The sequence below is a fragment of the Rhodococcus sp. 05-2254-2 genome (assembly GCF_002259095.1).
Taxonomy (GTDB): domain Bacteria; phylum Actinomycetota; class Actinomycetes; order Mycobacteriales; family Mycobacteriaceae; genus Rhodococcoides.
Window position 1 is genome coordinate 281,741 of record NZ_NOZJ01000004.1, and the last position, 57,671, is coordinate 339,411.

Annotated in this window: 45 protein-coding genes (2 of these 45 running past the window's edge); 15 read left to right on the forward strand and 30 right to left on the reverse strand. The window is 66.2% G+C overall.

Annotated elements, in window-relative coordinates; genetic code table 11:
- On the reverse strand, positions 1 to 136 hold the 5' end (the start) of the coding sequence (locus CH283_RS07460) for a CrcB family protein (protein WP_068055485.1). Its footprint begins 230 nt before the window's first position; the window shows 136 of its 366 coding nt (coding positions 1-136); its start codon is at positions 134 to 136; the stop codon falls past the left edge of the window.
- Positions 133 to 537, reverse strand: coding sequence for a fluoride efflux transporter FluC (locus CH283_RS07465; RefSeq protein ID WP_094640795.1), 405 nt, complete (start codon positions 535 to 537; stop codon positions 133 to 135). The genes CH283_RS07460 and CH283_RS07465 overlap by 4 nt, the downstream gene beginning before the upstream one ends.
- A gap of 125 nt (positions 538 to 662) precedes the next feature.
- Between CH283_RS07465 and CH283_RS07470 the strand changes: the two genes are divergently transcribed.
- The 3 genes from CH283_RS07470 to CH283_RS07480 are packed head-to-tail and all read left to right on the forward strand — an operon-like array spanning position 663 to position 3,297.
- Entirely contained in the window at positions 663 to 998 is a 336-nt protein-coding gene (locus CH283_RS07470) for an STAS domain-containing protein (RefSeq protein ID WP_373454883.1), read from the forward strand.
- 21 nt (positions 999 to 1,019) lie between these two features.
- Positions 1,020 to 1,475 (forward strand): ATP-binding protein, encoded by a 456-nt coding sequence (locus tag CH283_RS07475; protein ID WP_068055479.1) that lies wholly within the window; start codon positions 1,020 to 1,022, stop codon positions 1,473 to 1,475.
- A 31-nt stretch (positions 1,476 to 1,506) separates the two neighbouring features.
- Positions 1,507 to 3,297 carry an ABC transporter ATP-binding protein gene (locus tag CH283_RS07480; protein ID WP_094640796.1) on the forward strand — a complete coding sequence of 597 codons (1,791 nt, stop codon included), beginning with the start codon at positions 1,507 to 1,509 and terminating at the stop codon, positions 3,295 to 3,297.
- 15 nt (positions 3,298 to 3,312) lie between these two features.
- Here CH283_RS07480 and CH283_RS07485 read toward each other — a convergent pair whose 3' ends face one another.
- On the reverse strand, positions 3,313 to 3,699 hold the full coding sequence (locus CH283_RS07485; RefSeq protein ID WP_094640797.1) for a hypothetical protein: 387 nt from the start codon (positions 3,697 to 3,699) through the stop codon (positions 3,313 to 3,315).
- 90 nt (positions 3,700 to 3,789) lie between these two features.
- Positions 3,790 to 4,299: an arsenate reductase/protein-tyrosine-phosphatase family protein gene (locus CH283_RS07490; protein ID WP_082898757.1), complete on the reverse strand. Its 510-nt coding sequence runs from the start codon at positions 4,297 to 4,299 to the stop codon at positions 3,790 to 3,792.
- A 142-nt stretch (positions 4,300 to 4,441) separates the two neighbouring features.
- Here CH283_RS07490 and CH283_RS07495 point away from each other — a divergent pair, with 142 nt between their 5' ends.
- Entirely contained in the window at positions 4,442 to 5,800 is a 1,359-nt protein-coding gene (locus CH283_RS07495) for an Hsp70 family protein (protein ID WP_094640798.1), read from the forward strand.
- Positions 5,801 to 5,821: 21 nt separating this feature from the next.
- On the opposite strand, the gene CH283_RS07500 is transcribed toward CH283_RS07495, so the two are convergent.
- Complete coding sequence (locus tag CH283_RS07500) at positions 5,822 to 6,760, reverse strand: endonuclease/exonuclease/phosphatase family protein (protein ID WP_094640799.1); 939 nt, start codon at positions 6,758 to 6,760, stop codon at positions 5,822 to 5,824.
- A gap of 358 nt (positions 6,761 to 7,118) precedes the next feature.
- On the opposite strand from CH283_RS07500, the gene CH283_RS07505 reads away from it, so the two are divergent.
- Complete coding sequence (locus CH283_RS07505) at positions 7,119 to 8,123, forward strand: DUF1839 family protein (RefSeq protein ID WP_094640800.1); 1,005 nt, start codon at positions 7,119 to 7,121, stop codon at positions 8,121 to 8,123.
- On the forward strand, positions 8,120 to 10,540 hold the full coding sequence (locus CH283_RS07510; protein WP_094640801.1) for a glycoside hydrolase family 2 protein: 2,421 nt from the start codon (positions 8,120 to 8,122) through the stop codon (positions 10,538 to 10,540). Before CH283_RS07505 ends, CH283_RS07510 begins: the two co-directional genes overlap by 4 nt.
- Before the next feature lie 28 nt (positions 10,541 to 10,568).
- On the opposite strand, the gene CH283_RS07515 is transcribed toward CH283_RS07510, so the two are convergent.
- The 12 genes from CH283_RS07515 to CH283_RS07570 form a co-directional block, all read right to left on the reverse strand.
- On the reverse strand, positions 10,569 to 11,531 hold the full coding sequence (locus CH283_RS07515; RefSeq protein WP_094640802.1) for a glycosyltransferase family 2 protein: 963 nt from the start codon (positions 11,529 to 11,531) through the stop codon (positions 10,569 to 10,571).
- The gene (locus tag CH283_RS07520; RefSeq protein WP_094640803.1) at positions 11,528 to 12,385 is read right to left on the reverse strand and encodes a glycosyltransferase family 2 protein; all 858 of its coding nucleotides are present in this window, start codon (positions 12,383 to 12,385) and stop codon (positions 11,528 to 11,530) included. Before CH283_RS07520 ends, CH283_RS07515 begins: the two co-directional genes overlap by 4 nt.
- Positions 12,386 to 12,598: 213 nt before the next feature.
- Entirely contained in the window at positions 12,599 to 14,848 is a 2,250-nt protein-coding gene (locus CH283_RS07525) for a hypothetical protein (protein WP_094640804.1), read from the reverse strand.
- Positions 14,829 to 16,115 carry a glycosyltransferase family 2 protein gene (locus CH283_RS07530; RefSeq protein WP_255183129.1) on the reverse strand — a complete coding sequence of 429 codons (1,287 nt, stop codon included), beginning with the start codon at positions 16,113 to 16,115 and terminating at the stop codon, positions 14,829 to 14,831. The genes CH283_RS07525 and CH283_RS07530 overlap by 20 nt, the downstream gene beginning before the upstream one ends.
- Positions 16,116 to 16,162: 47 nt before the next feature.
- Positions 16,163 to 17,143 (reverse strand): glycoside hydrolase family 16 protein, encoded by a 981-nt coding sequence (locus tag CH283_RS07535; protein WP_255183130.1) that lies wholly within the window; start codon positions 17,141 to 17,143, stop codon positions 16,163 to 16,165.
- A complete protein-coding gene (locus tag CH283_RS07540) occupies positions 17,140 to 17,850 on the reverse strand; it encodes a DUF998 domain-containing protein (protein WP_094640806.1) in 711 nt (236 codons plus the stop codon). The genes CH283_RS07535 and CH283_RS07540 overlap by 4 nt, the downstream gene beginning before the upstream one ends.
- Positions 17,847 to 19,127 carry a hypothetical protein gene (locus tag CH283_RS07545; RefSeq protein ID WP_094640807.1) on the reverse strand — a complete coding sequence of 427 codons (1,281 nt, stop codon included), beginning with the start codon at positions 19,125 to 19,127 and terminating at the stop codon, positions 17,847 to 17,849. Before CH283_RS07545 ends, CH283_RS07540 begins: the two co-directional genes overlap by 4 nt.
- Positions 19,124 to 20,806, reverse strand: a complete 1,683-nt coding sequence (locus CH283_RS07550) for a lipopolysaccharide biosynthesis protein (protein WP_176460196.1) — start codon at positions 20,804 to 20,806, stop codon at positions 19,124 to 19,126. The genes CH283_RS07545 and CH283_RS07550 overlap by 4 nt, the downstream gene beginning before the upstream one ends.
- Positions 20,803 to 22,575 (reverse strand): alpha/beta fold hydrolase, encoded by a 1,773-nt coding sequence (locus tag CH283_RS07555; protein ID WP_231893801.1) that lies wholly within the window; start codon positions 22,573 to 22,575, stop codon positions 20,803 to 20,805. Before CH283_RS07555 ends, CH283_RS07550 begins: the two co-directional genes overlap by 4 nt.
- A 42-nt stretch (positions 22,576 to 22,617) precedes the next feature.
- Positions 22,618 to 23,565 carry an amino acid--[acyl-carrier-protein] ligase gene (locus CH283_RS07560; protein WP_068055441.1) on the reverse strand — a complete coding sequence of 316 codons (948 nt, stop codon included), beginning with the start codon at positions 23,563 to 23,565 and terminating at the stop codon, positions 22,618 to 22,620.
- Positions 23,565 to 24,719: an acyl-CoA dehydrogenase family protein gene (locus CH283_RS07565; RefSeq protein WP_094640808.1), complete on the reverse strand. Its 1,155-nt coding sequence runs from the start codon at positions 24,717 to 24,719 to the stop codon at positions 23,565 to 23,567. The genes CH283_RS07560 and CH283_RS07565 overlap by 1 nt, the downstream gene beginning before the upstream one ends.
- A gap of 4 nt (positions 24,720 to 24,723) precedes the next feature.
- Positions 24,724 to 24,981 (reverse strand): acyl carrier protein, encoded by a 258-nt coding sequence (locus CH283_RS07570; RefSeq protein WP_032396368.1) that lies wholly within the window; start codon positions 24,979 to 24,981, stop codon positions 24,724 to 24,726.
- A gap of 268 nt (positions 24,982 to 25,249) precedes the next feature.
- On the opposite strand from CH283_RS07570, the gene CH283_RS07575 reads away from it, so the two are divergent.
- Together CH283_RS07575 and CH283_RS07580 are read left to right on the forward strand one after the other, a co-directional pair.
- On the forward strand, positions 25,250 to 26,680 hold the full coding sequence (locus tag CH283_RS07575) for a hypothetical protein (protein WP_141215216.1): 1,431 nt from the start codon (positions 25,250 to 25,252) through the stop codon (positions 26,678 to 26,680).
- 175 nt (positions 26,681 to 26,855) lie between these two features.
- Positions 26,856 to 28,799 carry an Hsp70 family protein gene (locus tag CH283_RS07580; protein WP_094640810.1) on the forward strand — a complete coding sequence of 648 codons (1,944 nt, stop codon included), beginning with the start codon at positions 26,856 to 26,858 and terminating at the stop codon, positions 28,797 to 28,799.
- 6 nt (positions 28,800 to 28,805) lie between these two features.
- On the opposite strand, the gene CH283_RS07585 is transcribed toward CH283_RS07580, so the two are convergent.
- Positions 28,806 to 29,330 carry an Lrp/AsnC family transcriptional regulator gene (locus tag CH283_RS07585; RefSeq protein WP_068055430.1) on the reverse strand — a complete coding sequence of 175 codons (525 nt, stop codon included), beginning with the start codon at positions 29,328 to 29,330 and terminating at the stop codon, positions 28,806 to 28,808.
- A gap of 116 nt (positions 29,331 to 29,446) precedes the next feature.
- On the opposite strand from CH283_RS07585, the gene ald reads away from it, so the two are divergent.
- The gene (gene ald, locus CH283_RS07590) at positions 29,447 to 30,529 is read left to right on the forward strand and encodes an alanine dehydrogenase (protein ID WP_094640812.1); all 1,083 of its coding nucleotides are present in this window, start codon (positions 29,447 to 29,449) and stop codon (positions 30,527 to 30,529) included.
- Positions 30,530 to 30,599: 70 nt separating this feature from the next.
- On the opposite strand, the gene CH283_RS07595 is transcribed toward ald, so the two are convergent.
- A complete protein-coding gene (locus CH283_RS07595; protein WP_068055425.1) occupies positions 30,600 to 31,961 on the reverse strand; it encodes a YibE/F family protein in 1,362 nt (453 codons plus the stop codon).
- Between the two features lie 226 nt (positions 31,962 to 32,187).
- On the reverse strand, positions 32,188 to 33,438 hold the full coding sequence (locus CH283_RS07600) for a pyridoxal phosphate-dependent aminotransferase (protein WP_094640813.1): 1,251 nt from the start codon (positions 33,436 to 33,438) through the stop codon (positions 32,188 to 32,190).
- Between the two features lie 87 nt (positions 33,439 to 33,525).
- On the opposite strand from CH283_RS07600, the gene CH283_RS07605 reads away from it, so the two are divergent.
- Positions 33,526 to 34,263: an SOS response-associated peptidase gene (locus CH283_RS07605; protein WP_068055418.1), complete on the forward strand. Its 738-nt coding sequence runs from the start codon at positions 33,526 to 33,528 to the stop codon at positions 34,261 to 34,263.
- Positions 34,264 to 34,270: 7 nt separating this feature from the next.
- Here CH283_RS07605 and CH283_RS07610 read toward each other — a convergent pair whose 3' ends face one another.
- Positions 34,271 to 34,498: a DUF3263 domain-containing protein gene (locus tag CH283_RS07610; RefSeq protein WP_068055415.1), complete on the reverse strand. Its 228-nt coding sequence runs from the start codon at positions 34,496 to 34,498 to the stop codon at positions 34,271 to 34,273.
- A gap of 100 nt (positions 34,499 to 34,598) precedes the next feature.
- Between CH283_RS07610 and CH283_RS07615 the strand changes: the two genes are divergently transcribed.
- Positions 34,599 to 36,512, forward strand: a complete 1,914-nt coding sequence (locus tag CH283_RS07615; RefSeq protein WP_094640874.1) for a dipeptidyl-peptidase 5 — start codon at positions 34,599 to 34,601, stop codon at positions 36,510 to 36,512.
- On the opposite strand, the gene CH283_RS07620 is transcribed toward CH283_RS07615, so the two are convergent.
- The 3 genes from CH283_RS07620 to CH283_RS07630 all read right to left on the reverse strand — a co-directional run bounded on the left by CH283_RS07620 (position 36,505) and on the right by CH283_RS07630 (position 41,362).
- Positions 36,505 to 36,774 (reverse strand): hypothetical protein, encoded by a 270-nt coding sequence (locus tag CH283_RS07620; protein WP_094640814.1) that lies wholly within the window; start codon positions 36,772 to 36,774, stop codon positions 36,505 to 36,507. The two genes, CH283_RS07615 and CH283_RS07620, sit on opposite strands and share 8 nt — an antisense overlap.
- A gap of 89 nt (positions 36,775 to 36,863) precedes the next feature.
- A complete protein-coding gene (locus CH283_RS07625) occupies positions 36,864 to 37,856 on the reverse strand; it encodes a type IV toxin-antitoxin system AbiEi family antitoxin domain-containing protein (RefSeq protein WP_094640815.1) in 993 nt (330 codons plus the stop codon).
- Between the two features lie 188 nt (positions 37,857 to 38,044).
- Positions 38,045 to 41,362: a (Fe-S)-binding protein gene (locus CH283_RS07630; RefSeq protein WP_094640816.1), complete on the reverse strand. Its 3,318-nt coding sequence runs from the start codon at positions 41,360 to 41,362 to the stop codon at positions 38,045 to 38,047.
- 587 nt (positions 41,363 to 41,949) lie between these two features.
- On the opposite strand from CH283_RS07630, the gene CH283_RS07635 reads away from it, so the two are divergent.
- Both CH283_RS07635 and CH283_RS07640 read left to right on the forward strand, forming a co-directional pair.
- On the forward strand, positions 41,950 to 42,606 hold the full coding sequence (locus CH283_RS07635) for a hypothetical protein (protein WP_094640817.1): 657 nt from the start codon (positions 41,950 to 41,952) through the stop codon (positions 42,604 to 42,606).
- A 171-nt stretch (positions 42,607 to 42,777) separates the two neighbouring features.
- Entirely contained in the window at positions 42,778 to 43,896 is a 1,119-nt protein-coding gene (locus tag CH283_RS07640; RefSeq protein WP_094640818.1) for a GNAT family N-acetyltransferase, read from the forward strand.
- On the opposite strand, the gene CH283_RS07645 is transcribed toward CH283_RS07640, so the two are convergent.
- From CH283_RS07645 to CH283_RS07670, 6 genes are all read right to left on the reverse strand, one after another.
- Complete coding sequence (locus CH283_RS07645) at positions 43,893 to 45,014, reverse strand: S1 family peptidase (protein WP_141215217.1); 1,122 nt, start codon at positions 45,012 to 45,014, stop codon at positions 43,893 to 43,895. The two genes, CH283_RS07640 and CH283_RS07645, sit on opposite strands and share 4 nt — an antisense overlap.
- Before the next feature lie 87 nt (positions 45,015 to 45,101).
- Complete coding sequence (locus CH283_RS07650; RefSeq protein ID WP_068055327.1) at positions 45,102 to 46,400, reverse strand: S1 family peptidase; 1,299 nt, start codon at positions 46,398 to 46,400, stop codon at positions 45,102 to 45,104.
- Between the two features lie 75 nt (positions 46,401 to 46,475).
- Positions 46,476 to 48,116: an Hsp70 family protein gene (locus CH283_RS07655; RefSeq protein ID WP_094640820.1), complete on the reverse strand. Its 1,641-nt coding sequence runs from the start codon at positions 48,114 to 48,116 to the stop codon at positions 46,476 to 46,478.
- The gene (locus tag CH283_RS07660; protein ID WP_094640821.1) at positions 48,113 to 49,252 is read right to left on the reverse strand and encodes a hypothetical protein; all 1,140 of its coding nucleotides are present in this window, start codon (positions 49,250 to 49,252) and stop codon (positions 48,113 to 48,115) included. Before CH283_RS07660 ends, CH283_RS07655 begins: the two co-directional genes overlap by 4 nt.
- A gap of 42 nt (positions 49,253 to 49,294) precedes the next feature.
- Positions 49,295 to 51,805 (reverse strand): helix-turn-helix transcriptional regulator, encoded by a 2,511-nt coding sequence (locus CH283_RS07665; protein ID WP_094640822.1) that lies wholly within the window; start codon positions 51,803 to 51,805, stop codon positions 49,295 to 49,297.
- Positions 51,806 to 51,812: 7 nt separating this feature from the next.
- Positions 51,813 to 53,627, reverse strand: a complete 1,815-nt coding sequence (locus CH283_RS07670; protein WP_255183131.1) for an Hsp70 family protein — start codon at positions 53,625 to 53,627, stop codon at positions 51,813 to 51,815.
- Positions 53,628 to 53,837: 210 nt separating this feature from the next.
- Between CH283_RS07670 and CH283_RS28980 the strand changes: the two genes are divergently transcribed.
- Together CH283_RS28980 and CH283_RS07680 are read left to right on the forward strand one after the other, a co-directional pair.
- Entirely contained in the window at positions 53,838 to 56,393 is a 2,556-nt protein-coding gene (locus CH283_RS28980) for an IniB N-terminal domain-containing protein (RefSeq protein ID WP_094640823.1), read from the forward strand.
- 165 nt (positions 56,394 to 56,558) lie between these two features.
- On the forward strand, positions 56,559 to 57,671 hold the 5' portion of the coding sequence (locus CH283_RS07680) for a dynamin family protein (RefSeq protein ID WP_094640824.1). It continues 696 nt past the right edge of the window; the window shows 1,113 of its 1,809 coding nt (coding positions 1-1,113); its start codon is at positions 56,559 to 56,561; its stop codon lies off the right edge, out of view.

Below are 57,671 nucleotides of genomic sequence, written 5' to 3' on the forward strand. Positions count from 1 at the left end.
ACACCAACCCCAATGCCGCACACGCCAGCAGATTGAGCGCGGACAACCGTCGCCTGGACCTGATGGCGTACGAGAACACGAACTGCCCGAGCGCAGCCAGCCCACCCCCGACGGCCACCAGAATCATGGTCGTCATCGAATGCTGCTCGGCCTCGGCTTGGTGATCGCCGCGCCGAGTGCCATGGCGATCAACGCGATGATCGGCGTTCCCACCAGATACACCACCGAATTCCATGCACCGCGATGCGTCACCGCTTGGAACGCGTACAGGCTGAAGGTGGTGAACCCGCACGCCAGCCCGAACAGGGCGGCGCGGGCAACCGGGGCGGGCCGTCCCCACAGGTAGCCCAGGCCAGCGCCGACGACGAGGCACCCGAACACGTTGACGCCGAACGTGCTCATCAACAGCCACCTCGGCGATCCTCGCCACGTCCAGACCTCGTATCGCAACGCCGCACCGACCCCGCCACCGACGGTGACCGCAAGGTACTCACCGAACGATCGACGACGGTCCGCTCCCTGCAGTGCCTCGATCATCGAAGCGAGCCTAGTGGGAGTCGGGCCACTCGGCCGAGTGGAAGAAGGTCGGCCAGGGTGGGCCGGGGTAAAGTCGGCGTGTGACTGCGGACGACACGGGCCTCGGGCCCCAGCACTTCGATGTGATCGTGGAATGGCGTGACCGGGACGTGGTTCTGGCGGTGTCCGGTGAACTGGATCTGGTGACTGCTCCCGATCTGTCCGAGTCGGTAGCTATCGTGCTCGAGAAATCGCCGACGGCTGTGGTGATCGATCTCAGTGATGTGGGATTTCTCGCGTCCGCCGGCATGTCCCTGTTGGCGTCGACGCATCAGCAACTCGGTGGCAACGCCGGGTTTGCCGTGGTCGCGGATGGTCCGGCCACCGGTCGTCCCCTCACTCTCGTCGGTCTGGACGAGGTGTTCGGAATCTATGCAACGGTCGACGAAGCATTCGTTGCACTTCACGCGGGTAGATCCTGAACTTTTGGGTAGACGGGATTCATGATGGCGACTCTCTCCGGAGGTGACGACTCACGTACCGACAGTTCCATCTCGACGGCAGGTGCGCGAATGGAAGAACTGCTGTTCACCGGCGAACCTGCCGACGCCGATCGAGCGTCGGAGCTTCGTCGTGAGCTCGGTGACTGGTTGGGCAATGTGGGCGTCGACCCCGATCGTGCGTACGACGTGGTGCTCGCCACGTACGAGGCAATAGCGAACAGCGTCGAGCACGCATACCGAGACCACACCGACCGCGGAACACTCGACATTCGAGTCTCGTGTGCCGCGGAGGGGCGAATAGAAGTGAAAGTGACCGATCGCGGCGACTGGGCATCGCACAACTCCGATCCCAACCGCGGGCGGGGTGTGCCGCTCATGCGGGCGTTGGCCGACAGCGCCGCCGTCACCTCGGACCAGAACGGTACGACCGTGCACATGATCTGGGACGCGACCTAGCCCGACCCCGTACATCCGGCACACTGGTGCCATGGTCGACGTGCAGATCGCTACCGCAGAGAAGAAGAAGATAACGGTCCCGAATCTGCGTGTGCTGTGGCAGTTCGTCCGCCCGCACCGTCGCACCCTGTCGCTCGGCCTGACCCTCGGCCTCGTCGGCACTGGAGCTGCACTGGCGACGCCGATGGTAGCCAAAGGAGTGCTCGACGGCCTCGGCACCGACGCCTCCCTGATCCAGCCGGTGCTGATTCTGGTGGCTCTGCTCGTGGTGGGTTCGCTGGTGCTGTACCTGCAGTGGATCGTGCTGGGGGTCCTCGCCGAACGCGTGGTCCTCGACGCCCGTAAATCCATTGTGCGCAAGTACTTCGGTGCCACGGTGGGAAGTCTGGGCACTCGGCCCACCGGAGAGCTCGTCACCCGGGTCACCTCCGATACCGTTCTGCTGCGCGAGGCCACCTCGAATGCGTTGGTGGCCATAGTCAACAGTGTGGTCGGCCTCGTGGGCGCACTGATTCTCATGGCTGTGCTGGATTTGGTGCTGCTCGGCGCGATCGCCTCGGCCATCATTGCGATCGCAGTGTTGTTCGCTCGCCTGATGCCTCCTATCGCCGTCGCACAGCGGCAATCCCAGGAGGCAGTGGGCCGCCTCGGCGGAATTCTCGACGGCACTCTGCGGGCGATTCGTACCGTCAAGTCCAGCAGGGCCGAGGCCCGCGAATCGGAGCGGGTCATCTCCGAGGCGCGAATCTCCGCCCAGCACAGCGTCAGAGCGGTCAAGATTTCCGCGTTGGCCTGGACGTTCGCCGGGGGCGGAGTGCAGTTGGCGATCATCGGAATCCTCGGTCTCGGCGGCTACCGCGTCAGTACCGGGGCATTGGCCGTGTCCAGCCTGATCGCATTTCTGCTCTACGCATTCCAGGTGATGGGCCCGGTGTCCACCCTGGCGACGAATATCACCGCATTGCAGGCCGGAATGGCCGCGGCCGCCCGTATCCGCCAGATCGACGACTTGGTCACAGAAAAGGGTGAGACGGGTCCCGCGAGGTCGGCGAGGACCGAAACGCCCGCTCCGGCTCTCGAATTCCGCAGCGTCACAGCCCGATACGCACCGGGTAGGGAGCCGGCCGTGCGCGGTATGGACCTCGCGGTGCCTGCGCGTGGACACACCGCGATCGTCGGACCGTCGGGAGCAGGCAAGACCAGCGTCTTCTCGTTGATCCTGCGCTTCCTGACCCCCGAGTCCGGCGAGATCAGGCTCGGCGGAACCCCGTACGACGAGCTGACCATCGACGAAGTGCGAGCGCGGTTGTCCTACGTGGAGCAGGAGACGCCGGTGCTTCCCGGCTCGATCCGCGAGAACCTCCTGTTCAGCCATCCCGAGGCCAGCGAAGCCGACATCTGGGCTGCGCTCGAGTCGGTGCACCTGGACTCGGCGATCCGCGCGCTGGACGAAGGGTTGGACACCGACCTGATCGGATCGACCGTCTCCGGAGGGCAGCGTCAACGAATTGCATTGGCCAGAGCCATCGTTCGTCGTCCGGAAATCCTTCTGCTCGACGAGGCCACAGCGCAGGTCGACGGCCGCACCGAGGCGGCAATCCACGAGGTGATCCGATCGATCGCGACCGACTCCGCCGTCGTGACCATCGCGCACAGGTTGTCCACCGTGCTCGACGCCGACACGATCCTGGTGATGGAGGACGGTGTGGTCCGCGCCAGGGGCACGCACTCCGAGCTCATGAACACCGACTCGCTCTACCGAGAACTGGTGGCCGCGTTGCGAATCGGCGACAACGCAGCGCTGACGAAGCCGAGCCGATAACCCCCGGCCGGTACCCTAGCGCCCGGAGTCGGATTCGGATTCGGTGGTGCTGCTCTCGTCGTCGGAATCGTCCGAATTTTCCGCGGAGGTGGTGGTGGTTCGATCCGAGGACGGGGTTCGGCGCGGGCTTCGCGTCGTGGTCTCGGACCGATCCGGAGTGGTCGTCGTGGGACGAGCAGTGGTGGGTACCGCGACCTGCCAGGTGGGCGAGGGCGGCACGATGACGATCGTCGACGTCGGTGTCGTCTCGACCGAACTCAGACTGTCCGACTTCAGAGCGGGCGGACGAACGGTCTGGCTCGTGTCGTCGAACGCGCCACCGAGAGCACCGATGGTCAAGCCGACTGCGACTGCCACTCCGGCGCTCGCCACTGCTGCCGACGCGATGACCTTGTCGCGCATGCACAGACCCTAACGCCGTGGCCGGACCCGGATGGTCGGCAATGATGCGAGAACGTTACCTCAGCGAGCGGGGCGGTGAGAGATGGACGTTCACTGCGTCGACAACCGCAGAACATGGGGCAGCGCCTCCGCGATGGACTCCCCGGCCTGTTCGTACACCGAGTGATCACGCCGGTACGGATCGCCGATGTCGAGTGTGTCGACACGGTGCACCGCCCGTGCGTCGGCCAGGGTCGCGATGGACTGCGCGCCCGATGCGGCGACGAGGCCCGACGCCTCCAGCAGAGTGAAGGTGCGACGCATCTGCCGCGGTGCGAGAGCCAGGACGGCGTCGCGATGTGCCGCAGTCATCGTCAGCACGAGATCGGCGTCGGACGCGATCGCGGGCGTGAGGCGTCGGGCAACGAAACCGTCCGGATCGCCGCCGAGCTGAGTCAGCACCGTCGCCGCCGTCGGATCCATGGCGTGCCCGGTCAAGCCCTGCGTTCCGGCGCTGCTCGCGGTGAGCTCGAAGCCACCTTCTCGCGCGAATGCAGCCGCAAGGCGCTCGGCTGTGGGCGATCGACAGATGTTCCCGGTACAGACGAACAGAACGCGCATGCCCGCAACTCTAGTGCTGTGCTCGGGTGCCGCACTGAGCACCGAGGGACGCGCTACAGTGTGCCATTGGCGGGGGATCGAGACTGGTTCGTGACATCCAGTCTCGGCGTGTGTTCACGGGGAAATCGACCGAAGGCGGGTAATGACCGAAGTTCTCGGTGTGTCGGTGGGGGCCAGTGCTGTGCGCATGGCTCGTCCCGACGCGCGCCCTCAGGATTCGGGCCGCCTCGATTTCCATCACGACACCGTCGACGCCTACTGGGACCGCGCGGAGGAATTGGCCGCCGAGTCGATCGGAGTCGTGCTCTCGCAGCCGGGCGACGGCGGACCGGTGCAAGCGACAGGTGTCGCGTATCGGGACCAGCAACAGTTCGGCGAGATCCAGCAGGCCATGGCGAGCCAGCGGCTCTACAACTACCGACTGGTTCCCGAGGCACGAGCAGCGTTGCAGTACCTGGAGGCCTCGGGCGAGCTGGGCCACTTCGGCACCATCGCCCTCTACGATCTAGGCAGTTCCGGATTGACGATCAGCGTGATCGACCGCGGTACCGGGCAGGTTCTGCTCGCCGAACGCACCATCGACATCAGCGGCGACGACTTCGATCGGCTCATCTCGGACAATCAGCTCGCCAAGCAGGGCGTCGACATTGCCGACAACCAGGAACTGAGCGAGTTCACCGCGCGGTGCCGGGTGGCCAAGGAGCAGCTGTCGACCAGTGGCGCGGTGTGCCTGCCCGGTGACGGCGGCGTCATCCTGATCTCGCGTGAGTCGTTCGAGTCTCTGGTGACCGTCCCGATCGAGTACTCGGCGCGGCTGGTGCGTGACGTGATCGGTCGTTCACCCAAGCACGTCGACGCTCTCTTCCTCATCGGCGGCGGAGCGCGAATTCCTCTGGTGGAATCCATTCTCGGTGCGTGGATCGGCCTCCCCGTCGTAACCCCGGCGGACCCGGAGTCGGTGGCCGCACGCGGTGCAGCTCTGCTCGCGACCCCGGTGGCCGATGCGCCGCGTCGACCGAGCCCACAACCGGGCGTTCGGCAGTCTCCGTCCGATCCCGCGTCGTTGACCGGGGCTCCGGATTGGTTGAGCCCCGAGCCCACCGGAGACAAGCCCGCCGACTCCAAGCGCAAGGTGCGCGGCGCAGTGCTCGTCGCAGGGGGTCTCGTTGCCATCGCCGCACTCGGGTTGTCCCTCGGGTACGGCGGCAGCTCGACGGAGCCGACGAGTTCACCGGTCGAGACCAGCGCACCCGTCACCGCGGTGCCCACGACGCCGAGGACCACCGCACCGCCCACCACCGTGCCACCGACGACCACTGTGCCGCCGACCACCGAGGCCGCTCAGGCCCCGGCTCGCACCTATTCCGAGCCGGAATACGTGCCGCCCGCCGCGCCCGCGCCTGCGCCCGCGCCGCCGCCGCTGATTCCCGGCCTGCCGCAGATTCAGTTGCCGCAGATTCAGTTGCCACCTGCACCGGTCATCGAGTTGCCGCGCTTCTGACCGGCATCGCGGCCGCCCGGATCAGGGCAGCTGCAACTGCGCGAGAACCGCCAGGTGATCGCTGTCCGGGATCGGCAACGGCTCGACCGACCGGGCGCGGACGTTCTCGCTCGTCACCACGTGATCCAAGCGCGCCAGTGGACGTTCCGACGGGAACGTGCGGAACAGGCCCGCACCGGCGCCGGCTGCCGCGTCGGAGAACGGGGACGATGCCAGCGTGCGGAACTGCCGGTGGTCGTTGGTGGCGTTGAAGTCGCCCGCGACGAGCACGGTGCCCTGATAGGTCTCCATGATCGACCGCATCCTGGCCAGGTCGGCGGCCCACTCGGTGGTGTGGCGCGGTGTGGCAGGCGACATCGCGTGGAAGGAGACGACGGTCAGATCCTGTCCGTCGACGGTGGTTTTCGCCTGCACCGGTACGAATCCGAAGTTGTCGAGGCGGATGCCGTCGGTCAGCGGAGTGCGGCTCCACAACCCGGTGCCATCGGCCACCGGGAGCGCAGCGGTGAAGGCGAACGGCAGAAGGTCGTCGATGCCCGCGGCCTGCAGGTCGTCCACTTCCTCCGGGGTCAATTCCTGGACCGCGAGAATGTCGACGTCGTTGCTCCGCACCGCGTCGACGATGGACGCGGCGTCGGCATCGCCGTGCGCGACGTTGACCGTCAGGACCGACAGTTGCGGGCCGGTGTTGTCCGGTCCGTCGGCGAGGAACATCGGCACCTGAACGCCGACGACGGCAACGGTGATCAGTACTGCGACGGCCGATCCGATGCGGGAGCGCGCTGCGGCGAACAGGATCACGGCGACGATCGCGGCGACGCCGAGATACGGAGCCCCCACGACGAGCGCAACAAAAGTGATCTCGGTCACACCGACTTGGCGAACGAGGAACATTCCGGCGACGCCTGCGAGCAGAGCCCAGCCGATGACCAGCGCTGCGTTGGATGCGAAACGGCGCATCACGCTCGTGCCTCCTCTTGCCTGCCCGAGTTGGGCATGGATGTGTCAGGTGTTGTCTACACTCGGCATGTGCCCAGCTCAGAGCCATTGTGCAAGTGTCATCACGAACAAGCTGCGCACCGGCATTACCGGCGCGGAACCGACTGCTCGCTCTGCGATTGTCCGCGTTACCGGACTCGGGTATCGCTGCTGTCGAGATGGTGGCCCTGGAAATAGATTGCCCGGGCAAAAACAATCTTACCGTTCGATCGAATGCGAAGAACAAACCGATTCGTTAGGATTAGTGGCCTGGATACAGGCAATACGGACAAATGCGGCTCGGGGACCGTCCGACATTCGATCCGGTAGGAGAGGCTTCATGTCGAACGATGCAGTGCTGGACAGGCTCGGTACCAGCCTACGAGTCCTCGAACTCGAACCCATCGGTTACCGACCGCACCCGATACACAATCACGACCGCATCTGGACCGAGACCAACTGCTACGTCGACCTGTGGATCGAAGTTCTGCACTCGTTCGGTGCAGATCCCACTCCGGCTCTCGCCTTCGTGCTGAGCGCCGGATGCGACGGTCGACAGTGGGATTTCGTGAAGATCGCCCCCGAGGACCTACGCAGCCTGTACGGCATCGGCGTCGCCGAGATGAACGTGTGGCGTCCCGTACTCGAGCACGTCGTCGAAGGCCTGGAAGACGGCATCCACGTCACCGTGGAGGTCGACGGCTTCTGGCTGCCCGACACGGCGGGAACCAGCTATCGCAACCAGCACACCAAGACCACCATCGTGCCGAACCTCGTCGATCGCGACGGCAAGGTGATGGGGTACTTCCACAACCGCGGCTATTTCGAGCTCACCGGAGCCGACTTCGACGGGATATTCAATCTCGCCCCCGAGCCGCACGCGGAGGTGCTGCTGCCCTACGTCGAGCAGATTCGAGTGGATCCCGCGGTACTCGACGCCGGTTTCGGTGATCGAGACCTCGACGTCGCTCGTGCTCATCTGGCGCGTCGAGCTCCTGGCAACCCTGTCGACGCGCTGGCTCGCCGCATCGTCGCCGATATCCCGCTCGTACAGACTGCGGGACCCGACGCATTCCACCTCTGGTCGTTCGGCCTGCTCCGGCAGTTCGGTGCCACGGCAGAACTGGCGGCGAACTACGTGCACTACCTCGAAGGTCGTGGCATCACGGGAGCCGCTGCGGCAGCGCCGCACTTCCTCGATGCCGCCTCCGGCGCAAAGGCCGTCCAATTCCGGATGGCGCGCGCCGCACGTGGTCGGGATGTGGTGCTCGACGAGCCGCTGATCGAGATGAGCAAGAACTGGGCTGCCGCCATGGACATCGTTGCAGGTGCATTGGGCACGTGATCGATCTGCTCGACGGCGCTCGGTGGCGGCTGGCCCGAACCGACGCCGGCTCTGTTCTCGACCCTGCCGACCTACGGGAAGATCTCGACTGGGTCGACGCGGTGGTGCCGGGCACGGTTGCCACTGCGCTCGGACACTCACTCGCAGTGGACCCCGACGAGCACGACTGGTGGTTCGTCACTCACGTCTCCACCGGTGACCATCGCCGGGTGCGAGTGAGCTTCGGCGGCATCGCGACCCGCGCCCGGATCTGGATCGATGGCGTCCATCGCAGAACCGTGACGTCGATGTTCGTTCCCGAGACCCTCGATCTGACGGACTGCGGTGACACCGTCATCATCGCCGTCCACATCGAATCGCTTGCAGCCCAACTGAAGTCCCGACGCCCCCGCGGTCGGTGGCGATCGTCACTGATCGCCGCGCAGGGGCTGCGACACGAGCGAACGACGATGCTCGGTCGCGCACCCGTGTACGGACCCCTTCCGGTACCCGTCGGACCGTGGCGTCCGGTGACGATGACCCCCATCCCCGACGTGCGTCGCGTCGACCTGACGACGGAAGTATCGGGAACCGACGGCATCGTCACACTGCGCGCCGACCTGGGCGCTCCCGGGGTGGCTCGAATCCTGATCGACGACAGGGCCTTCGAGCTCGGCAGGGTCGAGCGCGTCGACACAGCGATGACGCTGCCCGACGTCGAACTCTGGTGGCCCCATACACACGGCCGACCGCGAACGTATCGCGTGGCGCTCGAGGTCGACGGCACCGTCCATCCCCTGGGCGTCGTCGGTTTTCGTACGGTAGAGCTGGACCGTACGGCAGGCGGCGCAGTACTGACGGTCAACGACGAGACTGTCTTCTGCCGCGGAGGAACGTGGACCCCGCTGGACCCGGTGCGGTTGTGGTCGCCCGAGCCCGAGCTGCGGGCGGCGCTCGTGCAGCTCCGATCGGCGGGTCTGAACATGGTGCGCATCGTCGGCACCCTGGTGTACGAGCAGACCGAATTCTGGTCCCTGTGTGCAGAATTGGGCATCATGGTGTGGCAAGACGTCATGTTCGGCACCGTCGACCCGCCCACCGACGATGCGTACACCGCAGCGGTCACCCGCGAGCTCGACGCGTTCGCCGACACGGTCTCGGCCAACCCTGCCCTGATGGTTGTCAGTGGTGGAAGCGAGACGCAGCAGCAGCCCACGATGTTGGGACTCGCAGCCGAGGACCAGCGAATGGTGATGCTGGACAGCACCGTTCCCAACTTTCTCGCCGACCGTCTACCCGGCGTCGCCTACGTGACATCGAGCCCGTCCAGCGTGAGCGGCGAACTGCACACTCACGTGGGCGACGGTATCGCACACTACTTCGGGGTGGGCGGCTATCTCCAACCACTGTCCGATATCCGCACTGCCGGAGTACGTTTCGCGGCGGAGTGCCTGGCCTTCGCAGTTCCCCCGGAACGGGCGCAGGTGGAGAAGTTCTTCGGGTCCGCGGCCGTTGCCGGTCACCACCCCGACTGGAAGGCCGCCGTCCCACGTGACCGCGGCTCGTCCTGGGATTTCGAGGACGTGCGCGATCACTACGTACGCACGATCTTCGGCGTCGATCCACACCTGATCCGGCGCGACGATGCAGAGCTGTATCTCGATTACGGTAGGGCGGCGATCGTCGAAGCGTTCATCGAAGCGTTCGGCCACTGGCGTCGAGCATCCTCGGGGTGCGCCGGAGCCCTCGTGCTGACGCTGCGAGACACCGTCGCCGGTGCGGGCTGGGGCATCGTCGACACCGCCGGTGTGCGCAAGGCCCCCTTCTACGCGTTGGCGCGGGCCAGCGCCCCGGTGGCACTGCTTTTGTCCGACAACGGACTCGACGGCTATTCGGTGGAACTGGTCAACGACGGGCCGGCGCGATCGGGCACCGTTCGAGTGGTGCTGCACGCCTCCCGCGGCAGCCACGAGTTCGAAAGCACGGTGAGCGCCCCGGCGAACGGATCCATCGCACTGACGGTGGATTCCATCGTCGGCACGTTCACCGACGTCAACCACGCCTACCGCTTCGGCAGCCGCACCTACTCCGCCGTCACGGTCCTGTTTCTGGACGACAGCGGCGTCGAGGCGGCGCGAACCACCGCGCTCGTCGGCGCGCAGAGTCGTCAGAACACGGTAGGCCTGACGGCCATTGTTGTCGAAAAAGATTCTGGAACATGGGAACTGATTGTCCGATCCGACTGGCCGGCGCAGTACGTCTGCGTCGACATCGACGGCTTCGAGGTATCCGACTCGTGGTTCCACCTGGCACCGAACGAACCTCGTACGCTGACGCTCGTCGGTCGCGGCGGGGGTGTACCGCGCGGACACGTGCGCGCGTTGAACTCCGTGGAGAGGGCCTCGGTGGCACCGAAGGTCGTGAGCGGTAACTCGTAGTGGACTACGAGGTTCTGTGCACGTGCCGCTAGCGGCTCGTACTGAGTCTTCCTCGGGCATAGCCGATTCCGGCTGCACCGACGCTGGCCACCACGGCCATCGCACCCCAGGCGCGCACGGGATTGCCGCGAGCCGCTGCGCTGGTCTCCCGGCCGACCGCGCGAGGAAGAATCTTGGCGGTGTATGCCCGCTCGGAGGACAGTGCGTCCTCGGCCCCGATCAACCGGGCGATCGCTGCCTTCGATACGCCCTCGGCGTAGCTGCGCGTGATGAGGTAGCGCGGACGAGTTCGATCTGCGCTGACGGTGTGATCGACGACGATCGAGGGATCGAACACGATCTGGGCGTCGGGATGCGTCTGACGCAGACGGATGCACAGCTCCGTCTCCTCGCAACCGAGCGGCACTCGACCGATCCGGCCGATGCCGGAGACGAACCCGCCGAGTGCGACGACGGGCTCACGGCGGAACGACATGTTCGCGCCCATGAGATTGCGGACCTGAGCGGTTTCCGTTGGCTGCCCGCGGTAGGTGCACCCGACGACCCAATCGAGTTCGCCGGGTTCACCCACTACCTCGGCCGGTAAGAAGGCCGGACGCTTGTCCGGCCATACCGGGTATGCAGAGCCCCCAACGGCGTACACGGCATCGTCCGAGTAATGGGACAGAATGGCTCCGAGCCACTCTGAGGTGCGCGGTGAGGCGTCGTCGTCCAAGAAGACGACGATCTCACCGGTCGCGAGGTCGAGCGAGGTGTTGCGCGCTCCGGAGAGGCCACGTGGGTGGTCGTTCTCCACCACGTTCACGGTCCGGTGTAGCGGCGAGAACTCCTCACGCGCACGTTCGGCCAGTTGCGCATTGTGATCGATGACGATGATCAGTTCGTCCGCCGGAACGACCTGATCGAGGACGGCACGCACGGCAGCCTGTAGTTCGGACCACCGAGCCAGGGTGTACGCGCAGATGACGACCGAGGAAGTCGGCAGACTCACGCCGTCTTCTCGCGGAGTTCGAGAACCTCGTTGTACGACTCCAGGTCCTCGAACTCGAGGTCCATGTCGGTGCGGGCATCGACCGACTCTCGCAACGGCCGAACGATGGACTTGCGCTTGATCCTGCGGGCACGGATGCGCTCGGTCATCAGCGTGCGCAGCACCCGGAAGCCGTCGGAGAAGGTGCGCAGATTGCTCTGACCGTAGATGCGAGCCAACTCGACGCTCGGCACCTCTTCGATGCGCACGGACGCCTCGGCGAAGCGGCAGTTGATGATGGTCTCGATCTCGAAACCGTCCCCCCAGAGCATCATGCCCTCGGCACCGGGCTGATCGACGACGGGGAGATCCAGCACCGGCACCAGGTCGCGCCAGAAGGCGTTGTAGCCGTAGCAGAGATCCGAGAAGCGAGTCCCGAAGAGGGTGTTGGCCACCAGGTGCAGGCCACCGTTGCCTGCGCGGCGCAGCGGGGTGATGTCGTGGCTTCCGCCACCCTCGCAGAACCGGCTGCCCTTGGCGAAGTCGGCACCGGCGATCAGGGCGTCGACGAAGCGCGGGATCTCGGCGGCATCGGCGGAACCGTCGGCGTCGAACATGACGATGATGTCGCCGGTAGCGGCCTCGAAGCCGCAGGCGAGAGCGTTGCCCTTGCCCTTGCGGGTCTGCTTGATGATGCGAATGTCACCGCGGATCTCCCGCGCCGCGTCGATGGTGCCGTCGACGGATCCACCGTCGACCAGCACGAGCTCGTAGTCGTGCGAGAGCAAGGGGAGGACGTGACGAAGGTTCGCGGCCTCGTTGAGCGTCGGGATGACGACACTGACGCGGGGATTCTGACGATTCAACATATCCATTCCACATGGGTCGAGTGCGATGGGCAGATGTCTCCGAACTCCGTGAATCGACCCCCGCCGCATCCACAGACAGTGTCATAACGCTCGTTCTCAAGCGTAAGAACCTGTTTCCTTTGACTGAAAGCAAGCTTAAAAGAAGCTACGAGTTTGTCAAGCCGCGAACAAACCAACTGGGAGATTGTTTGGAGATGCACGTCATAGTTTGTGACGAGATCAACGCGATCGGTACTGGTAGACGATCGTGTTGGTGTCCTGATACCGCACCGACCACGCCGAGTTGGTGGCGAGCCACTGCCGGAAACGTGCGACCGCATCGTCGGCGACGAACCCGTAGTACTGCATCGCCTCGAGCGACTGACGGGTCAGGACCATGTAGGTGGGTGTGTCGCTGACCGACGCGTTGTAGTCGATCTGGCCGAGCTTCTCCGGCGTCGGGAAGCCTTCCATGTACTCGGGGCCCAGCGCGTAGAGCGGGACGTCCCAGTACTCGTTGGCCTCCGTCAGGCGCCCGTAGTCCGACGTCGACCGGGCCGGGTAGCCCGAGGAGTACAGCATCGTGACCGCGGTGCCGGACGGTGACTGTGCGGCGACCGCGCGGGCGTCGTCGATCTGGTCGCGGTGTTCGAGCACGATCGGCCACAGGCCGAAGTAGCTCTGCAAGCCCAGCACGGCACTGCCGAGAGCCCCGGCCGTCGCGACCGCAACCGATGTCCGGGCGGTGAGCCTGCGGGCCCGGGACGGGCGATCCTGGGAGGGCTTGCGATCGAACAGGGCCAGGAACAGCGGCGTGATCAACAGCACGCAGCCGGGAATCGCGTACAGGTACACCCGGAAGATCGCTTCGCCGCCGTAGCTCTGCCCGGCGAGCAGCATGATCGATCCGAACGCCATCACCATCGGTGCCCAGAACGTCTTCTTGGTACGCCAGGCGTAGATCGCCGAGACGAACGCCAGCACGAACACCCCGCCGGACAGTGCGCGGCAGACCAGGGACGTGATCTGTTTGCCGAGCACGCCCTCCGCCTCGACGTTGCTCGCGGCGTTCTGTACGGGGTCGAACCCCTGGAAGAGTCCGTACGGTGCCACGATCGGCAGTCGCGGATACAGGTATCCGAGCAGGATGATCCCGAGAGGAATCATCAACCACCACGGCTTGGCTCGCCGCGTCACCAGCAGCACGCCGGTGACGGCCATCAGCCAGTACGGCGTCAGCTGGTGCGTGGGGACCAGCGCCGCGAACGGAACGATCGACAGGAACGCCGCGGACCGGGTGAGCGAGGAGGACATCAGCAGCGCCAGGAAGCCCACGGCGAGCAGAACGGCCCACGCCTGCGGTGAGTAGTAGTCCTGGCCCACCCAGTTGATGACCTCGGCGAGCATCGCCGCCGTGATCGCGGCGCGTTTGTCGAACTTCATGACCCGCGCCAGTCCGTAGACGGCCGCCGCGAGCACCACGTGGATCATCGGCGCGAACACGTGCGCCAGAGCCAGCGTGTCGTATCCGGTGACGTGCTGGAACCAGGCCGAGACGAGGAAGAAGCTGGGCCACTCGCTGTAGATGTCGACGCCGCTCGGAGCCAGTCGGTTCAGATCGAGCACGAACTCGGTGACGGCGACGTGCTTGTACGTCCAGTCGTAGATCGGAGCGGAGGTGACGAGGGTGACGGTGAATCGCTGCACCACGATGGCCAGGCCGATGGCGACCAGCATGGTGCGCAGCTGATGACGCCGCAACGCGATCAGGAACGCCGCCATGATCAGCACCATGCACAGCACCAAACCAGGGCCGGTTCCGGCGGTCAGCAGCCCGAACTGCGAGTACGTTGCGCGCTCGAGACCGGGCAACAACGGCAGCCACAGAAAGAACGCCAACGCCAGAATCAGGCCGGCAACATTGCGTCGCAACGTCTCTCGGTCGGTCAGAGCGAATTTCACGAAAGCGAGGGCGGACGTTCGCGACGACGGCGAGACGACCTCACGTGCCTGCGCCACCCAGACCGGCAGGTCGGGACGGCCGTGCTTGCGGTACCAGAGCGCCGACGAGCCGATCAGGGCCAGGCACAGCCACAACGTCCACATCCGGGGCGACCAGCGGTAGCCCCACATCGCCGCCGACACCATCAGTGTCACCACCGAGATACTCAGAATCGGCAGGGCGGCAGGAACCGCGGTGCGCGGGATGCGCACCCACGACAGGATCGCGGCACCGGGTCCGAAGAACAGCAGGACCGTCAGAAGCACGACGCGAACCAGCGTCGGCAGCGCGATCATCGAGGCCAGGCCGGACAGGGCGGCGAGGACGCTGATGTCGGAGTAGCGCAATCGGCTACCCGCGCGCCGCCGTGTGCCTGCAGCGGAGTCGGTGGTGCCGACGGGCCAATCGGTCCAGTCGGACGGAACGAACAGCTTGTGCCGCAGATCTGCGATGGACCGGTATCCGGAATCAGTCGAGGACAGGTTCACGGCTCACCCCCGCCAGCGGAGTGCGCTCGCGACCTTCGCGCCTGCTGCGCCGGATGGCCGCGGGGCCCTTGGCGATGGAGAGCAGTTCCATCCGGCCGATGCCGTCGGGCAGGTCGGCAGCGAGATCGTCGGGAGGGGAGGCGACCTTGCTCATCTTGGCCGACAACCGAATTGCACTGCCGAGTCGGCGGGCGGCAACCTTCGCCGCGAGGCTCGCGGATCTGCGGTCGGTGGCGACCGTGTACAGCCACGCGCCGAGCCCGAGTCCGTACCCGCGCGCCTGGACCGCCAACGCCTCGGGATCGGCGCGGTGACGGTGCCACACGATGGCCGCAGGCTCGTACACCAGCTTGTCGCCGGCCATCAGCACCCGGAAGAACATGTCGAGATCCTCACCGCCGTTGGTCGGGGATCCCACTCCCAATGCCTCGTCGAATCCTCCCAGATCGAACATCCGTCCGCGGTCGACCGCGAAATTGGCTCCGGTTCCGTACATCCCGACCTGGAACGGAAACAGCGGCACGTCGGCCGGTGGATTCTTCAGGTCGTAGACCCGGGGCGTCACCGAACTCGCCCATCCGACGCGGCGATCGAAGTACGCCTGCGCCTGAGTGCGGATCTCCCCACTCGGCACGATGCCGGACACGCACGTGACCCGCTCGGCCCGCCCGAAGCCGCGGGCGATGCTGCGCAACCACCTCGCGTCGACGGCGACGTCGTCGTCGGTGAAGGCGACGATGTCGTGCCGCGCTGCTCGTAACCCCGTGTTCCTGGCTCTCGACAGACCCGCCGTCGGCTCGGACACGACGCGAACACGGGAGTCGTCCAACCCGCGAACGTACTGCTGCGTGGCGTCGGTCGGAGACGCATTGTCGACGACGACCACCTCGAAATCCGGGTAGTCCAGAGCGGACACCGACGCGAGCGCGCCCTGCAGATGATCGACTCGGTCACGAGTGCAGATCACCACGGTGATCGGCGGCAACGCTCGATCGGTCTCGGGAACGGCATCGGGCATCGGAACCTGGGCGAGCGACATCGCCGCCCTCCGTGCATCGTCTGCCGCGACCGCGCCGTCGACGACATCGAGTTCGACGAAGCCCAGCGGGTCGGGTCCGCGTCGGATCAGCAACCGGGCACGGTGGTAACCGTCGGAACCGTCGAGTACGAGAGAGTCCGGAAGATCCTGCTCCAGGTCGATGTCACCGATCCACACGGCACCGTCCCATTCGGGAGACTGCAGTCTGGGGAGCGCGGGAGGTAACACGGGGAGGGTCCTTTCGGGTGACACGTACGGGCAGGTGGAGCGGGGTCTCAGTCGGCGCGATACCGCACCCAGTCGACCGCCATGGTCGCCGGGAACGGCGTGGAGTTGTCGGTGGGGCCGGGCCAGTCACCGGCGACGGCGACGTTGAACAGCAGGAAGAACGGCTTGTCGAAGACCCAGTAGTCGTTGCCGCCGGTGAGGTCTGCCGGAGTGATCGTGGCCAAGGTGGTGCCGTCGATGCCGGTGGTCACGCGGCCGGGAGAGCGCTCTACCCAGTAGGTATGGAAGTTCTCGGACAGTGGCTCGGGCGGAATCCCGCCTGCGTCCACCTTCTGGCTGGTCAACGAATCGGGTTGGGGCGCATGGATTCCGGTGTGGTATTGATCGGCCTGGTTCAACGTCTCCATGATGTCGATCTCGCCGGACAGCGGCCAGCCGACCGAGTCCAGGTCGGTACCGAGCATCCAGAACGCCGGATGCAGTCCGGCTCCGGCCGGCATCTTGATCCTGGCCTCGATGCGGCCGTAGGTGAACTCCAACTTGTCCTTGGTGGTCACTCGGGCCGAGGTGTACCCGTCACCGTTGCGCATCGCGTTGATGACCATGTGGCCGTCACCGTCGAGAGACGAGTTCTCGGTCGAATCGGTGTAGTCCTGCTTCTCGTTGTTGCCCCAACCGGTCTGTCCGACATCGTGACTCCAACGGTCGTCCGACATGGCATCGCCCGCCGTGCCCGAGAAGTCGTCGTAGACGGTGAATCCGGGCTTGGCGGCTTCGGTATTGGACGCCGACGTCGTGGAGGTGGCGTCGACGGTGCCCTGCGCAGTGGAGTCGGGGTCGGCTCCGTCCGAGCGCTGCGTCATCCCGTACACGGTTCCGGCGACGACCAGACCCAGCACGACGAGGAACGCCAGAACGGAAGGCCAGCGTCGACGTGGAGGCTCGACGATGAGCCCGGTTCCTGGTAGCCGCGAAACCTCGACGGTCCCCGTTCCGGACTCGTGGCTCGATGCGGCATGACGACTCACGCGGTCTCGTCGACGTTCTTCGGAACTCGCGTCGCGTTGAACTGCGAGACCGACAGCACGACTATTCCCACGAGAAGCGCATAGGTGGCGATGCGTTCCATGCTTCCGATACCGAGACCGAACTCGTGACCGCTCATGTAGGCGAAGTAACCGGCCAGACCGACGGCACCGAGCGCGGTCACGACGATGCGAATACCGCGCGGCAGACTCCGGTGCCCGCCTGCGACGACGAGGCCGAAGTTTCCGAAGATGAAGAACGCGGTGGCTCCGAACGAGTGAATGGGGTAGTTCACGCCCTGGTTGACCAAGCCGGCGGTCATGGCACCCGCGCCGGCCACGAGGAAGAACGACGCGGCCCTGCCGTCGATCCGGCGAACGATGTACCAGGATGCGCCCACCGCGGCGATTGCCACACCGAACAGCACCATCGAGGCGTTCAGCAGCACGTAGAGCTGGCTGCACGGCCAGTTGCCGGTAGGCCCGCAGAAGGGAACGCCGAGCTCGCTGATGTAGTTGTTCCGGTAGCTGTAGAGACCCCGCCACGTGGCCGAGACGATGTACTCGAGGAGAACGAACTGCACCACCGACAAGCCCGCCCACCGAGCGACGTGGGCAACGAAGACCGATCGCTTCGTTGCAGGCGCAACGGTGCTCGACGTCGGACTGTTCGCTTCGGGTTCGGTGGGGCGCTTCGCTTCGATGGTCATGCGGTCTTCTCCTGAGGGGCCAGCAATGCGAGGGGGTTCGCTGCTACGAGATCGAGTGCGGCTTGCACTGTGTGGCGATCGAAAACATTGTCGTGGAACGACGCCGAGACGAACACGACCGAACCGATGGTCTCCATCGTGATCATCACCGACTCCGGTAGTCCCGGATCGGCGATCACGAAGAAGGCGCGGTCGGCGGGCTCGGCAACCCAGGAGACCTGCTCCAACTGCCTGACCCTACCGAGATCGGAGTACATGAGCTGAACTCTGGGGCGAACCGGAACTTTGTCCCCGAACACCCCGGAGACGGCCTTGTGTTCACGCTTGTATTTGATGGTGCTGATCGTCGCGGATGCGATGGGACGGCCCTTGGCGATGGCACCGGACAGTGCCCCGTGCACCTCCCCGGCCGAGGTGGGATCGATGTCGGAGAAACGGATCCCGGCTGCGAAGTTGCCGAGCACCACCGTCGACGGCGGAAGGTAGCGGCGGCAGTCGAACAGAAACGCCGCGGAACGATCGAGCGACAACGACGTGCGCGCGAACGCCGCAGCCACGGCGGCACACATCACCGCGCTGACGCTCGCGCCGGGCAGGTGGGATTCCCGCCACCGCCGGATCGCATCGGTGGTACCCGACTGCGTCACCACGGTGGCCACCGCCGCGGACGGTGCCCACGGCCGAAATGCCGTCGGCGATGCGGTGTCCGGCGCAGGCGCGGTGGCTGCGTATTCCGGGTTCGGGCCGGGACGAACGCGGTCGTGGATCGTGTCCAAGACTTTCCTGGGATTGCGAACGATCCAGCGCAACAGTGCTTTTCGGAGAGGATGACCGTCGACGGGCCTGCTCGCCCACGCCGGAAGCGGGGCGTCGGGACGTGCGTCGGCCAAGTAGGCGAACAGGTCGACCGGCAACAGAGCGTCGCCGATACCGTGATTGAGATCGAGGAACAGGTAGCGACCGGCCAGACGGATCCGCAGAGTGATCTCGGGAACGGACGCGTGCGAGAACTCGGTGAGCTCCTTGGCCAACTGCTCGTGATCGACGGCGGGTCCCTCGACGATGTGCTCGACCACCCGCTCCGGCTCGTAGACCCAGCCGACCGAAGACTGGTCGGCGCGCAGGCCCAGCCGCGTCGCAGGACCGATCGAGGCCAGTGCGAGTACCCGGCTCCGTACTCGTGCGAGATCACCGAAGTCCGCGGGTCCCAGCACGGTCACGATGCGCGAATCGGACCGAAGCATGTCCAGTGAACTGGCGCGATAGGTCTGAGTCATGGTGCCGTCCTGTGTTGAGCGTGGACAGGGATGCGACGCGGTGACGGTTCGTCGAGCTGCGGCCGGCCGTCCTGTGGCTCGCGACGGGGCGGTTCCCGGTGCCGAGGTTCGGCGTGTCGGGGTTCTCCGTGACGGGATCGAGGTGGACGGACGTCGCTGTCGTCGATCGGCCCGCGAGGTCCGGGGGAGCCCGACGGCCCCGGGCCGTCACCGGACTCGCCGTTGCTGCCTGCGGACAGCTCACGAATCCATCGGACGAGCGGCACGATCAGAACGAGTGCGCCGAACGCCTCCGCGGCGAGGTACGCCCAGCCGACGGCCGCGATGCCCATCGACGACGACAGTGCCACCGAGCCGCCGATGATGATCGAGGTGGCCACCACCTGCACGATCACGGCCAGTCGCATGCGCCGACGGACCCGAGCCAAACCGTCGTACAGGGAACCGACGACGGAGAGCGGGATGGTCAGCGCGGCCAACTGCACGATGATGGTGCCCTGATCGCGATAACCCTGGCCGATCAGGCCGAGTCCGAACGGTGCAACGAACGCCAGGAAGATCGACCCACCCACCGCGACGATGCAGACGAGGGTCATGAATCGCTTCGTCAGGCGGTGGAATTGCGCGGGGTGGGCAGCGACCTCGGCGACGTACGGTCCGATCAACACGCTGATCAGAATGTACAGAGCACTGACGATCGACCAGGTGAGCGAGAAGTAGGCGTTCTGCTCGGCACCGAGGGTGGCGACGACGATCATCGGCACGAGCAGCGGAGCGAGCGAGCCGAGCGCGGTGATGCCGTACGCCGAACCGAAGTACGCCCACATCTCACGCCGGGGCGGCAGATCCGGCTTGCCGGCGTACCGCTGTTCGGTGCGGACGTTCTTCAGGATCGCGCGCAGGACGAAGATCGACGCCACGATCGCGGGGACGGCCCAGGCGGAGATGATCGAGGTACTGCGCTCGGTCGAGAAGAGCGCCAACAACAACACGAACTTGAAGACGGCGTGAAAGACGTTCTTGGCGGCCGCCCATCGGGCGACGCCCAGGCCGGAGGAGGTCTGATCCTGCAGCGCGAACACCGCGAGGACTGCGACGAAGAACGGGAACGAGACGATTTCGGCGGTATTGGTGAACATCTCGTCCACCGGCGCGACCAGCAGGAAGCCGCCGCCGAGCACGAACGCGAACGCGGTGACGGTGAGGTAGCCGCGCACGATGAACGACTTGGCCAACCGGCCCGAGATCGGCAGGAATCGCTCGTACATCGAACCGAGGCTCAGATTGGACAACGTGGAGAGCATCACCGCGGAGGTGATGACCGCCGACGCGCTGCCCACCTCGGCCACGGGATAGAGCCGACCGGCCGCAGCCCAGAACAGCAGGCCGAGTGCGCCGGTGATGGCCGTCGACAGCATCAGGGCCATCGAGTTGAGCGCGAGGTTGCGATCGGACGCCTTCGAACCCGGTCCCGTCTCGGGTGCCGGATGCTCGACGGGGTCGGCGATCGGAGACACATCGACCGAGTGAACGGGATTGTGCCGAGGCACGGTCGGCACCGGCATCGTCGGGCTGTTCATCAGGCCCAGGTCGAACCGCGCCGGTTCGACCGGGTACCACCGAAGTTGTTCGAGCTGCTCGTGTTTGGGTGGCGCAATCCTGGGAGCGCGGTGCTTCACAACCGAACCTTCCCCACCGGCACGGGAGGCGACGGAGCAGTGATCTCGAGGTCGAACGCAGCAGCAGTGGCCGCGAGAAGTTCGGCTCGGACGTTCTCGCGCAGGTCGCGACCGTAGAGCGAGTGATCACCGGACTCGAACGAGGTGACGGTGGGCACGGACGATCGGCGCTGGAGCCGGCGCATTCCCTCCGGGCCCCGATTGGCCTCGAACCAGGCGGTGTCGTTGGGGGAGAGCAGAACTCGTGTCTGCACCCGGCGGTCGCTGAGAATGCGCAACGAGATCTCGGGAACCTGGATCAATCCGCGCCGGCCGAGCCAGATCCACAGGGCATACGGGATTCGCGGCTGCAGTGCATTCTTGGTCCGTACACCCCAGTGGTGCAGACGGTCGAGTGCGCGAGCCTTCAGTCCCGTCTCCTCGATGTGCATCGAGGAACGCTTGACGAATTCGAGTCGACGAGTGGTCCAGTCCAGGGTGTTGAGCAGTACTGCGGCACGAACCCCCAGTTCCCGGGCGGCGAAGCTGGAATACCAGGAGCCCGAGCACATTCCGGCCACCAGGACGTTGTCCGGGGTCGACCCAGACTGCCGGACGGCGGTGAGTGCATCCTCGTTGCCCTCGTCGCTGTAGAGCCGGGTCAACTCCGTATCGGCCACGGTTCCGCTTTCGCCGGTGCCGCGACGATCGAAACGCACCGTGGCCACTCCGAAGCGAGGCAGTAGCCGCGCCAGTTCCACCCACATACGGACCGGACCGACACGGTGCTCGTTGGCGGTGGGATACAACACCACGGTCGGTCCTCCGGGCAGGCACAGATCCGAGGACGACCGAATCGCGAAAAGCTGCTGTGCGCCCAGGTATTCGATGCTCTCCTGAATTCCGTCGACCACTGATCGCGATCGACGCTCCACCGCGACGTCGGCCGCGGGCGTCGCGGGGAACTTCGAAGCCGTCCACGTCGCGAGGTAGGAGATGTCGGACGTCGGGATGACGACCTCGAAATCACTCGGCTCGAGAAAGTCGTCGTGCGCGGTCAGTGTGTGTTCCTGAGCCGAGAGAGTCTCGACGACCCTGCGTACCGGCTTGGTATCGGCTCGCTCGGCGCGCGTGGCCACCAGCACCGGCGCGTCCGTTCTCGTCTTCGCGGCATCGAGCACGGAGAAATCGGCAGCCGAATCGGGATGCAGCACAGCGCCGATGATCGACACCCTGGGATCTGCGTCGGAGTCGGTGGTCACGCTCACCGAATACAGCGCGCGCTGCTCGTGCAGATACGACCGTCCTCTGACCACCGGATCCCACAGCGTCATCGCGGTGAGCGGGCCACACTCGGCGGCGACCGAACACGCCAACAAGGCGCCGACGCGCAGACCCACGAGACCGACGTCGTTCACCCCGCAACCACGAACGTAGGCGACGGCTTCGACGATGCTGCGCTGCCAGTGCGCCACCGCGTCGGGCTGATCCTGATCGCCCCACGAATCCCCGGTGCCGCGATAGTCGAACCGCAGCACCAGAAGTCCCTGCGCACACAGCTTCTGCGCGAGCAGGGTCATGCCGCGATACGAATCGACCTGTTCCTTGCCCAGTGGTGGGCACAGCACCACACCGCCGCGCGCCCGACCGCCGGACGGCACGTGGACGGTGCCGAACAGCGGTGAGTCGGCCGGGCCGAACCACATCGGGTACTTGCCGCCCGCCGTACGCGAAGAGCACTCGGCGGGAACTGAGCCGATGCGCCGGGGAGCGGTGCGGGAACTGTTCACAGTTTGGTCCTTCGTGTACGTACACGGGTGAAGCGGTATCGATCAGTTGCGCAGTGCGGCAGGCCAGGCCGATCGATCGAGTCCATGGGTGCGGAGCATCGCCAGGGCGATGCGTTCCATGCCGAAGCCGACGCAGGCGCTGTGGGCCGGTTCGCCGTCGACGGTCTCGATGCCGAAGGTGTGCCCGAAGTGATCGCGGTGGCAGTTGCACGAGACGACCGCGGTGCCCTCGTCGAGATCTCCGTAGAGCTTGACGACCAGTTCGGTCTTGAGGTTCTCGTTGCGCTGGTTCGCCGCGAGCATGCGTCCGGCGCGACCGAAGAACGGGTCGTTGGCGATGACCGCCTCGGCTTCCAACCCCAGATCTGCCAGCACCTGGAGACCGCGCGGTACCCAGCGTTCGCGGTGTGCGATCGCGTCTTCGGGGGTGCCGACTCGAACGAACTCGTGCATCCGAAATGCCTGCATCCGAGCCGGATCCACCGCGGGCTCGTGCCGGAAGCAGTAGCCGTAGATGTCCATCAGCGTGCCCTCGTCGGGCAGCGTGCCGGTGAGCATCGAGTACGACGGATGGCAGGCAGCCGAGACCAGCATGGTGCCCGCCGAATGCAGGAAGTGATCCCAGTCCTTGCCGTCGGATCGTTCCGCCAACAACGCAGCGTGTTCCTTGTTGTCGCCCTCGAACGTGTTGATGGCGCCGGTGAGGTTGGGGAACGACGCGATGTAGTCGGTGCGCTCGAAGGCTTCCCGAGGGAAGACCGGTGCGAACCGGAATCGAGTGGCCTGACGGCCGTGTTCGGCGACGCCTGCCTCGGTGACGCGGGCATCGACGAACTCGATGATGTCCTCGAATTCGCCACTGCGCCCGTACAATCCGGGGATCGAGCTGGGGACCAGCAAGCCGGCGTCGACGAGCTCGGCGCGGAAAGCGGCTCGGGCCGAGTCGAGTTCGCTGATGTCTGTTTCCGGTGCGGAGTGTGTGGTGGTCATCATTTGCCCTTGTAGACGAGGGAGAGCTGGGCGTTGTGCCCCAGGATGCGTTCGTTGCTGACCATGATCGCGGACCCGTGCGCGTCCCGAAGATGACGGCCGATGCTCATCTCGCCGTCCTGTCGGTACCCGGAGATGCCGCAGATCTGCAGTGCCTTGCCGACGATGTCGATGACGAGCGTCGACGCGGTGACCTTGACGTTGTTGATCTTGAGCGCGAACCCGATGGCTCCGAGCTCGGCGGGGCTCTCGGCGACGGCCTCGAACTTGGCTGCGGCACCGAACACCGTGTCCACCAACTGCTCGTGCACCACCATCAGCTCCGCGAGACGCAGCGCGCTCGGCGGCGGCGTTCCCGGAGTCTTGCGTGCGGCCTTCTGCACCGACTTGCGCGCCTTGGTGACCGCCGCGTCGGCGATGCCGAGCCACGCAGATCCCCACAGCACGTGCGCTACCGGAAGCATGGTCTGAGCGGAGATGTCGCCGTAGTTGTCGCCCAGGATGTTCGACGTCGTCGTGCGCGCGTCCAGCATGAAGCCGGGGCTGCAGGTGCCGCGAAAGCCGAGGGTGTCCCAGGTGCCGGTCTTGACGAGCGTCACGTCGGGCTTCTCGCACACCACGAGCACCTGATCGCTCGGCGGGCTGTCGACGCTGCGCCGCGCCGTCGCCAACACGATCTGCGCGTACTCGCCGTAGGAGATGACCGGTGCGTTCTTGCTGAGCGTGATCTGCTCACCGTCGTACTCCACCGCACAACTGCTCGAGCGGACGTCGCCGCCGATGTTGATCTCGGTGGTGGCCGACGCCACCAGTATGCGATCGGTCACGATGCGACGCTGCAGGTCTGCCATGGCGTCGGACTTGCCGTGGCGGACGATGCTGAGCACCTGTGACTGGTGCATCACGAAGATCATCGCGGTCGATGCGCACTCGGCACCGAGGGCGCGCGAGATCCGGGCTATGTCGGTCAGTGTTGCCCCGCCTCCGCCGAACTCCCGCGGAATTCCGACCCCGAGCAGGCCGGCGTCGCGCAGCGCATCCACCGATTCGGTGGGAAAACGGGCATCGCGATCGACCTCGTCGGCGTAGGTCCGCAGTACGGCCAGCACGTCGGTGATCGACTGGTCGATCGAGCTCTCGTAGACGGTGGTCATGGCCTCAGTCCGTCAGCTGGGCGATGGCCGCGGCGATCGCGTTGATGCTGCCGAACGTCGACTTCTGCAGCATGGTGTCGGGGAATTCGACGTCGAACTCGTCCTCGAGCGCGATCATCACGTTGACGCTGGCGTGCGAGGTGAGGCCGCTGTCGTAGAGATCGGCAGCTTCGTCGATGCCCTCCACGGGAACCGGCAGCTTTCCGAATTTCTCCAGAACGGTTCGCACTCGAACCACGTCGTGAGCATTGAGCGTCTGCATCGAAACCTCCACCGATCGCGTTAACCACGAGACCGGACGGCCTCGTCGTCGACTCAGGGTCGGCTGGCAGTGTGCCTTTTCGACCCAAAGTCTCCCCAGACCCTCTTAAACAATATCGTAGATTGTTTAGTAGCGTTACCGGGATGCCCGCATCGGGTATCCGAGCCGCCGTACACTTCGAGAGGAGCGGGGGCTCGTACGGGCGCCGGATCGGGCGTCGAAACACAATCTGTGAAGGACTGTCTGGTCTATGGGTGGAGTCTGCGGGGTGTCAGTGGGTACCGGTGCCGTGCGCATCGCGTACATCGCCGACGGCCGCCGCGTCGAGGACTCCATCGACGCAGAGGGTGCGCACGACCTGCTGCCCGGCAAGCTCGCCGACCTCGGGCCGTTCGAGGACATCGTGCTCGCCGGATGGGACACCGCAGCCGTGACGGCGCTGCTGGAGACCCTCGGCGACGGCACCGTGCCGAACGCTCGCATGGTCGAGGAATCCCACGCCCTGCTCGCCTATGCCCGCACCGTTCCGGAACTGGCCGACAAGGACTACGTCCTGGTCGTGGATTTGGGCAAGAAGGGGTTTTCGGCCACCGCACTCGATGTGGCGGGCGAGTACGTCGAGTGGACCGCACGCACCGTCGACATCAGCGGTGACCGCTTCGACGAGGTGGTCCGCGGCATCGTGATGGCCAAGGGCATTCTGCCGGCTCCGGTCGGCCCCGAGGGCGATCAGGAGTACCAGGCCTTCTTCCGCGAGCTCAAGGAGTTGGTGAGCACGTCGGTCGGCGTCCGGGCACCCAACCGCGGCCCGATGTTGCTCAGCCGAAAGGAATTCGAGCGAGAGATCACACCGCTCGTCTCCGACGCCCTGGACTGGGCCTCCAAACAGGCACCCGATGCCGTACTGCTGATCGGTGGCGGTGCAGGCATCCCCGCGGTGCGCACCATCATCGAGGACAAGTGGAACGTTCCCGTCCACGTGCCCGACGACCCTGCAATGGCCATCGCCGAGGGTGCGGCACTCGACGAAAGACCCGCCGAAACCCCTTTCGACGGCTCTCTCCACGCCGATGTGGGAATCATCACCGTCCCGGACGACGCGTCGGAGCTGATCGATGCGCCCGAGCTGCTCGCCGAGCCGGAGACGCTGGACTTCGACACCGTCGAGCCGGAGACGCTCGACTTCGACACCGTCGAGGAGTGGTTGGTCGACGGCCTCACCGTCGACCAACTCGCGACCGAGGATCTGACGATCCCGTCGACCACCTTCGATACGGCCCCGGCAGACATCGATCTCGACGAACCTGCACTCCTGCAGCCCGAGGTGCTCGAACCCGCAGCACCCGAGCCGGGGGTCGTCGCCGAGCCGGTTCGCCGCGGCCGACGCACCTGGTCGATTCGGGACGCGTCCGTGCTCGCCGCCGTGAGTCTGCTGATCGTCGCGGTGGTGGGATTGGTGTTCACCCGGGGAAACACGCCGCCGCCCACTCCGCTGATCGACCAGCAGATTCCCATCGATTCCACGTTCGCCGCTGCGCTTTCTGCCGTCGCGGGCCCGGCCGACGGGGTCGATCCGGGACCCGCCGAGCTGCCGGTGCTCGGGCCCGTTCGATTGTCCGACGCGGACCTGTACGAGCGGGAGTTCACCTACGCGGGCGAGCTGTACCTACCGACTGTCGATCCGGAGCTGCCGGAATAGACCTCGGGTCCGGTTCGAGCAGGCCGGGTGGGGAGCGCGACAGGTTTCACTACGCCCGGCTCCGCCCACCGCCGGGGCGCGCGCCCCGCCGATTCGGCCGAAGCGGTAACCTGGCGCTCTGGACGAGGTGGATCGCGTCCGAAGACAACTGCCGATCGAAATGAGGCCGACAACCGTGACTGTGCTGCTTGGGGTGTCCATGGGGACCCGAGCCGTGCGCACGGCGCAGCCCCGAGCCGAGCAGTTCGGGTCACCCGTCGGAGACCCATCCGGCCTGGTCACCGACATCGACCGGCCCCTGTTCTTCCGCAACGAACTCATCGACAGTGTCGGCAGAGACCTTCCGCATCTGGCCGCCGAATCGATCGGTGCCGCAGCGGAGAGCGAGCCCGAACTCGCCACCGGCGTCGCCTACCGCGACCCCCGCCAGGCCGACGCGTTGCATGCTGCCCTCAGCGGTGCGCGCCTGCACAACTATCACCTGGTCCCCGAGGTGGAGGCCGTCGTCGAGTACCTGGCGGCAACGGGCGAGGCCCGCAACTGCAATTCCGTCGCACTTTTCGACCTCGGAAGTTCAGGACTGACCGTCAGCGTCGTGGACCTGGTGCAGCGCACCGTCATCGCCTCGCAGCGATCCGGTGCGTACAGCGGAGATCTGCTCGACGCCTACGTGCGCAACAATCAGCTCCAACGCCTCGGCAAGCAGTCGACCGACCCCGACATGGCGTTGTTCGAGAAGCGCTGCCGCATTGCCAAGGAGCGCTTGTCCACTCAGGACGCGGTATGTCTGCCCGACGCCAGCGGCATGATCCTGCTCTCTCGGGAGAACTTCGAGCTGCTCATCACCGACCTGCTCGACGAGGCCATCGAGTTCGCGCGCGACGTGATGATCGGTGCCAACGTTCCGATCGACGCCGTCGTACTGATCGGCGGTGGAGCTCGCATGCCGATAGTGCAGAAACGCGTCGGACCACTGCTCGAACTCCCGTCGATCGTGCCGACCGAGCCCGAGACCGTCGCGGCACGTGGAGCGGCACTGGCCGCTCGGCCGCATTCACGCACGCGAACCGGAACGAGACGGGCACCGAATCGGCAGGCGACGTCCGCTGCGCCGATGACCGCCGAACCCACGTCGCGGGTCCGCTCGGAACCGGCTTCCGTGCCGCCGCCGCTACCCGCGCCGGTCCGTCCGGTTCCGGCGAATACCGAGTCTCAGCACGCCGCGCCCGGTGTGCCTGTCCAGGCTCCCTCGCCGGCGCGTCCTGTTCCGGCCCGTCCCTGGATAGCGGCGGCAGCGGTCGGCGCGCACTCGCAGGACACGGTGTCCGAGGTGCCGGTGCCCGAAGTGCCGGTGTCCGAAGTCCCGACGTCAGAAGGCCCGGCCGATCCCACCGGTACCTCGGGAGAATTCGCTTCCTCGAGGTTCACGGACTCCGCCGAATTCGGTGCAGTCGATTCGGTTCCGGAGACCTCGCCGGTGGTGGAAGATGTTCTCGACGACCACGTGCAGGGGGCGCGGGTCGACGGGGAGGTCGTTGCGTTGAGCGCGAACACGGGGGATTCGTCTGCCGAGAACTCTGCTGCCAAGCCAGAGGCAGCAGACGACGGCAAGCCGGTTCCGTTCCAGCTGAAGAACGTCTACTGGCTCGACGCCGATTACGACGACGACGACGGCGAGGACGACCGCACTCGGGCTCGGCGCAAGCTCCGCACCGGAGGTGTTCTCGCGCTCGGTCTCGCGTTGGTGGTGGGCGGCTCCGCGTTCATGATCACCCAGCAGAACACACCACAGGTGGTCGACACTTCGGTCAGTCGGAACCAGACCGAAGCTCCCGCTGCCACCACCACGGTGCCGCCCACGTCGGTGACACCAGCGCCGGTGTTGCCGCCGCCCGCACCTGCACCGGAAACCACGGTCGAACCGACCACCGTGCCACCGGAGACCGAGGTCTACCAGGAGCCGTGGACTCCGGAGCCGACGACGACCACGGCCGAGCCTGCGCCGCCGCCACCCGTCGAGAGCGTTCCTCCGACGACGCAGCAGCCACCGCCGCTGATTCCGGGATTCCCGGATTTCACGCTGCCCGGTTTCCCGCCGATTGCCCCGCCCGCTCCCTGACCCGATTCACTTCTCTCCGTGAGTGTTTCGCGGCCTGATGTGCTCGAAGATCAGGATGGTCTCGGTAGCGGCCACAGCAGGGTCGGCGCTGAGATTCTCGACGACGAAGTCGCGAAGAGTGGCGGTGTCGACGGTTGCCACATGCACCAGGAAGTCGTCCGCACCGGCAATGAAGTAGATGTTCAGCGTCTCCTTCCGTGAGGCGATCTTCGAACCGAATTCGCTGATGCGTCGTCGAGCATCTGCTTGCAGCCGAACCGAGATCATGGCCTGAATGCCCTGGCCGAGTGCCTCGGGGTCTATCTCGGCGTGGAAGCCGCGGATGACGCCGCGTTCGACCAGAGCACGAACCCGCGCCAGTGCGGTCGACGGTGCGATCCCGGCCGCGGCAGCGAGCGCGTTGTTGGGTGTACGGGCGTCGCGGCGGAGCTCGTCGAGCAGGATGTGGTCGATTCGGTCCAGTGGCACCGACCGAACATCGTTCGACCGAGACCCCGCTTCACCCGTCTCGAACGAACTATTGCTCACCATTCTGGTATTGTACAGAATTATATTCACTTCCGTTGCAGGTATTTCGTAGATAATTCATAGTTGGCCTACACGGATGGAGCCCCGGCTTCACATCACCCGCCACCGAGGAGGCCGCCATGAAGATCGGAATTCCACGCGAGATCAAGAACCACGAATACCGGGTGGCCATCACCCCGGCAGGCGTGCACGAACTGGTCTCGCGAGGACACGAAGTGATCATCGAAACCGAGGCAGGAGCCGGTTCGTCGTTCACCGATACCGACTACAAGGCCGCCGGGGCGCAGATTCTCACCGATGTCGCCGAGGTCTGGGAGACTGCGGACCTGCTCTTGAAGGTCAAAGAACCTATCGCCGAGGAGTATTCACGCCTGAGGAAGGGGCAGGTGCTGTTCACCTACCTGCACCTCGCGGCGTCCAAGCCTTGCACCGATGCGCTGCTCGAGTCGGGTACCACCGCCATCGCCTACGAAACAGTCACTGCTGCAGACGGTTCCCTGCCGTTGCTCGCCCCGATGAGTGAGGTTGCCGGACGCCTCGCGCCGCAGGCCGGTGCCTACCACCTGATGTCCAGTGAAGGCGGGCGCGGAGTTCTGATGGGCGGAGTTCCCGGAGTCCGCCCCGCCAACGTCGTGGTGATCGGAGCCGGCGTGTCCGGAAGGAACGCCACCGCAATCGCTTTCGGCATGCACGCCGACGTCACCGTGCTCGATCTCGATGTGAAGGCGCTGCGCGCCATCGACGATCAGTACCGCGGTGCGGTGAAAACTCTGGTATCCAACGCTTACGAGCTCGAACAGGCCGTTCTCGCAGCGGATCTCGTCATCGGCGCAGTGTTGGTACCCGGAGCGAAGGCGCCGAAGCTCGTGTCCAACAGTCTGGTTCAGCGTATGAAGCCGGGTTCGGTTCTGGTCGACATCGCCATCGATCAGGGCGGCTGCTTCGAGGATTCGCACGCCACCACCCACGCCGATCCCACGTACAAGGTGCACGAGTCGGTGTTCTACTGCGTCGCCAACATGCCCGGTGCCGTACCGCGCACCTCCACCTACGCGCTCACCAACGCCACCCTGCCGTACGTCGTCGCACTCGCCGACAAGGGTTGGGAAGCTGCCTGCGAGGCGGACCCGGGTCTCAAAGCCGGCCTGAGCACGCACAACGGTGCACTGTTGTCGGAGACCGTCGCCGCTGCGTTCGCCTGAGCGGCTGCGCCGCACGTGCACGAAAACTCGTAGCCCACTACGAGCTTCCACTCACGTGCGGCGGAGCCGCTCACGCGCTGTGACGGCCGGAGCGCCTGCTCTTGCGGGTGGGTGCCGTCGCCCGGCGCTGCGCTCGGTTGGAGGGCCCGCCCACGTTGATGGGGCGGGCCAACAGCACGGCGATCGCCGTGGTCAGAGGAACCGACAGGGCAAGCGCCACACCGCCGACTGCGGAGCGGACGATCTCGATGGCCACCGAATCGCCGGTGAGCACGTCCTGGATGGACCGGTCGGCGACACTGAAGAGCAGCAGCAACGGCAGTGCGCCACCGGCGTAGGCGAGCACGAGGGTGTAGACGGTGCTGGCGATGTGATCGCGACCCACCCGCATCGTGGCGGTGAAGATCTCGCGCCGCGACGCCGTCTCGTCGACCGAGGCGAGCTCGAAGGCCGCTGACGCCTGCGTGATGGTCACGTCGTTGAGCACACCGAGCGAGCCGATGATGAAGCCGGCCAACAGTAGACCGGTGACGCTGACGTTGCCGATGTACGTCTGTACGGCGGTGTTCTGTTCTTCGGACAATCCGGTCAGGTGGGTCATGCGGATGGCGACGTACGACAGCACCGCCGCCACCGCCATCGAGGTGAGGGTGCCCAGCAGCGCCGAGCTGGTCCGAAGGTTCACCCCGTGCGCCAGATAGAGCACGGCATAGAGAATCACCGCACCGGCGACGAGGGCCACCGGAATGGCGGGTGCACCGTCGAGCAGGGCGGGCAGCATGAACACGACCAGCACGGCGAACGCGATGAGCAGGCCGACCAGTGCGCGGAATCCCCGCCAACGGGCGACGATGCAGATGACCACCGCGAACACGCCGACGATCAGCGCCAACGGTAGCCCGCGGGAATAGTCGTTGAAGGAGTAGCGGACTCCACCGGCAGGGTCGGTCTGTACAACCAACCGGATGTCCTCGCCGGCACTCAGGGTCGGTTGCCCGGGCCCCGGAGCGATCTCGAGTACCGTGCGCTTGCCCGCGTCCTCGCCCGTGGTGATGTCGACGATGCTGCGCTGACATTCGTAGGAGTCGTTGACCGCGGGGGTCGGGTCACCGGTGAACGGTCTTCCGGCGTCGGGACTTCCGCAGGGCCCGATGCTCTGCGAGGTGATGGTGCCCGCCTCGGTGGACACTGCGCCACCGCCGGAGGTCTGGAACGGCAACGGGATGTCGACGCTCTGCTGGCTCGGCCACAGAGCGATCGCACCACCGATCACGGCGATGGCAATGGCGACCAACAGTCCGACGACGACCTTGGCCGCCACCGGTCCCAACGGAACCGGAGTATCGCTGTGGCCGTGCCCGTGCCCGTGGCCCGCGTAGGAGTCGAGGCTCGGCTTGGTGCCGTCGGGAGGATTGCCGTGTGGTTCCACCATGCAAGGCTAGTACGGGGCCAGGTTGGTGACAGATGCGAGGAGCTCGGTGGCGGGGAGCAGGGGGGGCGTCCCCCGCCACCACCTGACCGACCCGGGGGGGAGGGGACGACCAGGGCTCGCGGGCACCGAAGTGCCGTCCGCCAATGTACAGATCATTCGTCGCCGAGGCGGGATCACACCGATGTTTTGTGCATCACTTTCAACTACTTTCGAGTAACTTCCGGTGTCACTGCTTGTACGACGCGAGGAAGTTACCGAACCTCTCGATCGCCACCGCCAGGTCTCGCGCCCACGGCAGAGTCACGATGCGGATGTGATCGTGGCCGGGCCAGTTGAATCCGGTGCCTTGAACCACCAGGATTTTCTCCTGCAGCAACAGGTCCTGGACCAGCTTTTCGTCGTCGTAGATTTCGTGTACTTCGGGGTCGAGTCGCGGAAACGCGTACAGCGCACCCCGCGGTTTGACGCACGAGACGCCGTGAATCGCGTTGAGTTTCTCCCATGCGACGTCGCGCTGCTCGAGCAGACGGCCGCCGGGCAGGATCAGATCCTCGATGCTCTGGTATCCGCCGAGAGCGACCTGAATGGCATGTTGCGCAGGCACATTGGGGCACAGTCGCGTCGACGCGAGAAGGTCGATGCCCTCGATGAACCCTGCGGCGTGCGCCTTCGGTCCGGTGATCGCGAGCCAGCCGGCGCGGTAGCCGGCCACTCGATACGCCTTGGAGAGACCGTTGTACGTCAGGCAGAGCAGGTCGGGAGCCAGGCTCGCCAGCGAGGTGTGCTCTGCGTCGTCGTAGAGAATCCGGTCGTAGATCTCGTCTGCGAGCAGCAGCAGCTGGTGCTTGCGTGCGAGATCGACGATGCCCTGCAGCACCTCCTTCGAGTACACCGCACCCGTCGGATTGTTGGGATTGATCACCAACAGTGCGACGGTCTTCGGAGTGATCTTGGACTCGATGTCGGCCAGATCGGGATTCCAGCCGTTCTCCTCGTCGCAGATGTAGTGCACGGCTTTGCCGCCGGACAGCGTCGTCATCGCCGTCCACAGCGGGTAGTCCGGAGCCGGGATCAGTACTTCGTCACCGTCGTCGAGCAGTGCCTGCATCGTCATCGTGATGAGCTCGGACACCCCGTTGCCGAGGTAGATGTCGTCGACGTCGAGCTCGGGGAAGCCCGGCTCGAGCTCGTATCGGGTGACGATGGCGCGCCGCGCGGACAGAATGCCTTTCGATTCCGAGTACCCCTGCGCCACCGGCAGCGCCGCGATCATGTCCCGCACGATCACATCGGGGGCCTCGAACCCGAACGGGGCCGGATTGCCGATGTTGAGCTTGAGGATGCGGTGCCCCTCCGCCTCGAGCCGCGCGGCATGGGCGTGTACCGGCCCGCGGATCTCGTACAGCACGTTCTGCAGCTTGGTCGACTGCTGCAACGTGCGGTAACGCGGCTGGGAGTGGATCTGCGGAGTGGTCACCCGTCACATCGTGCCAGGTGGGTGCCACGTAATTCCACGAGGTTGTTTCGCCCGAGATGTCGGTGGCGGGTGGAACAATCTCGTTCCATGTGCGGACGGTATGCCAGTACCCGGAGTGACAGTGACCTGCAGGCGGTGTTCGACATCGCCGAGACCGTCGGTGCGGAGGTGCCGCCGTCGTACAACGTGGCCCCCACCCAGACGGTCCGGACGGTGCTCGAGCGCGCACCGAAGGACGAACCCGAGGCCGACGCCGTGCGACAACTGCGGTCGGTGCGCTGGGGTCTGATCCCCTCGTGGGCGAAGGACGCCAAAATCGGTTCTCGACTGATCAACGCCAGGTCCGAGACCATCACCGAGAAGCCGTCGTTCAAGAAGGCGGCGAGCCGTCGACGATGCATCGTGCCCGCAGACGGCTACTACGAGTGGGAAAAGCGCGACGGCGCGAAGGTGCCGTACTTCCTGCACGAGGGCTTGGATAGTGGTCGTTCCGCGGGCTCCACTCCTGGAGTATTGGCGATGGCCGGCCTGTACGAGCTGTGGCGAGACCCCACCAAGGCCGAGGACGACGAGGATCGGTGGGTCTGGTCGGTCACCGTGCTCACCTCTCCTGCAGCCGATGCGCTCGGGCACATTCACGATCGCTCGCCGGTGGTGCTTCCGCCGGAGCTGCGCGCGAGCTGGCTCGACCCCACTGTGACCGATCTCGGCGACGTGCAGGATCTGTTGGCGGCCATCCCTGAGCCGCGGCTCGAGCCCTACGAGGTGAGTACCGCGGTCAACAGTGTGAAGAACAACAGCCCGGAGCTGTTGGTACCGGTGTAGCGGTGGCTCAGGCGAGTCTCGTGCGGCAGATGTCTGCGATCGCGGACCGCTCGTCCGGGGACAGGTCCTCGGCGACCGGCGAGTCCAGGATGCGACGCAATCGCTGGAAGTAGGTACGCGCGTCGATGCCGAATGCCACGTAGATGTCCTCGTCGCTGCCTCCGCCGTATCCCCGCCAGGTTCGGCCGAAGGTCAGAATTTCGTGGTCCACCGAATGGGTAGTGGTCCGGCGCATGGTGTCCCCCTAGTGCTACTCGACCCCCATCATCCGGGTCATGGTTGAAGGGCCGGTGAACAACGCGTTACGTGCATGTCAGTTCACTAAGGTGGACGGCGTGACTGCTCTCGCCTTCGGATCCTGGCCCTCGCCCATCACCGCAGCAGATCTGTCGTCGGCGGGCCACCCCGTGGAGGGCGGGCGCTTCGTCGGCAGCGAGATCTGGTGGTCGGAACTGCGGCCCGCCGAACAAGGCCGAACGGCCATCTGCCGGTATGTCGACGGAGAAGTGCAGCCGGTTCTGCCCGCACCGTTCAACGCCCGCACCCGCGTCCACGAATACGGCGGGGGAGCCTGGACTGCGACGGCCGACGGAGACCTGGTGTTCGCCGAGTTCTCCGATCAACGCGTCTACCGACTCACCCCCGGCGCCGCACCCGTCCCGCTGACCCCGAAACCGGCTGTGGCGTCGAGCATTCGGTACGCGGACCTCTCGGTGGTCGGCACCGACGTGATCGCAGTTCGCGAGATGCACGACGCAGGCGCGGTGTCCCGAGACATCGTGGCCATCGATCTCGGCGGCGGCGGGGTGCGCTCGCTGGTGGCGGGTTCGGACTTTCTGGCGTTCCCGAGACTGTCACCCGACGGCACCCACATCGCTTGGATCGCGTGGAACCACCCGCAGATGCCCTGGGACGGAACGGAACTGCGCGTCGCCTCGCTGGCCGAGCCGTCGTCCTGGACGGTTCTACTCGGCTCGACCGAGGAATCGGTGCTGCAACCGGAATGGATCGACGACGAGTCGCTGTACGCAATCGGTGACCGAAGTGGTTGGTGGAACCTGTATTCGGTCAAGCTCGACGGGTCGGTCACGCCGCTGCTGACGCTCGACGCGGATTTCGGTGCTCCACTGTGGCGGTTGGGATCGAGTTGGTACGAGGTGCTGGACGACGGGACACTGCTCACCGTGCGGACTGTCGGCACCGACACCCTTGCGCTGCTCGACCCGGCGTCCGGAGTGCTGGAGGACATCGCGCTCGACGGTATGACCTCGGTGGGGCTCGGTGGGCGCTCCGGCTCGACCGTGCTGATCAAGGGCGGCGGAGCGTACGTGGCAAGCGCGCTGTTCGCACTCGACCTCGAATCTCGTGAACTGACTGCTGTGCGTTCGGGTTTCGAGTCCGTACCCGACAGCGCATACCTCCCCGAGGGGCGTCAGGTGACGTTCCAGGGGCCGAACCGTGAGGTGCACGCCATCACCTATGCGCCGCGCAACCCCGACTACGAAGGCCTGGACGGTGAACTGCCGCCGTACGTCGCCTTCGTCCACGGCGGCCCCACGGCGCACGTGGCACCCGCTCTGAACCCGTTGTTCGCCTACTTCACCAGCCGCGGCATCGGCGTCGTCGATGTGAACTACGGCGGTTCCAGTGGATACGGCCGCGAATACCGCAACCGGCTGCGCGGGCAGTGGGGAGTGGTCGACGTCGAAGACACCATCGCCGCGGTGCAGGGGCTGGCCGACAGTGGACTCGCCGACCCCGCCAGATTGGCGATCGAAGGTGGCTCCGCGGGCGGGTGGACGGTCTTGGCTGCGCTGACATCGTCCGATGTGTTCGCTTGCGGCGCATCGTACTTCGGAGTGGCGGAGCTCGAGCTGTTCGTTGCCGAGACCCACGACTTCGAGTCTCGCTACATCGACGGGCTCATCGGACCGTTGCCCGAGGCCATCGATCTGTACCGCACCCGGGCACCGGTGAACAACGTCGACGGACTCTCTTGCCCAGTGCTGTTGTTGCAGGGACTCGACGATCCGATCGTGCCGCCGTCGCAGGCCGAACGATTCCGAGATGCCATGGTGAGCAAGGGGATACCGCACGCCTACCTGGCTTATGCGGGTGAATCACACGGGTTCCGCAAACTGGAAACACAGGTGAACGCACGCGAATCCGAACTGTCCTTCTACGGCCAGGTCATGGGGTTCACGCCGCCCGGAATCCCCGAGCTGCAGCTGTGGCGTCCCTCTAGCTGAGTGGTGGGTGCGCGCGCTTCGCTTCCAGAAACTCGAGGAGTGCACTGGGGATGGCGCAGTACTTGCTGTTGCCCTCGGACAACTTGTTGCCCACCTCGAACGCTGCCTTCGACGGACCGTCGTTCTCGAGGATGAGTGCACAGAGGCGCTCGTCGGTGCGGCCGGATTCGCAACACTGCTCGACGTGCGCTCGGTCGTCCGGCGACAGAGCCGTCCACCACTCGTCGTAGCGGCGAAAGAGCTTGTCCGCGTCGTCGGTCATGCCTGCTCCCTACTTGTCGGTACGCCTTCGCGTCCGACCATACTCACGATGTCCGATTCGGCCACTTCCGAGGGGGGTTCGCGGGAACCTCACACCGGTTGTGCAGGGTGCGCGCCTGCATTTCGACGCGAGGACGGGCGCGCGGTCGGTAGAAGGGTCGCTCGGTGGCGTCGGCCGGCTCTGTCGGCAGCATCGCGGATCATCCGATCGACGAGCTCGGGGCGATCGAGATCCGACCAGGCGATTCGCACCACCTGACGGCCGGTTGCGCGAATACGATCCTCGCGGCGCTTCTCCTCCCACAACACATCGGCCGCAGACTTCCCCTCGGGCACGTAGCGCCCGTACTTCACCTTGCCGTCGAATTCGAGAACAGTCTCGATGTCGGGCAGATTGAAATCCACGCGCCCGACGAAGCCACGGGAATCCGTGATCGGTACCTGCAGCTGTGGGGTGTAGCCCAGTTGATGCAGCACTACGCGGGTGCGTGATTCCCCGACACTCTCGGACCGGCCGTCCATGAACTCCGCAACCCGACGCGCCAGCCGATTGCCCGGATGGTTCGGGCACGAATCCAGTGCTGCGACAACATCCTCGGCAGCGAGTCCGCGTTCTCCCGCTGCGAAGTCCGCGATGCAGACAGCCGTCTCGAACGGAAGTGAGCGAGCGCAATCGGCAACTGTGCGCGCCAGAGCGGTGACCCGAACGCCGTCGAAGTCCACGACTTCCTCGTCGGTGTACGGCGAGGTGTGCACCGCTCGAACGGCGCTGCTCCGACCTCCGCCCCGGGCGCGATTGCGCGTGATGTGCACCCGGCTCAGGTCGGCATTCCACACATCGAGACCGTGGAAGACAGCCGCACTCACATGGCTGACAACGGCGTCGGAGGCGATGGTTGCGTCGAACACGGCCTCGGTGATCACTCGATGCTTGTCTTCCCTGGGCAGGGCGTCGAATTCGTCTCTGCTGACGAACCGTCCGGGACGGAGTCGACGCCATGCTCGCGTTCGGCAGTAGCGCTGCAATTCTGCGTCGGAAATTCCGCGGGAGAGTGCGTCGGATCGCGAGACGATGCGGGTCATGAAGAAATGCTCTCGGGCGCAATCGGTTTCGGCAAGACCCCAGTGGCCGATTGTGGATAACTCGCTGCCTGTGGATAACTCGCTGCCTGTGGATAACTCGTGGGAGTGGACCTCACACCCCTACCGACGACTGCGCGCCCCTGCTCGGCAGTGAGCAAGGGCGCGTAGTCGATAAAAGGGGTGTGAGGTTACTTCCGGCGACCTGGAACCTTGGCTCCCGGGGCGAATCCGAGTCCACCGGCCTTCGGCTTGGGTGGCGTGCGGTCATCCGAACCACTGGACGGAGTGTCCGACGCCTCGGCGGGTGCCTCGGTGCTGGCCGCCTCGGCGGGTGCCTCGGTGGTCGACGCCTCGGCGGGTGCCTCGGTGGGTGCTTCGGCCGCGGATGCCTCGGCTGGTGCCTCGGTGGTGTCCGACGCCTCGGCTGGTGCCTCGGTGGTGTCCGACGCCTCGGCGGGTGTTGCCGCTGCCGCACCCGGTGTCCGTGCGCCCGGCTTCTTGAATCCGGACTTCACGGCCAGGCCCTTGGGCTTGACGGTCGGCTTGGATTCTGCGACAGCCTCGGCGGCGGGTGCTTCCGACGCCTTAGCCTCGGCAACCGGTGCCTCAGCAGCAGGTGCCTCGGCAGCAGGTGCTTCGGAGACCGGAGCCTCGGTGGCAGGCTTACCCGGTGCCTTGGCTCCCGGCTTCTTGAATCCGGACTTCACGGCCAGGCCCTTCGGCTGGACGGTCGGCTTGGATTCGGTTGCAGCAGAAGCCGATTCCGCAGGTGCGTCAGTGGTCGACGGCTCCGCGGCGGGAGCCGCGGTGCCCTCGGCCGGCTTACCCGGTGTCTTGGCACCCGGCTTCTTGAATCCGGACTTCACAGCCAGACCCTTGGGCTTGACGGACGGAGTCGATTCCGAGGCCTCGGCAGAAGGAGCTTCGGCAGCAGTGTCGGCAGGTGCAGGTGCAGCCGCCTTCGCGCCGGGTGCCTTGCCCTTCATCTGCAGACCTTTGCCACCGGGTGCCTTGCCGCCTGCCATTCCGAGACCCTTGGGCTTGGCCGCGGGTGCAGCCTCCTCCGTAGGCTCTTCGGCCTTGGTGGCAGAACCGGGTGCCTTCGCTCCCGGAGCCTTGGCCAGACCCTTCATCTTCAGACCGCCGCCGGCCTTGGGCGCCGGAGCTGCCGGAGCGGACTTCGCCTCGGCCGGCTCCTCGACGGGGGCGATGCGTTCGGCCTCTTCGACCTCCATCGCCTTTTCGGTCGCGAGCTTCTCCTCCGGAGTGCGCTCGCGGGGGATGACCTTGATGTTCTCGCCCAGTACCGAGGACTCGACGCGGGTGATCGACTCGAGCATCAGCTGCGCGACGTCGACGACCTCGACGCCCTCGTGTGCGCCGCCTTCCTGACGTGCAGTGACACCGTCGGTGAGCATGACGCGGCAGAACGGGCAACCGGTGGCGATCTTCTTCGGGTTGGTCGCCAGTGCCTCGTCGACCCGGTCGATGTTGATGCGCTTGCCGATGTTCTCTTCCATCCACATGCGAGCGCCACCGGCACCACAGCACATGGACCGCTCACCGTGGCGCGGCATCTCCTTGAGATTGGAGCCCGACGCGGCCATGAGCTCACGCGGAGCGTCGTACACCTTGTTGTGGCGGCCGAGGTAGCACGGATCGTGGTAGGTGATGTCCTGGCTGACCGAGGCCACCGGGATCAGTTTCTTCTGGCGCACGAGGCGGTTGAGCAGCTGCGTGTGGTGCACCACCTCGTAGTCACCGCCGACCTGCGGGTACTCGTTGCCGAGCGCGTTGAAGCAGTGCGCGCAGGTGACGACGATCTTGCGCTTGCTCTGCTCGACGCCGTCGAACACGCTGTTCAGCGTCTCGATGTTCTGCATCGCGAGCTGCTGGAACAGGAACTCGTTGCCCGCGCGGCGAGCAGAGTCGCCGGTGCAGGTCTCGTCCGCACCGAGCACCATGAACTTCACGCCTGCGGTGGCGAGCAGCTCGGCGACGGCCTTGGTGGTCTTCTTGGCGCGATCCTCGTAGGCACCGGCACAGCCGACCCAGAAGAGGTACTCGTAGTCCTGGAACGAATCGGCGTCCTGGCCGAAGACCGGGATGTCGAAGTCCATCTCGTTGATCCAGTTGAGGCGGTCCTTGGAGTTCTGGCCCCACGGGTTGCCCTTGTTCTCGAGGTTCTTGAACAGACCTGCGAGCTCGGACGGGAATTCCGATTCGATGAGCACCTGGTAGCGACGCATGTCGATGATGTGGTCGACGTGCTCGATGTCCACCGGGCACTGTTCGACGCAGGCACCGCACGTGGTGCAGCTCCACAGCACCTCGGGATCGATGATGCCGCCCTCGATGGCGTCGGCGACGAGCTTGCGATCGGCCTCGTCCCGAGCGTTCTGCGGGATGGCGTCGAGCGCCTTCTGGTCGACGTTGCCCTCGGAGTCGACGAGTCCGACCTCGTCGCCCGCCATGTCCTTCTTGCCGCCGGCCAGCAGGTACGGGGCCTTGGCGTGGCTGTGGTCGCGCAGCGACATGATCAGCAGCTTGGGGGACAGGGGCTTGCCGGTGTTCCAGGCGGGGCACTGCGACTGGCAGCGTCCGCACTCGGTGCAGGTGGTGAAGTCGAGCCAGCCCTTCCAGCTGAAGTCCTCGATCTTGCCTGCGCCGAACGCATCGACGTCGGGGTCGGCCTCTTCCATCTCGAGGACCTTGCCGCCGGACATCATCGGCTTGGCCGGGCCGAGGGCGACGGTACCGTCGTCCATGCGCTTGAAATAGATGTTGGGGAACGCGGTGAAGCGGTGCCACGCGATACCCCAGTTGATGCGTGAACCGACGATGTAGAGCCAGATCATGCCGGACATCAGCTTGATGAACGCGAACACCGCGACCATGTTCGAGTTGGCGGGCAGCAGCTCGGCCAAGCGGATCGTGAAGAAGTCCGTGTACGGGTTCCCATGCCCGTAGGTGGCGATCTTGCCTGCCTTGACGAACACCATGCCGAGGCCCTCGATGAGCACGACGGCCTCGACGAAGTAGGCGGCTTTGAACCCGGAGCCGGCGAAGCGCGACTGACGCTCGGGCTTACGCGGGTGGTTGAGCTGGCGAATGATGATCAGCGTGGTGATGCCGATGACCGTGCCGAGTCCGAGCAGCTCGTCGATGAGGTGGTAGGCCGCGGTGTCACCGATGATGGGCCAGTGGAACTCGGGGTTGAACGTCTGGCCGTATGCCTCGAACCAGACGATGGCACCGAGCATGAAGCCGATCATGACCAGCCAGTGCGCCCAGCCGACGGTGCGGAACTTGACCATCTTGGTGTGGGCGAGGAACTCGACGACCATCTGCTTGAAGCGAGGGACTATCGGTCGCCAGCGGTCGGGTGCCGGCTGGCCGAGTCGCACGATGTTGAACATCCGCAGGCCACCGCGAATGAAGACGTACCAACACACGAGGCTGAGCAGAGCACCGACTGTGCCCAACGTGATCGTCAGGGCGTTCATGTCGCGGCCTTTCGTTCAGGTGGCAGCTGGGGGCTACCGCGGGTTCGGCCCGTCGAGCTGGCTGACGGACTATGTTACTCGCCAGTAGCAGTTTTGCCGTACTGACGGGTAACTTAGCACCACCGAGTGAAGCGGTGCTGGTGGGTGGGGAAGTGAGGCCGTCCGACGGGTGGGCTGAACTCGTCGGTAGGTTGTCTCGCAGATCACCGTATGCGTAGGCCGTCGAGGTGCTGTCGAGAAGGCAGTCCTTACCTACTCCGTTCGTGTGGCGGGATGTCGCCGACGGGCCGCCTGGGGCCGGTGGGATCACGCGCTCGGTCTTCCTCGATCGTTCGAACGATCGACATCTCCGATCCCAGCGTGACGTGACTCGAGTCGCTGTGCTGCGAATATCCAAAATGTTTGTGACAGTGGGTAACTGACAGGTGGAGGACCTGTCACAAAAGGACAACGACCGGTCCGATTCTTACGCTACAATTCGGGCGCACCAAAAGTCGCAAAAGAGTCATCGGGGTGACTTTGCGCTTGACGGCTGCCTAGCGGTACTGCCAAGCACTCAACGCCACAGAAACGGAACTGAACTCCACATGAAACTCAGCAAACTGGTCGTCACGTCGGCCCTCGTCGCAGTCGCGATGGGCCTGGCCAGCGGAACCGCGTACGCACAGCCCGCCGATGAAACGGCCCCCGGTGACACCAACTACACCGTCGATCTCGAAGATCGCACGATCGTCACCACCATCGACGCAGGCGTCTTCAAGGTCGCCGACGACGGCAAGACGGTCGACGTCCTCGACGCCGCCGACAACACCCTCGTGACTCTCCCGCTGTCGTTCAACCTCGGCGGACTCAACTTCCCGTACGAGCAGAACGTCGACGACAACGGCAAGACCCTCCGTCTGATCCCGAACCTCGACTTCACGAAGGCTTCGGCGAACTCGCGCAGCATCGGCGCAACGACCGTCGCCTCGCCCGAGGAGAACCTCAGGGCGCAGCAGAACTTTTCCTCGCAGCTGGGCATCGCGACCGCGATCGGTGGATTCACCGGAACCGCCATCGGATTCGGTGTCGGTGCACTCGGAGTCCTCGCCGGACCGGTCGTCTTGGCTTCGGTACCCTTGTTCGCGACAATCGGTGGAATTGTCGGCACCATTGTTGCCGGCGGACCCACCCTCGTCGTTGCAGGCATCGACTTGATCAACACGTTGAATGCGGCACCGGGCACCTCGGTCTGGGCCAAGTAAGCAGGTCTTCACCGAAAACCCGCACTCTCGTCGAGGGTGCGGGTTTTCTGCGTTCCGGGTGGGTCGGCGTCGAGTTCCGGAAACCGCCGCATCCGTGTGGGCACCCGTTGGATCGAGCGCAACGAAGAAGTGCTTTCACACGCTTATTAAACTTTCCGTAAAGTAAATAGCATGGAAACCGACTACGAACCCATTATCGGAGCCGTGGACAGAACGCTGTCCGACGAACTTCGCGACGAGTGGGACGCACTGGCCGAGCGAGTCGGAACGGTCTTCTCTTCTCGCCGCAGTTATGCGTTGAATGCACCGCGACCTGCGGGCAGTGAGCTGGTCTTCGTACACGTGCGTCGAGGTACGCGTCTGGTGGCCCTGGCCCCGATGTTCGTGACGCGACTCGGTCCGCTGAAGGTGGCGAAGATTCTCGGGGCCGGGCAGGGCGTTCCGACGGAACTGCTCAGCGAGGACGACGCGTCGTCTCGTGTCCTGTGGGATGCCGTCGACCGCTGCGGTCTGATCTTCTACGCGGATTCGATGATCGGGGATCGAAACGCCGTCGAGGCGCTCGGTGCGCATCCACGGTGGCGTTCGGAGTCGATCGTGCGGGAGCGAGTTCCGGTGATCGACGTGCCGGAGGGAAGTACCGCTCGGGACGTGCGTGGGCACAGTTCGCTGAAGCGGCTCGGAAAGTACAGACGTCAGGCCGAGCGGGCCGGGAGTCCTCTCACTATGGAGACCATCCGCGATGCGAAGCACTTCGAGCGACGCTGGGCGGACATATCCCGCTTGGCGGCCGCGTCGACGCTCCACAGCGATCGCACCGACTACCTTGCGGAGGAATCGCCCGCCGACCCGTCGGCGTCGGCCAAGGACTTCCTGGCTCGCGAGGCAGCGGCCGGGAGATTGACTCTCTCCGGGGTGAGCGTGGAGGGGCGATGGCGTGCGCATCAGATCTGTGTTCGGACCGGAGCTCGACTCGAAGCCTGGTTGACGCATTACGATCCCGAGGTTGCGAAGTACCAACCCGGGCATCAGATGATGGAATGGTTCGTCCAGAGCCACGACGAGCTCGACGTGACCGTGCTGGACCTGGGCGTCGGTGTCAACGACATCAAGAAGTCCTGGTCCACCTCGGGCTACGACGTGTTGGCCGTGGTGGGCGTCCCCACACGCATGGTCGGGTCTCGGATTCTGGTCGGCTTGGTGCGTCGATGGGAGCTGTCGCCCGGGTTCGCGCATGCGCGAAGAGTCGGCTACGCGGCGCTGTCACGTCTGCGACGGTCCACGCACTAGGACGTTCGGATCGTCAGGCCCGGGTTCTCCGCGAGTACGTCGTTGATGGGGGTGGCGAACAGCTCGGGCCGCTGACCCTGCAGCATGCTGACGACGGTCGCGACCTCGCAGGAGGGCTGATCGCCCACGTTCGATGCACTGGCGATGCCGACCGCGAGGGTGCCGCTGACGACAGGGCCACCACTGTCTCCGCGTAGCGCGCAGATGGAGGTGGAGAAGCCACGGTCCAGAACGTTGTCGCCCAGCGCGACGTGCTGGCCCGTGGAAAGAATTGTGCCGCAACTGAATCCGGTTCTGGATCCGGATTTGCAGACCGGTGCTCCCACGATCGGGTCCACCGTCCCGGTGACGTGCAGTGGGCCTGCTCCGGGGACTCGCACGGCGTTGCTCTCGAATTCGGCGGCATTGGCGTCGTCGATGTCGATCAAGGCGTAATCGTTGCGCGACTGGCTCGTTCGATAGAACGTTCCGAATTTCGAGCCCACGAGACTGCCGTACATCGGATACGCGCCCGTCAGTGCCGCGGAGCCGGTGTCGGTGGTGTTCGGATTGCAGTGGCCCGCAGTGATGTTGACCGATCCGCGCGTCGGGTCGACGGCATTGAATCCGAGGGAGCACCGCTGACCGAGGCCGGCCGGTGTACCCGCGAGAAAGCTGTCACCGCCGAGATACGAACTTGCACGGATCGGGCCTGCCGTCGGTGACGGATCGAACGGGAGCAGGTCCAACAGCGGCTGGACGGCATCGACGATTGCCGGCGGGAGCTCGATGGGCGACGCGTCGATCCCGAAACCGTTGGCCGACGCGGCATCTGCGACGTCGGCGTGGGCCGGTCCGTCCGCCACCGCAACGACGGGACGTCCGTCCTCGTCCAGCCATGCCCTGGCTACGCCGTCGGAACCGACGGTGTCGGTGAACTCGGCCAGTCGGCGGGCTGCGTCCGCTCGGTCGAGAAATTGCTGCGGAGACAGCCCGAGGTCGCGGGCAACCGCGTCGGCCAACGCCTCAGGCAGCATCGTGTCGGCAACCGGATCTGCCCCAGCGGTGGGCGCGAACACGGCCGCCATCACCACAATCGGCACAGCGAACATCGACAGCCGGAACGCTCGGCGACGCATAGAAACCTCTCCCCCCGGGCATCTGCAGATGTGATGCCGTTCACCCGTCGTACGACTATAGGCGGTGGAGGGCTCCCGCCGTACCCACTACTCGGTGCGGAGTGTGCTTCCGGTCGCGCGCGTGACCTGATCGATGGGAATGCCCAGGCTTGCCGTGCCACCGTATTGCGCCAGCGCGAGGTTGGCCTCGTTGCAATCGGGTGCGCCGCCGCTGTTGGATCCGCTGGTGATTCCCAACGCGAGCGTTCCGGTAACGATGGCACCGCCACTGTCACCCGCGAGAGTGCATGCTGTGCTGGCGAATCCGCGAACGGTGCGGGACGTGCCGTCCTCCATGTAGAGCTGTGTCTCGACGCGATCGGCCGCAACCACTCCACAGGTGAACGACGAAGACTGCCCGGACTTGCAGACCGGCGCTCCGATGACCGGCGATGCGGTTCCGGTGACGGTGACGGTGCTGCCGTTCGCTCCACGGACGGTGGGGCGGTCGAGTCCCGACGCGATGCCGGTGTCGTTCAGGGCGATGACCGACCAGTCGAGGCCGTCCTCTGCGCCCAGGCTGGACCGGTCGAACGACCCGATCTGCGTGCTACGCGAGATGTCGGCCGGATCGGGCAGGTAGACCGGTGCGCCGCCGGATCCGGTGGCCTTGGCGGGGTTGCAGTGGCCTGCGCTGAGATTGACGGCCGAACCGGAGGAGTCGACTGCGTTGAAGCCGAACGAGCAGATGCTGATGTCGGTGGCCGGAGCGTCGGCGATGGGTCCCGAGGTGGTGACGTAGGTGTCGCCGCCCATCGGAGTCGGGTCGACCGGCTTGTTTCCGCCGGGGGAGAGGATGACCTTGATGTTCGCCAGCAGGGTGGGCAGATTCAGCGCGCTACCGATCGGGCTGTTCACCAGATCGATGACGATCTGGTTGTCGATGAAGTCGATGGCCGTTCCGTTGATCTGCTCGGAGATCTCGCGAGGGAGGCCGGCAATCCAACTGTTGAGGTCTGCCAGCGACTTCTCGAGTCCGTCTGCCGACACCGGCGACTGCGCGGTGGCGTATCCGTCCTTGGCGACGGCCTGCGCCGCAGCAGGTGAGGTGACGGCGACGACGGCATTGCCGTCGGGTCCGATCCAGGCACCGGCGAAATCTGCCGGACGGCTGGCCCGGAAGTCCGATGCGTATTCGGAGAGTTCCTGCGCGCGGGCCGCCCGATCGAGATACTCCTGCGGAGAGATCTTCAGATCTCGCTGCACGGCTTCGACGAGCTCGCGGGGAAGCTGATCGGCGGGTGACTGGACGACGGGTTCTGCTGCTGCTGTCCCGGAGAACGAAGCAAGAAGTACAAAAGCCGTCGAACACAGCACTGCAGCACGCAGCGCCCCGGTGTTACGCATGAAATCCCTTCATCGGGTGCTTGTCATCAGCGCCCCACCCTAGGGCATCGGGCTCGGAATCCGTGATCGCGCAGCTCAGGGTTCTTCGAGCTCTTCGGATGGGGTGGTGGCCGTATCCGAGGTCGTGGTGGTCTCAGCCGGAGTCGTCGTCTCGACCGGGGTGGTCGTCACCGGAGTCGTGGTGACCGCAGGCGTCGTGGTGGGCACCACGGGCGCGGGGGCGGGCACCGGTGCGGGCGCGGGAGCAGGCAGGGGAGCAGGTTCGGGTGCCACGTACGGCTCTTCCGGCTGTTCGACGACCTCGGGTACGAAGACGGGCTCGACGGAGGTGGCGGTGGTGGTCGAGGGTGCGCGCGTCGAGGTGACGATCGGCGAGCCCGCATCGGTGACGGTCGGGGGTGTCGCGGCGGGAGCGTCACCGAACACTCCGCTCAGTGCTGCGATCGCGAGGACGATGACCACGCCTGCTGCTGCGCCGGCAACGATGGTGGCGATCGTCCGCGAACGCTCGCTGCGTTCCTTCTTCGCCGCTACCGGCGCCGCGGCGACGGCCGGAGAGTGATCGGTGGTCGAGGCGTTCTCGTCGACCGGAACGATCGGCTCGGACCGAAATTCCGAGGGAGCGAACACCGGAGCGACCGCAGGGATCGCCTCGGAGAACGCGAGGGACGGCGCGGGCGCGACGACCGGGATGGCGTCGGTGTCGAGGGACTCCGTGCCGTCGTTTCGGGTGACCACCGGCGCGGCGCCGGTCACCATGGAGTTGCCGTCGACATCCTCGACCTCGGCCAGCAGCAGGGCACCGCGGGTTGCTGCGAGCGGCTCGACGAGCACCGGGCCCGACGAGCGTTCGGTGATGCCGGTTGCCACCGACGGAAGTGCGGCGCTGCCGCCGGCGAGTATCACGGTGCCCGTCCCCGGCACGTCGAGCCGGCGGAGCAACGGCGCGACGAGGTCTGCGAACTCGGCTCGGGTCACCGTCGTGGACTGCGAGACACCGGGGAGTTCGACCGAGATCGTGGCGACGTCGGCCGTGCTCAAGGTTTGCTTGGCGGCCTCGCACGAGGCGACGACGCCGGCAAGGGCTGCCAGGACGGCCGCGTCGGACAGGTCGATGTGCTCGCGATCGGTCACCACGTGATCGAAGAGAGCGTCGGTGAACGCGTCTCCGCCGACGTCGGTGGTGCGGACCGTCCCACCTCCGGGGAAGGTGGAGATGTCGGTGCCGGTGGCCCCCATGTCGACCACGGTGACCGCTGCGCCCGGGCTCGGCTGCGCGAACGCGCTGGCGGCTTTCGCGTCGGGAACCAGGGCGACATCGGTGAGGCCGGTGTGATCGAGGGCGTCACGAAGCAGTGCGACGGCGGCGCGGGTCCACCGTGTCGGGTACGTCATCGTCGTGACGGGCATGTCGCTGGTTACGCCGGCCTTCGTGGACACCATCGTGACGAGGCAGTTGGCGGCGTTGGCCATCAAGTCCTCGGCGCGGTAGGCGTCGGCGTCGGGCTCGAGATTTTCCTGCTGACCGACCAGATCGACGAACCGAGTGAACGGTGCCGTCTCAGCAGGTTCACCGAGGTGGGCGCGGCCGTCCTCGTCGAATCTCAGACTCGTCGGCAGGACGACGATCGTCGGTTCGTCCTCGGCCGATGCGCGATAGGCCGCGACGGACCTGGTGTTGCCCACGGTTATTCCGAGATGGCCGGCATCGCTCATGGGGTCTCCGCCGATCGGTCGTTCGGTGCGATCTGTTCGGTTACGGACTGCCCGTCGTCCGGGTCGGTGTCGGGGGTCTCAGGGGTGTCGGGGGTCTCGTCGGTTGGTTCGTCCGGAAGTTCCGGTCGGACCGGTTCGACGACGATGGGAGGCTTCTCGCGGTCGTCGTCCTCGGGTGCCTCGAACGCTGGGCGCGTCTCGATCTCGATCCCGGGTTCGGTCTCGGTCGGTTCGCTCCGCGGGAGGTCGGAGGTTTCGGTGGGGGTCGTCTCTTCCGTGGTGGTGGTCGCCGTCGACGGAGCGACAGGAACGATCTCGGCGGCCGGTTCGGCGACGACGGTGGGGAAGTCGATCGGGCCACCCGACCCGGTGCCGCTCGACGACGTGCTCGGGACCAGCTGGGCGTTGTCGATGGTGGGGACGTCGGTGTCGGTGGGCGTACCGAGTTGCAGCGCGAAGAGCGCGGCACCGACGGTCAACGCGGCGGCGAACGCTGCCGCAGCGAACAGTGGTCGCCGGTCGGATCTCGCCGGGCTCACCACCGCGAACTGCTCGGTGACGGCGTCGACGGGGAACTGCGCAGCCAGAATCGCAGCGCCGCGGGCAGAGGCGATTGCGGTGTCCTTCTTCTGCAGGGTCGGCAGAAGCGATGCGTTCCACGCGGCGAGTGCTTCTTCCTCGGCGACCAGCGCGACGTGTGCGAGCCCGTGCGCATTCATGGCCGAACGCAGCGCGAACACCTGCTCGGCCGTCCACTGGGCGGGATAGGTCGCCGCCGCAGCCAGATCACCCGGCCGCAGACCGATGGACGACGCCACCTCGGTGAGCAGGCACAACAGGGCCATCGACGTCAATTGCTCGGCAGGAAAGACCGTGCCCTTGCTGCCGGTGACACCCACGCCGTCGGCCAGGGAGTCGAGAAAGTGTGTGTAGGCCTCGGAGTCGTCGTCGGTTGCATCTCCGAGCGAGACGGTGCCGTCGGGATGGGTGTTGAGCACGGTCGAGTGCAGTGACGCCAGGTGCAGCGACGGTCCGGGCGCGATCGGATGGGACACAGCGGCGACGGCGCGCTCGTCGTCCAGGTGGAGGCCGACGTCCGGTGTGCCGACACTCGCACTGCCGGGCTGCTCGGTCATGGGGCTGCTACCTGTTCTGGATCGGGGAGTGGTGCTCGGCCGTTATGTCGCTCCCGGTCCCCGCACAGTTACAGTGTCCACACGTGTGCTGGTCGAGGCCCCGTACCCCATGGCGCGCAGCATCGAGATCAACTCCGAGCGCGACTGCGCCCCGAGCCTTCGCCGAATGCGAGCCACATGGTGCTCGACGGTCTTGGGGGAGATGTAAAGCCGGCTGCCGACCTCGCGATACGTGACGCCGAGTACCAGCAGTTCGGCTACCTCGGCTTCGCGTTCGCTCAACGAGCCCGTCGGCTGCGGGGTCGATCTCGGGCTGTCGCGACCCGTCGAGCTGGGTTGGCGCAACGACCTGGCGATGTGTAGCAGCGAGGTTGCCGTCGCAGTATCGGTGACGGTCAGGGCGGCCTCGCTCGCCAAGCGGGCACCGTCCCACGGCAGTCCGAAGGCGGTGAGCGTGCGTGCCGAATTCTCCACCTCGGTCGCGTCGGGCCTGCCCTGCAACACGCCGAGCCACGCGCGACCGGCACCGGCGAGTGCGGCGCTGTACGGATGGGTCGGAGCGGCGGCGGCCAGAGCCTTGGCGTGCGGGACCAACGCGTCGGGAGTCTGCGCCACGATGGCCGCCTGAACCTGATACCAATGCAGCGCCGACGCCCACACGGGTGGATCGCCGAGCGCTGCGAGCAGGTCGGTGGCCTGCGCCACCAGATGCTCGACGCGGTCCACCTGGCCGAGTCGAGTTGCGGCCAAGAGCAATTCGCCCAGAGGCAACAGCGCGAACAGGTCGGTCGAGTATTCGGCGATCACGTTCTGGGCCTGGGTCCAAGCCGTGATCAGTGACCCTGCGTCACCGGACCTACGAGCCAGGCCCACTCGAATCGCGTGCAGGAACAATTGGTTGCGCACGTGTGACACCGGAATCCGGAGTGCCTCGATCGCGACGCCTGCTTCGGCGGTATCCCCTCGCAGCATCGACGCCCAGGCCCCGACGAGGCTCAACCTGGTGTGCGCTTCCGATCCCGCACGGTGCTCGGGAAGTGCTCGCGCCACGATGGAATCGACACGGGGTAGGTCGCCGCAGTGCACCGCGTGCAGCGCCGAGACGGCAGCGGCAGTATCCGGGGTGCACGAACGATCGGAAGTATTGCCCGTCAACGTCATTGCCCGCATCAGTGCGTTGGCAGCGGCACTCGACGCGGCTGCGCTCCGCGAATCGATCGACCCGATCACCCCGGTGACGAGCAGACTGCCCGACGCGATACTCGACGTCGGTGCGAGGGCAGTCACGGCAGCCATCGAACGGTCGGCGGCGCTGCGATCACCGGCCGCCGCGGCCGAGAGGGCAGCCCACACGGCGTCGGGTCCGAGCCGATCCTCGCCGAGCCACGCGAACAATTGCGCACTGCGCGAGGCCATTCCACGTTGCGCGGCAACAGACGCCGACACCCGCACCGCCGTACGCAGATCCGTCGCATCGAACCCGGCAGCGCCGTCGAGAACCACATCGGCGAATCTCGCCGCCTCGTCCGGATTCCCGGTGGCAGCCGCGACCTCGGACCGCCTCGCAGCCAGCGCCGCCGAGTCGAATCCCGCGTCGACCGCCGCGTCGTACAGGGCACCCGCGGTTTCGACAGCAGCAGAATCGGCTTGCTGCACAAGGAAATCTGCGAGACCCGGATGTACGACGCCTCGCTCTGCCAACGCACGTGCCGCGGTGGCGTCGAGCAGGCGGGATCGGGTGGCGATGTCGGTGACGGACGAGAGCAGGGCTCGGCAGCGCGCCTCTCCGATCATTTCGATCAGCGGGGCCTCCGCGGACGGAATCAACGTGCCCGTGGTGTCGAGCAGGCCGGAGCTGCAGGCCAGGTCGACGATCGACTCGACATCGGTCGCGCGTGCCACGATCTGCGCAGCCGACGCAGGGTCGGGTGTGATGCCGAATCGGGCTGCGAGCAGCAGTGCCCGCGTGTTGTCGGTGGTCTCGATCAGCATCCGACGGTGTTGTTCGGCAACGGATTCGGCGACCGCGCGCAGTGGAGCCGGATCGGAACGGTCGCCGCCGAGCGCGCCGATAGCCGCGTCGACGGCGGCGAGAATTCCGCCGGTCGCCTTGGCGACGGCACCGGCGAGTGACGCCGAGATCGGTCGAACGGTCGCTGCTGCTCGCGCCGCGATGGCCACCTTGTCCAGCGGAACCAGAGTCAACCGGTTGGAACCGGCGGACGCGACGAGCTTCTCGATGCGGGAATCGAAGCTCCGCGGCGCGGTGGCGACGATCAGGGTGATGTCCGAGCGTGTTGCCGCCGCTGCGATCTCGTCGAGACGCTGCTCCGACAGCAGGTGCGCGTCGTCGACGAGAACCGTCGAGCCGGACGGCGCGTCGGCGATGGTGCCCGTGCACACGTCCACCGTCGACGCCACGGAATCGAGAACCGCGGACCGACCGGAGCCGTTGACTCCGACGACGACATGGAAACCGTTGGCGACGAGCGCATCACGCACGAAGCGATCGGCGCGCTCGATGCCGACGAGCGATGATCGAGTGCTGGTCACCGTCGACCTATCGGCCGGTCAAGCCGCCGAGGGCTCCGCCGAGCCCGTCACCCACGCCGCCGACGACACCGCCGAGCCCGTCACCGACGCCGCCGACCACTCCGCCGAGTCCGTCACCGACACCCTGTCCGACATCGCCGAGGGTGGGACCCTGGTAGCTGGGAACCTGCACGCTCGGTGCTTGCGGAACCTGTACCGCCGGAGGCTGGTAGTTGGGAACGGTCGGAGCGGCGACCGAAGGGATGGTCGGCACCGTGGCCGCGCCGTTGTCGGCCGGGGCAGGCGATCCCGCGACCGGAGCACCGGTGGCCGGATCGATCTGCGTCACCGTTCCGTCGGCGTTGACCACCGTGGTCGGCGCACCCTCGGAACCGGGTGCGGCAACACCGTTCTCACCGGTCGCCGGCGTCGTCGTCGCGGCATCGGCCACCGCAGCGCTGGTTCCCGGTGTCTCGGTGCTCGAGATCGAGGTTTCCGCGTTCGATTCGGCCGGAGTGGTGTTGTCGGAAGTCAATGCCGTGCCCACCGACAGGCCTCCGCCGGCGAGAAGCGCGAGAACGAGGACGGATCCGGCCACGACACCGGCTTTCTTGCGACCGGACATTCCTGCGTCGGAGTCGACGGCGGTGGGCGTCGGTGCGGGCCGGGGAGTGGGGCGAGGCATCGGGGCGGCTGCCGCAGCGGACGCCACGGCCGTGGTGGGTGCCGCAGCCAGTGCTGCGGCGTTGTCTGAGGCGGTCGCGTCGGCGATGTCGCTGCCGAGTATCGCGGCACCGACTGCGACGGTCAGTTCGGGTCGCGGTCCGGCCACCACGGGTGCTCGCAGCTCGGACGACATGAGCTCGGCGACCAGTGGGATGGCCGAACTGCCACCGACGAGTACCACCTGGTCGATGTCGGAGACGTCGAGGCCCGCGGCCGTGACGGCGTCGCGTACCACCCCGATCGACGCCAGCAGTGATGCTCGCACCAGTTCTTCGACCTCGGAGCGCACCAGGCGTACCTCGGTGTGCAGGCCCGGGAGGTCGACCGTCAGTGACGTGGAGGTGTCGTAGGAAAGCTGTTCCTTCGCCTCGCCGCAGCGGGCCCGCAGTTCCACGAGTGCGCCGACGGTATCGGGGTCGAAGGGATCGAACTCGAAGGATTGGCTTCCCGAGACGGTGTCGAGGACGTACTGCATGATCGCGTGATCGAACTGCGCTCCGCCGAACTCCTCCGAATGCACTCCGGTTCCGACGGTGCCTGCCTCGGAGCCGGTGCGCATCAGCGTGACGTCGAGTGCGGTCGCGCCCAGGTCGTAGACCACGGCCAGGCCGTCGGCCTGTGGGCCGCGCGTCACTTCGAGCCACCGCATCGTGGCGACGGACTCCGGTACCAGCGTGACGTCGGTGAGTCCCGCGCGCTCGAGCGCTTCACCGAGAACCTCGGCGGTGTACGCCGTCCAGCGAGTGGGGTGGGTGACGACGACGGTAGGAGCGGCATCGGTCCCGGCGGAGACCTCGGCGACGAGTGCGCGAGCAGCGGTGGCGTACAGGTCCTCGGCTCGGTGACTGCGGCCGTCGTCGTCGATCAGTTCCACCGGATCGCCCACCCGGTCGGCAAATCCGCTGATCAGATTGCGCGTCGAACGGTCCCAGAGCTCTGCCAGACGCGGGGCCTCGCCCGGACGGAGGTCGAGTGCCGAACGCTTGACCACCGAGGTGACGGGTTCGGTGTCCAGAGCAGCCACCGCCGTCACCGAACCGATACGTATGCCGAGCCCTGCGTTCATCGTGGTGTCGCCGCCTTCGTCTCGCACTGCCGTCAGTACTACTGCCGTCACACGCACTGTCGGCAGTGGCCGATTATTCGTTACGTCTCACAGCAGGTTAGAGCGCACAACGAGTGAAATCCCCTAAAGCGCCGAGATCCCCTAACCGAAGTCCCCTGGCAACCCCCGGGGGAGTGGGGGGATCCGCCCCGTTGGGCGGGGGCTCTTCGGTGCCTAGCGTTGTGATCAACCACGAAGCACCACTCGTCAAGGAGACCCACGATGGCTACCAACGCCGTACTCGATTTCATTCTCGGCCTGCTGCGCGACGACCAGGCTGCAGCCGCCTACTGCGCCAACCCCGAGATGACGCTGGCCGCCGCGGGACTCGGCGACGTCACCCACGCCGACATCGTCGCCGTGGCACCCCTGGTCGCCGAGTCGGGACTGTTCGCCGGCGCAGGCAGCCAGCTCTCGGCCATCCTGGGCGCAGGCGCATCCGCCGGCCTCGACGGTGCCCTCGCCGGCGGCGCGAGCCTCGGTGGCGGATTGTCGGCCGGGCTCGGACTTGCAGCAGGCGCAGTGGCGGGCGGCGGACTCGCAGCAGGTGGCAGCCTGACCGGCGGAATCGACGTCGCGGGTGAGATCGAGGCATCCCTGCAGGCAGCACTTGCCGCAGCATTGGCTGTCGGAGGCCAGATCGGTCTCGAGCTCGGAACCGCGTTCGGCGGCGCATTCGACGCCCTGCTCGGCGCAGGCGCAGGTATCGGTGGCGGTCTGGATCTGGACCTCGACGGTCTGCTCGGCGGAACCGTCGGGCTCGGCGCTGCACTCACTGGACTGATCGGAGCAGGCGCAGGCATCGGCGGCGAGATCAGCGGAGACATCGCCGCACAGCTGCAGGCAGCACTCGACGCCGCCATCGGCGCGACCGGTGCCGTCGACCTCGGCGCACTGGCCGATATCCAGGGCGGCCTGGCCGGCGCTCTCGGTGCGGTCTTCGGAGTCGGCGGAACCGTCGGAGCCGATCTCGGTGCCGCTCTCGGCGGAGTCTTCGACGCGGTACTCGGTGCGGGAGCCGGACTGGACATCGCAGGTGACCTCGGTGCCGCTCTGACCGCGGGAATCGGCGGCGCACTCGGCGGACTGGGAACCATCGGAGCCGATCTGACCACCGACATCGGAGCTGCACTGGACGGCGCACTGGGAGCCGGTGGCTCGTTGGTCGGCGACATCGCCGGTGGAGTCGGTGCGAGCCTCGGCGGGCTCTTCGCGGCAGACGGTGCCATCGCAGGCTCGATCGGTAGCGCGCTCGGAGCCGTCCTCGACGCCGGAGTCCTCGCTGACCTCGACGTCGACGCCCTGCTCGCCGCAGGCGGCAGCGTCGGCGCAGTGGTCGGCGGCGCACTGGGAACCGCACTCGACCTCGACACCAGCGCAGTCGGCAGCCTCACCGCCGCTCTCGACGCAGCACTCGAGGGCACCGTCGGAGCAGCAGCAGGCATCGGCGGCGAACTGGCCGGCGGACTCGAAGGCGGAGTGGCAGGCGGCCTCGAGGGCATCCTCGGCACGGCATTCGGCGTCGGCGGCGCAGCCGGAGCTCAGCTCGGAACCGCACTCGAATCGGTACTCGACACCAGCGCCGCACTCGACCTCGGAGCCGCACTCGGAGCCGGAGCGGATGTCAGCGCAGGACTCGTCGGCGCGATCGACACAGCGGTCGCAGCCGGAGCAGACCTCTCGGGAACCGTCGAAGCAGCACTCGCCGGAGTCGGCGGAGTGGGCGCAGACCTGTCGGGCGGCCTGGCCGGACTCGGCGGAGTGGGCGCGGGCCTGACCGGTGGCCTGGCAGGCCTCGGAAACGTCGGTGCTGATCTGACCGGTGGCCTGGCGGCCGTCGGCAATGTGGGTGCAGATGTGACCGGTGGTCTGGCGGCCGTCGGGAACGTCGGTGCAGATGTGACCGGTGGCCTGGCGGCCGTCGGGAACGTCGGTGCAGATGTGGCCGGTGGTCTGGCGGCCGTCGGAAACGTGGGTGCAGATGTGGCCGGCGGGCTCGCCGGTGTGGGTGATGCAGGTGCAGGCCTGACCGGTGGTCTGGCCGGACTCGGCAGCCTCGGCGGCGGAATCGCAGGCGGAGTTGCGGGCGGCGTCGCAGGCGGCGTGGATGCTGCGGCTTCGGCCGGTGCAGGCCTCGAAGGAGCCGTCTCCGGTGGCATCAGCACCGGACTCGACGCAGCAGCATCCGCAGGTGCGGGCCTCGAAGGTGCCGCGGGAGCTGCAGGCTCGGTTGCCGGTGGCCTCGAAGGTGCCGCGGGAGCTGCAGGCTCGGTTGCCGGTGGCCTCGAAGGTGCCGCGGGCGGAGTCGTCGATGCCGGAACCTCGGTGGGTGGCGAGATCGCATCGAACGTCGGAGCGGGACTCGACACCGGTGCCTCGATCGGAGGCGACTTCGCGTCCGCTGTGGGTGCGGGTTTGGATGCTGGTGCGGACGCTGCGGCTTCCGCGGGCGGCGGGTTTGATTCCGCTGCCGACATCGGTGGCCAGGCCGCTGGCAGCCTCACCGGTGGCCTGCAGTCGGGTGTCGAGGGACTGGCAGACGCCGGCGGCAGCCTCTCCTCGGCGGCGTCGGGATCGTTCGATTCCTCCAGCTCGTTCGATTCCTCGGCTACCGCGACCGGCACCGGCTGGTCGAGCGTCGACTCGGACGTCTTCGGACAGGGCGAGACCGAGTCGAGCTTGTTCAGCGAGTCCGGCCTGCACGGTTCGGTGGATTCGGCAGCCGACTCTCTGGGACATGTGACCGTCGATCACGACATCGACCCGATGCAGCCCTGATCGTTCGCCTGCGGGTAGACAACGACATGACTCGGCCCCGAGTGTTCGCCAGCACTCGGGGCCGAGTCGTCGCTAGAGTTCGTTCGGGGCGCGCAGGAGTTTTTCGAGCCTGCGGGATGACCTGGTACTGCGGAAGTCGACGAGAACGGTTGTGAACACGAGCGTATGGACGGGCAATCTACGGAGCTGGCCGAGCTACTGAGCCGTACCGCGGCGGTGGCGACATCGGCGGGAAGATCCGACCTGGTGGATCGAGTCCAGGCGGCGCGCTCGAGAGTGTTGGATCCACGTCGACGCATCATCGTGGTCGGACCGCTCAAGCAGGGCAAGAGCCAGTTCGTGAACTCACTGCTCAACCTGACGGTGTGCTCGGTCGGAGACGACGAGACCACCGCCATCCCGACGGTGGTGTCCAACGCCGAGAGCCTTTCCGCGCAGCTCGTACTCGCCGATCCCGGCAACGAACCGATCCGAGTGGACGTTCCTCCCGAGGAGATCACGACGGTCACCCCGGCAAGTCCGCTGGCCCAGGGCCGGGAAGTGTTGCGTCTGGACATCGGGGTGGCGAGTCCACTGCTCGCCGACGGTCTGGTGCTGGTCGACACCCCCGGCGTCGGTGGCCACGGAAATCCGCACGCTGCAGGCACATTGGGGCTCATTCCGTCGTCCGACGCGGTGCTCGTCGTGTCCGACGCCTCCCGGGAATTCACCGAGCCGGAACTGTCGTTTCTGCGTCAGGTGCAGGGCCTGTGCCCGGCCGTGGCGGTGCTGATCACCAAGATCGATCTCTATCCGCACTGGCGGCAGATCGTCGAGGCCAATCGTGGACACCTGGACCGCGCGGGCATCGACGTGCAGATGCTGCCGGTGTCGTCTCTGTTGCGTTCGCACGCACTGCGTTTGAACGACGAGGAGCTCAACGCCGAGTCCGGCTTCCAGCAGCTCTACGCGTTCCTGCGTGACGACGTGGTGGCCCGGGCCGATGTGCTGGCACGCTCGTCGGTCTCGCTCGACGTCCGTTCGGTCACCGAGCATCTGACGCTGTCGTTCGGCAGTGAGCTTGCGGCACTGAAGGATCCGGAGCGCGCTGCCGCGGCCGTCGCGGGGCTGCAGCGCGCCAAGGCCGCCGCCGAGGAGCTGCACAAGCGGTCGTCGCAGTGGCAGCAGACACTCGGGGACGGTATCGCCGATCTCGCCTCCGACATCGATCACGACTTGCGCGACCGGTTGCGACGCGTCACCCGGGAAGCCGAGGAAACCGTCGACGAGGGGGATCCG

Coding starts and splice junctions, on each gene's coding strand:
- CH283_RS07465 (WP_094640795.1), bottom strand. CDS start 537: ATGATCGAGGCACTGCAGGGAGCGGACCGTCGTCGATCGTTCGGTGAG.
- CH283_RS07475 (WP_068055479.1), top strand. CDS start 1,020: ATGATGGCGACTCTCTCCGGAGGTGACGACTCACGTACCGACAGTTCC.
- CH283_RS07480 (WP_094640796.1), top strand. CDS start 1,507: ATGGTCGACGTGCAGATCGCTACCGCAGAGAAGAAGAAGATAACGGTC.
- CH283_RS07485 (WP_094640797.1), bottom strand. CDS start 3,699: ATGCGCGACAAGGTCATCGCGTCGGCAGCAGTGGCGAGCGCCGGAGTG.
- CH283_RS07490 (WP_082898757.1), bottom strand. CDS start 4,299: ATGCGCGTTCTGTTCGTCTGTACCGGGAACATCTGTCGATCGCCCACA.
- CH283_RS07495 (WP_094640798.1), top strand. CDS start 4,442: ATGACCGAAGTTCTCGGTGTGTCGGTGGGGGCCAGTGCTGTGCGCATG.
- CH283_RS07500 (WP_094640799.1), bottom strand. CDS start 6,760: ATGCGCCGTTTCGCATCCAACGCAGCGCTGGTCATCGGCTGGGCTCTG.
- CH283_RS07505 (WP_094640800.1), top strand. CDS start 7,119: ATGTCGAACGATGCAGTGCTGGACAGGCTCGGTACCAGCCTACGAGTC.
- CH283_RS07520 (WP_094640803.1), bottom strand. CDS start 12,385: ATGGATATGTTGAATCGTCAGAATCCCCGCGTCAGTGTCGTCATCCCG.
- CH283_RS07540 (WP_094640806.1), bottom strand. CDS start 17,850: ATGACCATCGAAGCGAAGCGCCCCACCGAACCCGAAGCGAACAGTCCG.
- CH283_RS07545 (WP_094640807.1), bottom strand. CDS start 19,127: ATGACTCAGACCTATCGCGCCAGTTCACTGGACATGCTTCGGTCCGAT.
- CH283_RS07560 (WP_068055441.1), bottom strand. CDS start 23,565: ATGACCACCACACACTCCGCACCGGAAACAGACATCAGCGAACTCGAC.
- CH283_RS07565 (WP_094640808.1), bottom strand. CDS start 24,719: ATGACCACCGTCTACGAGAGCTCGATCGACCAGTCGATCACCGACGTG.
- CH283_RS07570 (WP_032396368.1), bottom strand. CDS start 24,981: ATGCAGACGCTCAATGCTCACGACGTGGTTCGAGTGCGAACCGTTCTG.
- CH283_RS07585 (WP_068055430.1), bottom strand. CDS start 29,330: ATGGTGAGCAATAGTTCGTTCGAGACGGGTGAAGCGGGGTCTCGGTCG.
- ald (WP_094640812.1), top strand. CDS start 29,447: ATGAAGATCGGAATTCCACGCGAGATCAAGAACCACGAATACCGGGTG.
- CH283_RS07595 (WP_068055425.1), bottom strand. CDS start 31,961: ATGGTGGAACCACACGGCAATCCTCCCGACGGCACCAAGCCGAGCCTC.
- CH283_RS07605 (WP_068055418.1), top strand. CDS start 33,526: ATGTGCGGACGGTATGCCAGTACCCGGAGTGACAGTGACCTGCAGGCG.
- CH283_RS07610 (WP_068055415.1), bottom strand. CDS start 34,498: ATGCGCCGGACCACTACCCATTCGGTGGACCACGAAATTCTGACCTTC.
- CH283_RS07620 (WP_094640814.1), bottom strand. CDS start 36,774: ATGACCGACGACGCGGACAAGCTCTTTCGCCGCTACGACGAGTGGTGG.
- CH283_RS07625 (WP_094640815.1), bottom strand. CDS start 37,856: ATGACCCGCATCGTCTCGCGATCCGACGCACTCTCCCGCGGAATTTCC.
- CH283_RS07630 (WP_094640816.1), bottom strand. CDS start 41,362: ATGAACGCCCTGACGATCACGTTGGGCACAGTCGGTGCTCTGCTCAGC.
- CH283_RS07635 (WP_094640817.1), top strand. CDS start 41,950: ATGAAACTCAGCAAACTGGTCGTCACGTCGGCCCTCGTCGCAGTCGCG.
- CH283_RS07640 (WP_094640818.1), top strand. CDS start 42,778: ATGGAAACCGACTACGAACCCATTATCGGAGCCGTGGACAGAACGCTG.
- CH283_RS07645 (WP_141215217.1), bottom strand. CDS start 45,014: ATGCGTCGCCGAGCGTTCCGGCTGTCGATGTTCGCTGTGCCGATTGTG.
- CH283_RS07650 (WP_068055327.1), bottom strand. CDS start 46,400: ATGCGTAACACCGGGGCGCTGCGTGCTGCAGTGCTGTGTTCGACGGCT.
- CH283_RS07655 (WP_094640820.1), bottom strand. CDS start 48,116: ATGAGCGATGCCGGCCATCTCGGAATAACCGTGGGCAACACCAGGTCC.
- CH283_RS07660 (WP_094640821.1), bottom strand. CDS start 49,252: ATGACCGAGCAGCCCGGCAGTGCGAGTGTCGGCACACCGGACGTCGGC.
- CH283_RS28980 (WP_094640823.1), top strand. CDS start 53,838: ATGGCTACCAACGCCGTACTCGATTTCATTCTCGGCCTGCTGCGCGAC.